Source organism: Pelistega sp. MC2 (genome assembly GCF_900099475.1).
GTDB classification, from domain to species: domain Bacteria; phylum Pseudomonadota; class Gammaproteobacteria; order Burkholderiales; family Burkholderiaceae_B; genus Taylorella; species Taylorella indica.
The window spans coordinates 212,020-269,690 of record NZ_LT628275.1 but is presented as its reverse complement, the minus strand read 5'-3'; the positions used below and the strand labels follow the sequence as shown (position 1 = coordinate 269,690).

The window sequence follows — 57,671 nt, the reverse complement described above, 5'->3', positions numbered from 1 at the left end:
AAGTCATTACTAGCTCTGCTATTGCCACTTTATTGCTAGCCCCCTTTGGTGCATTCAAAATTAATTTAGCTGCTATTAGCTCAGCTATCACTATGGGGGCAGATGTTGACCCTGATCCAAAGCAACGGTATAAAGCCAATCTATGTCTAGCCTTTCTCTATCTACTTGCTGGCATGATGGGGGGTGTCATAGTATCACTATTTAATGCCTTACCGAATGAATTATTAATGGCATTAGCAGGAATTGCTATATTTGGTACATTACTCAGTAATCTCATAGAGTCTTGGAAAGATGAACCGACTCGTGAAGCGTCGCTTATTACCTTATTAACAAGTGCCTCTGGTATGACATTATTAGGTATTGGCAGTGCTTTCTGGGGACTTATTTTTGGTCTCTTTACTTATCATCTCTGTTATTACATCGAGCGCCAAAAAGTGGCCTAGTCTTAGAGATAAAAAAGGATGGTATATAACCATCCTTTTTGCTTATGAACAATGTTCTATTTTGTTAATCGTTATTCTTAGCCTAAGAACACTTTAAAGCGTGCATCATCATCCATATATGTTTTGGCTTGTGCTGGCGCTTCAATGCTACCAAAAGGCATTTGGCTTCTAAGTTTCCAAGAGGCAGGAATTCCCCACGTACTAGCGACCGCTTGGTCAATCAAAGGATTATAGTGTTGAACTGTTGCACCAATCTCTTTTTCAGCTAAGGCTAACCATACGGCATATTGAGCCATACCACTAGCTTGCTCAGACCAAACAGGGAAATTATCTGCATATGTAGGGAACTTCTCTTGTAAGCCCTTGACTACGTCCTGATCTTCAAAGAACAACACAGTACCAAAACCCGCTTTAAATGACCCATTCACTTTCTGCTCTGTAGCAGCAAAAGCATCGGCAGGTACAATCTTACGAAGTTCATCTAAAGCAATATTCCATAATTTTTCATGGTCATCACCAAATAAGACAACTACTCGTGAAGATTGTGAGTTAAATGAGGAAGGTGATTCACGCACAACATTTTTAACTAATTCCACAATTTCTTGCTTATTTACGGCGACATTTTTACCAATCACGTAGATTGAACGGCGTTTTTTTTGTAGCTCATTAAAATTTTGACTCATTTTTAAATCCTTTATTCTGACAAAAGTCTATCTATTCATTAATCAACATTATATCTATTCTCTTTGAACAATCAACAAGGAAATATTCAACAAACCATTAACCAATAAGAAACATTCCCTATTAAGAATTCTATTTCATATAGAATTAATCAGTGAAAAATTGTATGTTTTTAGGGATTAAAAATAGTTTTTGTCCCAACACATAATGCCCCTCTTCATCTGGAGACACGATGACTTCATGAAAGTGCGGAGTCAGTAAATCCAATACCGTTAATCGAATTAACGCACCTACATGATGGATATGCTTAATCTCCACTTCTAGCATGGAACCGCCTGAGTTTTCTTTGTTTACCCTCCATTCATGTGGCCGCACATACCCTATTACACTCGTATTCTGAGTTATAGATAGTGGATACTCAAACTTCCCATAACGCCATATCCCTTGTTCAACAATACCAGTAAACTTACTCACTTCACCAATAAACTCTGTCACAAAAGGCGTTTTGGGTTGATGGTAAAGCTCAGCGGCATCGCCTAACTGCTCAATCTGCCCATGATTCATCACCACTATTTGATCCGATATTTCTAAGGCTTCTTCTTGATCATGCGTCACCAATAAACTGGTAATATTTAGTTCATGATGAATATCCCTTAGCCATAGTCTAAGCTCTTTCCTCACCTTAGCATCAAGTGCACCAAAAGGCTCATCTAACAATAAAATACTAGGCTTTACAGCTAAGGAACGTGCCAAGGCAACACGTTGGCGTTGTCCTCCAGATAACTGATGAGGAAAAGCTTTAGCCAAATGGGGCAACTGGATAAGGCGTAATAAATCCATCACACGTTGATGAATTTCGTCTTTGGAAGGTCGAATAGCTTTGGGTAATACGGTTAATCCAAACGCCACATTATCAAAGACTGACATATGCCTAAACAAGGCATAGCTTTGGAACATAAAACCGATTTTTCTATCTTGTACTTTTTTATCGGTGACATCTTTACCGTTAAGAACTACTTGTCCTGAATCAGCAAACTCTAAGCCAGCAATGATGCGTAGAAGAGTGGTTTTACCGCATCCTGACGGTCCTAATAAAGACACTAACGAGCCTGTCTGCACCGTAAGGCTAATATTCTTTAAGGCATGAAAATTGCCAAAGTATTTTTCTATATGATTAACGTGTATGCTCATTCGATTTCTTCTACTCGATGTAAACTTAACCTATTTTTTCGCTCTTGGAGATAGTTCAATAGATGCTGCAAAATTAATGTCAATAAAGCTAAAAAGGCTAATAAACTAGCAGCAGCAAATGCCCCCACAAAGTTATATTCGTTATAAAGTATTTCTACTTGCAATGGGACGGTATTAGTTAAGCCACGAATATGACCAGAAACAATGCTAACCGCACCAAACTCACCCATTGCTCTTGCATTAGTCAAAATTAATCCATATAACAATGCCCATTTAATGTTTGGTAAGGTAATTCGCCAAAATAGTTGCCACGCCGAAGCACCTAGAATGAGTGCGGCTTGTTCTTCCTGATCACCTTGACTTTGCATCAATGGAATAATTTCTCTTGCTACAAATGGAAAGGTCACAAACAAGGTTGCCAACACAATTCCAGGCACCGCAAAAATTACCTGCATACCATGTGCTTCTAACCAACCTCCCATCACACTATTTGCACCAAATAACAATACAAACATCAAACCAGCCACAACTGGTGAAACAGCAAATGGCAAATCTAATAAGGTGGTAAATAATTGCTTGCCTCTAAAGTCATAGCGTGTAATTAACCATGCCATAGCGATACCAATTACCGCATTAAGAGGGACAACTATAGCGGCGGTCAATAAGGTTAATTTAATGGCAGCTAAAGCATCTGGCTCAGTCAACGCAGTAATATATAAAGCCCAACCTGAACGAAAAGCCTCAGCAAAAATGGAAATAAGTGGCACAATCAACATAAGTGTTAAAAATACCAACACTACACTAATCAAGATATATCTGATCCAGATGGGTTCTTGATTACTGATACTGCTCTTATGACTACTCATACTTTTGCTCCTAATCGTCGGCTAAAAAACCATTGCGCCACATTAAAAACAAATAAAATAACAAATGAAATGAGTAACATAAATAAGGCTACGGCGGAAGCCCCTTGAGTATCAAACATTTCTAACTTAGCCGTAATAATAACTGGAAGAATTTCTGAGACGTTTGGTATATTACCAGCAATAAAAATTACCGAACCATACTCTCCCGTCGCACGAGCAAATGCCATACCTGCCCCCATAATTAAGGCAGGTAATAACTCAGGCAAAATGATTCGATAAAAAATTGTCCATGAATTAGCACCTAATGTAGCACCCGCCTCTTCCAACTCCACAGACAAATCCTCTAACACAGGTTGGACAGTACGGACAATAAAAGGCAAGCTCACTACCACTAAAGCAATCCATATGCCTATTGGCGTAAACGCTATTTTAAAATTAAACCATTGTCCTATCCAACCGTTTGGTGAATACAAGGTAGCTAATGCAATACCAGTCACTGCTGTGGGCAATGCAAACGGTAAGTCTACAATCGCATTGATTAAACTCTTGAAAGGAAAATGGTAGCGTACAATTACCCATGCAATCATTGTGCCAAAAATGCAATTGGTCAGAACAGCAAACAGCGACATTTTTAAGGTTAAACTAATGGCTGAAATAACTTGTTCTTGTAAGATGGTCTGCCAAAACTTATCCCACCCAATGCCAACGGTACTATAAACCAACATGGCAAATGGGAGAAATACCAATAGAGATAAGCTTAAAAGGCTAATGCCAAAGCTCAAACCGAACCCTGGCAAAATTGTTTTAGATCTTAAAAACACTGTTTTATCTTTTTATACTTAAGGTTTTTGAATTTGGTCAAATACACCACCATCTGCAAAATAAGTTTTCATGATCTCTGGCCAAGTGCCAAACACATCATTTGCTCTAAACGTGTCTATATGAGGGAAACGATCTTTATACTTCGCAAGGATAGTAGGATTACTTGGACGTAAATATAATGTGGCAGCTAACTCTTGTGCTGGCTCACTCCAAAGATACGCTAAATAGTCTTTGGCAACTTCAGCTGATCCTTTTTTAGCGACAACAGTATCAACAATCGCCACCGGATTTTCAGCTTTAATCGAGTATTTTGGATAAACCAATTCAAACTCATCTTTACCAAATTCACGTGCGGCCATATTTGCTTCGTTTTCAAACGTAATTAAAGCATCACCAATTTGACGTTTCACAAACGTTGTTGTTGCTGCACGCCCACCATTATCTAGGACAGGGACATTCTTAAATAAGCCTTTGACTAAAGCTTTGGCTTTTTCATGGTCATTATTATTGGCTTTGAGTGCTGCACCATACGCAGCCAAAAAGGTATAACGCCCATTTCCTGTTGTTTTAGGATTAGCAATAACAACTTGGATACCCTCTTTTGTTAAGTCTTCCCAATCTTTAATATGCTTTGGATTACCTTTACGTACCAAAAATACTGTTGTGCTTGTAAATGGCACGGCATGATCAGGAAACTCTTTATCCCAACCTGCTTGAATAAGACCTTTACTCTCCAAGAGTTCTACGTCAGAACTCTGATTCATCGTAACCACATCCGCCTGTAAACCATTAGCAACACTAAGTGCTTGTTTGCTAGAGCCACCATGCGATTGTTGGATTTTTAGTGTTGCACCTTGATGTGTTTGTTCATAATGTTTTAAGAATAAAGGATTGTATTCTTTATAAAAATCACGCATCACATCATAGGAGACATTTAAAAACTCTTTATTGTCTTGTGCAGTAGCAAATGATGTTGATACAGCGATACTTAGAATCGCTACAGATAATTTTGTGATAAGTTTCATTTGTGATGATTCCCAAAATGTTCGTGATACGTTACTATACAAAGAATTTTGGTTTTTCCGAACGAATGTTTTTTTCTATCTATATTCCATTTTTTTATAAGTAAAAGGTTTTTATCTAGATTTTTAGTAATAAAGTTTACATTATCTTGTGTCATATCTATTAGCCTTTGCTATCCATACCCCTCAGCCTGCGTGGGTAGAGCAAGATGCCCAATTTGCTGTAGAAGGTAGTGTTTTTATGGCAGGGGCTATTCAATGGTTACGTGATAATCTAGGCTTTATCCAACATAGCCACGAAGTGGAAGCACTAGCACCTACCGTAACAGATAGCCACTAAGTAAACCGTAAAAATTCATCTAAAATTTAATAGAATAGTCACAATATTCCATTAATATTAATTTTCCACCTATATAATTAATTGGAACTTAGCATGTTAAATTGTACGCTTGATTTAAGCCAACGTAATAAGTTTTCAACGTTGAAGTGTCCGGGAATTGGGGAGTTTGAGGTTTTTTCTGGTGATAAGCAATTTAGGAATAGAATAGAATAGAATGCGCCCATATTCCAAGAGCAACTATTCCACCCGGAACTTATTGGATTGTGGATAGACCTAAGGGTGGCATTAAATCAAAAACCTTAACTTTTGTGCAGGACATATATTCAGGAAATAATCATGAAATATGGTTTGCTCTTTATCGAATTGATGAGCAAATAGATGATTACACCATCTACAATAGGGTTAAACGTGGCAATTTCCGTTTACATCCATCAGCATCGGGTGGTACTTCTTGGGGATGCATTACATTTAGGCACTTAACTCAATTTATGCTTTTTAGGAATGCGTTACTCGCCATTGAAAAGAAAATTACTATCCCCAATGCCAATATTCCAGCTTATGGGACAGTTACTGTTTTTAGTCGTACTAGCTTGAGAAAATGCGATGAAGAAAGTCACTAGATATTTATTAAAATTTTTGATATTTTTTGTGGGCTTCCATATCATCTATTTCTCTATTGTTTACAATTGTCCACTCATCTACTTGACAAACGAACAAGGGGCTGAGCTAAATGAGTTTTTAGTCTCTATGGGCAATCCAGATACAGCGGAAGCCTATTATTTTGTTTTTAATACAATCTTTATTTCCGTTCATGCGATTGTCTCTTTAATCATTTTGTTTGCGTTGTATTATTTGTTTAAGCTCATTCGCTTTCTTATCCGTCGATACTGGAAATAGACCGAATGACTTAAATTTATAGACTGATAGCAATGGAGGACGCTGCACTCATACCTATATATGTCAACAATACCCCCATTTTTCGTCTTGAAACGTAGAATGGGGGTTAACCATTATATTGATTGAGTTTTTGGTTTTGATGTAACCCACTTAACACTAACCTTAGGGCTTTCATGATCATATCATCAAAACCACTTTATTGAACCTACACTAACAAATCAATTGGCAAGCGCTATTTTTTCAAAATGGGCTCTAGCAATGTTTTATTTTCTTGAAGATCTTGCTGAATACGAGCCGCTAATTCATCTGGCGTTGAAGTTTCAATACTTAATCCCAAACCTTTAATTTTTGCTTGAATCTCTGGATCAGCCATCACTTCTTTGATAGTCGCATTCCATTTATCGCGAATATCTGTAGGCAAATCCTTAGGACCCACTAATGCTAACCACGTTGAGTAGTTATAGCCTTTCACGCCTGTTTCTTCAATGGTAGGTACATCAGGTAATGCGTCTGAACGCTTATTTGTCGTTGTGGCTAATGCACGCAATGTCCCTGCTTTTACTTGCTCCAAAATGCTTGGAATCGCCATCGTTGCCATATCCAAATGTCCTGCAATTAAGTCAGTCACTATCAGATTGCCCCCTTTATAAGGGGCATGAGTCATTTTAATACCTGTCTTATTTTCCAATAATACAGTGGCAAGATGTAAAGAGTTACCTACACCAGCAGACCCATAAGTGATTTTATCAGGATTCGCTTTAGCGTCTTTAATCAAATCCTGTAATGTTTTATAAGGTGAGTTAGCAGGCACCGTCACAATTAAGGGCGTAATCACAAGATTGGTGATTGGCGTAAAATCCTTAACAGCATCAAATGGAATATTGTCGTGTAGATAAGGATTAATCGCATGAGTAGACGAAATCATACCAACCGTGTAGCCATCTGGCTTGGCACGAGCGACCTCTTTGGTTCCCGTCATATTTGATGCACCCGCTAAATTATGCACAACCACAGACTGACCAAACTTTTTAGTTAATGCAGGTTCTAACACACGTGCTACGTTATCAAATGCCGATCCTGGCGAGCTTGGCACAATCCACTTAATCGCTTGACTAGGGAATGGTTCATTAGCTGAGCTGACGCCACTAATCATACTCATCATACAGGTGACAGAGCCCAGTAAATACTTTTTAAACATCCTATATATCCTTTTACTGATAAAACAATGTTATCAACATAGCATATTACCTATCTTTCGACTATTGGTAGAGCTACCAATCATAGCCACACTAACGTCTTGTGTTGTTTTCGAATGACAAGCCTACTGAATATGAGCAAATTTATGTGTCTGTAGACTTAGTTGCCAATGAGGGATGAAATTATTAGCCAAATTTTTCGTATCTTTTTGTCTACCCTTCGCTCTTTCATTTAATAAGCCTATAGCCGTGATAGTATCCAAGATGTTCATCTGCCCATCTACCTCTAAAGGAGATAGATAATAGTGTTGTGCGCTTATCTTATTGGCAATCTCTTCACACCACTCAATAAAGGTGTGTACCCTTTGCTCTTTTTCAAGTGGTAATACTCCCTTTTCTGGTGAACCCAACTTATCAGGATCCATCACAATACGCACTTCATCTGCGTGAGAAATACATTCCTTAGCGTACTTTTCTGAATAACAGTATTTAGGGCTCACAGCCACGTATTCTATCTGTAACGGTATTGCATGTAAGGCATTACTCTCAATACACAAATGATAACCTTTTAACTTTAAAGCATCTAACAACTGCTCAATATAGGGATGAATAGTAGGCTCACCACCCGTGATAATAATATTTTTTGCTGTATAGCCATCTATCATGGCAAAAATATCATTTAGAGATTTTAATTCAAACTTCAAATAATCAGTATCACACCACGAACAAGCAAGACTACATTTGCCTAGTCGAATAAAAATTGCGGGCATACCCGTATTAAATCCCTCACCCTGTAAACTTTCAAAGATTTCTACAATACGGTACTGAGGGTGTTGTTCATCAATGGAAAAAGGCTCTGCAAGTTGTTGAGCAGGTTGCAATATATGTTCAGCCGACATTTGGTTCATACTCACTATAGGAAGTAGGTGTTTCCCATAAACGGACTCTGGTAACTGGTAATTGATGTGCCTTGAGTACATGGAAAATATGCTTACTCATGACTTCGGCGGTAGTTCTTTGCTCTAAAGGATATGTCTTCATACTCCATCCTTCAAGCATTTGAGCAATAGAACGCTCTCGTTCATTTAAGCGATTGTATAAAAATGCGTGATCCATTTTATCAATGATTTCTCGCTGTACTATCTTTTTTAAATCCCCAAAATCTAATACCATACCTTCTTTTGGACCACTTTCAATCAACTCACCACTGACTTCCACTTCTAATTTATATGTGTGACCATGTAAGTTTTTGCACTTCCCATCATGACCGTCTAAGAGATGTGAGCTATCAAAGGTAAAAATTTTTACGACTTTCATTTACTATTTACTCTCTAAATATTCTGCCAAACCCTTATTGCGCAATAAGCAACTAGGACACTCCCCACATCCACCTTCAACGCCCATATAACAGGTATGCGTATGCTCTCGCACATACTGCAAACCACCTAATTGGTCGGCTAATGCCCATGTCTGTGCTTTAGTTAAATACATTAAAGGTGTATGAATTTGAAATGGATAATCCATCGCCAAATTAAGGCTAACATTCATGGATTTGATAAACACATCTCGACAATCAGGATAGCCACTAAAATCAGTTTCACACACCCCGACGATAATATGTTTTATCTCTTGAGATTTTGCATAAATAGCCGCATACAGTAGAAATAGTGCATTTCTACCATCAACAAACGTATTTGGCATGCCTTGATCAGTTTGCTCAATATCCGCTTGCTCATCCATCAATGCATTATGCGTAATTTGTTTCATTAGAGACAAATCCAATACGGTTTGCCTCACACCTAAATCTTGGGCAATCCATTTGGCTTTTTCTAACTCAATAGCATGTCTTTGCCCATAAGCAAAAGTAATTACTTGTACGTTTTGTTGCCCATACGTGGCAATCGCCTGTAATAAACAGGTCGTAGAGTCCTGACCACCTGAAAAGATGACCAAGGCTTTTTCTTGAATAGTCATTTGTTTTCCTTAGTTTTGTTTTAGTACTTAACGGTACTGCGTGGGAGGATTTCGAACCACGGCACTTTGTATTATAGCATTTGATGGCAAAATCAAAAGAATGCATTCAACTTATTTAATTAAGTATTATGTTCTTCATTGATTGACTTAATTTTTTGATTTTGTGCTTGATCGCGTAATCGTTCATTCTCAATATGTTTATTAAACATTGGTTTTACCCAATATTTCCACAAAGCCCAATGGGCAACTATTAGTACAACAACTGCTATTGCACCAATGAGATAATAAATTTCCATTCGTATCTCCTTTTAAAACATATTCTATGTATATATCCTAAAAAAAGGGAGTACTTCTGCTCCCTTTTTATATTCTCCAACTTTTTTATTTTGACGTGCAGCTTTTCTGCTTTAGTCACTCAGCTATCCAGAGTAGATTTGAAAATCTGCACGCCGAAAGTACAATATTATCAACTGGCAAAAGGGAGCACTGTACCCCCCTTTTGCTCTACTTTATATGTGGCTTAGAATGAACCAAACATTGTCCCTAAAATAATCACTGTAGCAACTGCTAGCACTGGACCTACAATCGTTACTGCAGCGATATTTAAATAAGACTGACGATGATTTAAACCACAAATAGATAATAACGTAATGATTGCTCCACAATGCGGTAAGGTATCAAAACCTCCTGCTGCAATGACGGCAACTCTATGTAAAAGTTCTGGGCTAATATTATTTTCTGTAGCTAAGCGTAAATAGTCTGCCCCTAATGTTTGTAATGCAATACTTAAGCCACCTGATGAAGAACCCGTAATACCTGCCAAGGCTGACATTGCCACGGCTTCAGAAATTAATGGATTACCTGGTGCAACACCTAACACGAAATTTTTAATAATTGCAAAACCTGCTAAGCTTGCAATCACAGCACCATAACCCACTTCAGACGCCGTATTAAATGCCGGTAACATTGATCCCATAGAACCTTTGTTGATGGTATTTTTTAAATCTTCCCAACGATTCCAAGCGATAACAATTAACCATAAGCATGAAATAATTAATGCAATAATAATAGCCCACATCCCTGTATTTTTAGATGGTACTAAATTTGCAAATTTTCCTGTAACCGCTGAAAAATCCATACCAGGAAAAATAATATAGGTAAACAATGCATTTAAAGCAATAACCAAGACAAGTGACGAAAAGGCTAAGGCTACAGACATAGCATTGTGCTCACTAATATTTTCATGCTCAACACCGTCGTTATGATCACCATAGCCTTCCCCTGCTTGTTTGGCTTTTCTAGCACGGCTTTCTAACCACATCCAACCAAATACAAACATCACTAACGAGCCAATAATACCTAAACCAGGTGCTGCAAAAACGTTAGTATGATAAAAAGGGATAGGAATAGCATTTTGAATGGCTGGCGTTCCGGGCAAAGAGGTCATCGTAAAGGTAAATGCTCCTAGCGCAATTGCCCCTGGAATAATACGTTTAGGAATACCTGCTTTGTAGAACATCACTTTTGCAATAGGATAAATGGCAAACGCGACAACAAATAAAGAAACACCACCGTATGTTAGTGCTGCACAAGCAAGTACGACAGTAAGAATGGCATGTTTAGGACCTAGAATTCTAGTGAACCAATGTGCAATACTAGAGGCAGCGCCAGAATCAGCAATTAACTGACCAAAAAGAGCGCCCAATAAAAACACTGGGAAAAATTTTAATAAATAATTACCTAATCCACCCATAAAGGTTTCAGTATAGATCGGCGCCATAAAAGCAAAGTCACCTGATAATAGCACTGCCAATGCTGCCATTACAGGTGCCAAAATTAATACTGAAACTCCTCTATAGGCAAGATACATCAATAAAACTAACGAAATGATAATAGCTACTGTACTAAGTAACATTTTCCTACTCCTAAATTACACCCTTTTTCCTTTTTGATTGTTACCAAGCTCCTAGCAGGACAGATGTAACAAAAAATAATACGTCTAGAGCTAAGCTTGCCATTATAGGGGGCTTTGATGAGATTTATATGTTTTGAACACAAGAGTTAGTAGTAACCCTAGTATTAGCCTTCTCCAAACTGTTTTACTCGCTGCTGAATTTCTAGTCGTGTAGCTCCTGACCATAATAAGGCATTTAATAATAATCTTGTTTTACGAGGACATAAACCACCAGCCATCATGATGCCCATAGCTTGTAAATCTATTTCCCCACCTTTATAGCCATAAACTGCCTTAGTAGTACTACCAGCCCCTGTTCTAGACGCCATAATCACTGGCATTTTCGCCACTATTGGCGTCAATACGTCACGAACTTTTTCAGACACATGACCGCCACCATAACCGGCTATGACCAAGCCCTGATAGCCTAAATCAGGGATAGCTTGATAAAGTGCGACAGACTCATCCAAAGTGGTCTCAATCAATAATGTTTGTGCTGTAAATTGATCAGGTATATCAAATACAAATCGATTAGGACTAGGTAATCGATACACTATTAATTGATTCTCTTGCAGATAAGCTACTGGACCTATAATAGGTGACGCAAAAGCCCCCACTGAAGTGGTATGAAGTTTCTTTACATAACGTGCTTGGTGAACTTCATCACCCATCACCACCAACGCACCATAATTTTGCATAGCCGGACTAGCCGCCGTTTGAATAGCTGCAAGCAAATTTGCAGGACCATCTGCGCCTGCTTCTGACGGTGAACGCATCGCCCCTGTCAGCACTAATGGTTGGGGGTATGGCCAGTATAAATGCATCAAAAAGGCAGACTCTTCTAAAGTATCTGTCCCCTGAACAAGTACCACTCCATCTGCCCCATCTTCTACCTGTTGTTTTGCCCAACGTAGTGCATTAAAAAGCGTTTCAAAGCGAATCGAACCACTAGCCAAATTAGCTAATGTTTTAAGTGTTAGCTTAATATTTAAATCAGCCAAACCCGGAATGGACTGAGCGAGATCTTCTGCCCCTAAAGTTGAACTAACCCCTGCCGCCCCCTGGTTTGATGTCATGGTGATGGTACCACCTAATGTTCCAATCGCTACTACAGACGTTCTCTTAAACATATACTTTTTCCTTACTAGACTCTAGAGCTTAACCCTTTACGCATATCATAACCAGTCGGTGATTGATAAATTCGGAGCCCAAACTCACTCACCACGGCAAAAATATGGTCAAAAATATCAGCTTGAATAGCCTCATAATTTACCCAAGCAACATCATTGCTAAAGCAATAAATTTCGATAGGAATTCCTTTATCTGTTGGTGCTAATTGGCGAACCATCACCGTCATTCCTTGATGAATCTTAGGATGATTTTTTAAATATCTTTCCAGATAAGCTCGAAATGTACCCAAATTAGTTAAACGACGACCATTCAAGGCCAGGCTCATATCAGCTTCTTGATTCACTCTTTCTAACTCATGCGATTTAGCAATAATATACTCTGACAACAAAGGGCTGCGTGTTAATCGCTGAACCATCTCTTCAGAAATAAAATGTACAGTGCTGGTATCAATCATTACTGATCGCTTGATACGACGACCACCTGATTCACTCATTGATCGCCAATTTTTAAACGAATCCGAAATAAGAGCGTAAGTCGGAATAGTTGTAATCGTATTATCCCAGTTTTTTACCTTAACTGTCGTCAACCCAATATCAATCACTGCACCATCCGCATTGTATTTTCCCATTTCAAGCCAGTCCCCAATACTCAACATATTATTTGCGGATAATTGAATACCTGCTACCAAACCCAAAATAGGATCCTTAAACACCAACATCAGGACTGCTGTCATAGCACCCAATCCAGATAAAAGGATTAATGGTGATTGACCAATCATCAGAGACACAATTCCGATACCAATGCCGATTGATAATAATAATTTAAGCGTCTGTACTAATCCTCGCACAGGAAAATTACCAGCAAAATTACGCTCAAAAGTCCAATGCGTTAAGGTGTTTAATAAAGCAAATGCAATCAATAAAAGATTTAACAAAAACCATACTTGAGCAGCGACAACAATGATTTTCTGTAGTGTTGAAGGGCTCAACCACCATACTGCTAGCTGCTGTAGCGCAATAGCTAGAATCAGATAATTAATATATGTAAATAATCTAGTTTCACTAAGGCCACGCATGAATAAAAGTGATGACTTAGCACATATTGTATACATAATGCGACGTAAAACTAAATACGCAAAATAAAAGATAACTACACAACTAATAAGAATCCCTAGCAAAGCTAGTCCCTCGGCTAGGTATTCTGGATAAAAATCAACTTGTTTCGAAAGTAACCACTCTTGTATCTGTTTCTGCATTAACCCTCCACTGGCGTTCTCATTGTCACAAACTCTTCAGCAGCTGTTGGATGAATGCCAATTGTATTATCAAAAATAGCCTTTGTAGCTCCTGCTTTTAATGCCACAGCAAAACCTTGAATGATTTCACCAGCATCATCACCTACCATATGAATACCAACTACTTTATCACTAGCCTTATCCACAATCATTTTCATCAGAGTACGCTCCGTTTTACCTGTTAAAGTATGTTTAAGTGCTTTAAACTCTGATTTAAAAATTAAAACTTCACCGTACTGCTCACGAGCTTGCTCTTCCGTTAAACCAACTGTTGCCGCATTAGGTGTGGTAAAAATCGCGGTAGGAATATTGTCATAACTCATCTGACGCTTTTTATCGCCAAACAAATAATCCACTACTGTCATTGCTTCTCCTAAAGCAACAGGAGTCAACTCTAAATGGCCGACTACATCACCTAAGGCATAAATCGATTCAACTGAGGTAGTGTAATTTTTATCCACCTCAATTTGACCTTTTTTATTCGTTTTTACGCCAACAGCATCCAAATTTAACCCTTTCGTATTTGGTACACGCCCTGTTGCATAAAGCACCTGATCAACCTCTTCTGTCTGACCATCTTTTAGTGTCACTAAGAGACCATTCGCTGTTTTTTCAATTTTTGCTACATCACTATTTACACGAATATCCACACCATGTTTAATCATTTCCTGACTTAAGAAATCACGCAAGTCCTCATCAAAACCACGTAAGATTTTTTCGGAACGATAGAGCTGAATAACCTTTGCGCCTAAACCATTAAAAATAGAGGCAAATTCACTTGCAATATAACCACCGCCAACGACAAGCAGGCGTTTAGGGAATACTGGCAAATCAAAAATCTCATTGGATGTTATGACTAACTCTTTACCAGAAACATCTGGCACTGATGGCCAGCCACCAGTAGCGATAAGAATGTTTTTAGCTGTATATGTTTTATCACCTACTTTAACGGTATTTTTATCAACTAAAGAACCTCTTCCCTCAATTAGCACAACACCAGAATTTTTCAGTAAATTGGCATATACACCATTTAAGCGTTTAATTTCAATCGCTCGATTTTTTTTCAATAATTCCCAATCAAGGCTTGACTCCACATGAGACCAACCATAACCTTCTGAAGAACTAAAATGAGCAGGAAAGCTAGAGGCATAACTATATAATTTTTTAGGAATACACCCTAAATTTACGCAAGTTCCTCCTAATGGCGCATCTTCGACTACTGCCACTTTGACACCTTTGGCAGCAGCCATACGTGCAGCACGAACACCACCACTACCAGCACCAATCACAAATAAATCAAAATCCATGGCTAACCTCACAAAAAATATTACTTATTGGATAACAATAGCATATAGTACTTAGCACTGTTGGCGTATAAATATCAATACAGCCCTAGCAACTATTTCTCAAACACATATGTAATCTATTGCCTTTTCTTAATATGTCCATTTTATGCTATTTTTACGGCTTATAAAAAAGCCAAATCAGATTTGTTCTGATTTGGCTTTGATTAGTGGCAAATCTCTTTTTTGATCTTAGCTTGCTAGCTTTTAAATCAATAATTTACACGCCACCAATAAGTTATTTCGCAAGATCTAGAGCTGCGCTTTCACCTGATTCGTAAATCACATTAGAGCGACCAACGATAAGTGGGTCAATCTTACCGATACTATTAATGTTTTTGTTTTTGTAATTAAACTTATGTAATACATAGCGTAGTGCATTTAAGCGCGCACGCTTCTTACAATTTGACTTCACTACAGTCCATGGTGCATCACTAGTATCTGTGTGGAAGAACATCGCTTCTTTTGCTTTTGTATAGTCTTCCCATTTATCAAGAGAGGCCATATCAATAGGAGAAAGTTTCCATTGTTTCAATGGATGATTTTTACGTTCACGGAAACGACGTCTTTGTTCATCACGACTTACTGAGAACCAGAATTTAATTAATACGATACCACTACGTACAAGATTACGCTCAAACTCAGGTGCTTGACGCATAAATTCTTGGTATTGAGCATCAGTACAGAAACCCATCACACGCTCTACACCAGCACGGTTGTACCAAGAACGGTCAAATAAAACGATTTCACCTTTTGTAGGTAAGTGTTGTACATAGCGTTGGAAATACCATTGACCAGCCTCCATCTCTGTAGGTTTTTGTAAAGCTACTACACGAGCAAAACGTGGATTTAAGTGCTCCATAAAACGCTTAATCGTACCACCCTTACCTGCCGCATCACGTCCTTCGAATAGGATAACAATACGAGAACCTGTCTCTTGAACCCATTGCTGTAATTTTAATAATTCAACTTGTAGATTGTATTTTTGAAATTCATAATTGCGGCGAGACATTAAATAACGGTAAGGATAAACACCTTCTTCTTGCCAGTTTTCGACTAACTCTGCATCAGGATTAGATACTTTTTCACGGCTTAATTTATCTTTTTCTTCTTTTAATAATTTAAATAATTCTTTACGATCGTCTTCAGAAATACCCTCTAACAAACTGCGTACTGCTGAAAGCTTATCTTCACCCTTTTCAAGTGCATCTGCTATTGCTGCACCTTCAGCGTCAATACGAGAACGGACTCTATCTTTTACAACATTAGAACGAGTTTGTCTTCTTGTAGTTCCCGACATAGTATCTCCCTCAGATACTTTACGAGTCGTTTTTTTTGCTGTTACCATCTTATTTCCTTCTACCATTCTGAAAAAATAAAAAACACTACGCTAGCTCAAAACCCCGTCTAGCGCTAAAACATAAAATCCTTTATACAGTACATATTTTACTCCTCTTTAGAGGGTAAAATTAGGTTTTCTTTTGATATGACCATAAAATAAAGAAGGTTTTTACCATTCTTAAACATTAAGAGATTTTGCATGATTAAAAATACACTAACTATTGCTGGCGTTGATCCTTCTGGTGGAGCAGGCATTCTTGCTGATATCAAAACAATGAGTGCATTAGGGACTTATGCCACTGCCATTATTGCTGCCCTAACCGCCCAAAACACACAAACAGTAAGCGCTGTTGAACCTGTATCCCCAGCCTTTATTGCTCAACAAATTGATACTTTATTTGATGATGTTCGTATTGATGGGGTCAAAATTGGCATGCTTGGTCAAGCATCCGTCATTCGTGTGGTTGCCGATAAACTTGAAAAATACAAACCACCTTTTATTGTTCTTGACCCTGTCATGGTAGCCAAAAGTCAGGCAAGACTATTAGAAAAAGAAGCCGTCTCTGCACTAATCAATGAACTGATTATTCAGTCCCATATGATTACACCAAACCTACCCGAAGCCGCTGATATTCTTCAGCTAGGCTCATCACCAGAAACTATCAAAGAAATGTATCGTGTCGCAGAGAAATTACATGCATTATTACCCACCAAAGATGAGCGCTGGGTGCTTCTTAAAGGAGGGCATTTACCTGGTAATGACACCATTGATTTACTATTTAATGGTGACAAGATGCTAGAAATTGAACATCAAAAAATTCACACCAAAAATACGCATGGAACGGGTTGTTCATTGTCTTCCGCTATCTGTGCATTACAGGCAAGATTCAATAATGTGCCAGAAGCAACTCGTCAGGCAATTGAATATGTTCACCAGTCTATTTTGCATGCAGATAGCCTATCCGTAGGAAGCGGTCATGGACCAATCCATCATTTCCATGCATTGTGGTCACGCTAAGGTTTGAAATTTGCTAAAATAGCTAATTAATTTATCAGCTTATTTTGTGAGTGTTTTATGAGCATTTCGCCATCTCAATTAGAAAAAGCTCGTTTTAATATGATCGAGCAACAAATCCGTCCCGCAGGCATTCTTGATGAAAAAGTTCTTAATGCATTGATGGGATTATCTCGCGATGCTTTTGTGACTGATAAGTACAAAAGTGTGGCCTATACCGATACGGAAATCCCTATCGATGTTGAAGGCACACAAGCTCATGAAACGATGCTAGTCCCTCGTTTAGAAGCTCGCTTTGCTGAAGCCTTACAATTAAAACCGACTGATACCGTCCTAGAAATCGGCACAGGTAGTGGCTTTCAGGCCGCACTACTCAGTCGCTTATGTACTCAGGTCACTTCCATAGAAATTGACCCCGCTATTGCTGCATTCGCCAAATCAAATCTTGAGCGTAATCATATTGCAAACGTTAACGTAAAAGTAGGTGATGGGAGAAATGGCTGGGGATCCGTAGAATATAATGCTATCGTCTTTACAGGATCACTACCTACTCTTCCAGACGCCTTAAAATATAAGCTTACTGAAGGTGGTCGCCTATTAATCGTTGTTGGAACAGGCACCGTTATGTCATTAATCCGAATTACGCGACAAAGTGCCTCTCACTTTGTCGAAGAGTTCTTAGAAGAAACTGTGATTAAACCTCTTAACGGTGCTGTCGCTTCACGTTTTAAATTCTAAATCATCATATTTAGTTTTAAAAACGGATTAGTAGCATCAATAAATAACCCTAACAATGGATATTCATATATCGCCTGTTAGGGTTTTATAATGCTCAAAAGACTTCGCTTATTTTTGTTCACCTGTTTTAATCTTGTTCACTAATGCCGTTGTAGATCGTTCATGTTGAAAATCAATAGCAACCGCCTTACCTCCCCAAGATTTCACCAAGGCTGTTTCCGCTAATTTTTCCATATCATAATCTCCACCTTTAACAATAATATCTGGACGGAGCTTCTCAATCAGCTGATAAGGCGCATCTTCATCAAAAAAAGTGACTGCTTGCGTACTCTGCAAGGCCGCCAATAAGGCTTGCCTATCCTGCATGGTATTAAAAGGACGATCTGCTGCCTTACCTAAGCGTTTGACAGAGGCATCTGTATTCACTGCTACAACTAGGCTTGCACCTAAATTGGCAGCTTGTTCAAGGTAGGTAACGTGTCCACGATGTAAAATATCAAAAACACCATTGGTAAACACTAAGGGGCGTGGTAAATCGCCTGATTGTATTTTTGCCACTACTTCATCTGGGCTTAATATTTTGTCTTCAAAACGCATCTTTTTATACTTCAAAAATAAGATATAACGCCAAACCAAACGCTGATAAAGAAATCACAGCCATCAAGCAACTAATTAACTTACGTGAAGCCTGTTCTTTTTTTATTTCTTGTAAAACCTTTAATATTTCAGCGGATTGATCCTCTCTAGATAAATTTTGTTCTACCAAGCGTGGAATAGCGGGTAAAATCATTGACCATTGTGAAGCTTCTTTTTTCACTTGTCTAACTAAACCTTTAGGACCAACTCTTTCCCACATCCATTTTTCTAAAAATGGCTTTGCTGTCTGCCATAAATCAAGATTAGGATCTAACTCACGTCCCATTCCTTCTATATTTAACAAGGTTTTTTGTAATAATACTAACTGGGGTTGAATTTCAACATTAAACCTTCTTGACGTTTGAAATAAGCGCATTAATACTTGACCAAGGCTAATTTCTGATAGAGGACGATCGAAATGAGGTTCACATACAGTACGAACCGCCGCCTCAAGTTGCTCCTCTCGTGTATCAGCTGGTACCCAACCAGACTCAATATGTAATTGAGCCACACGCCGATAATCTCGTTGGAAAAAGGCTAAAAAGTTCTGTGCCAAATAGTTTTTATCAAACTCAGATAAAGAGCCAACAATACCAAAATCCACAGCAATATATTGCCCAAAAGTATTTTCATTAAGTGATACTAGGATATTACCCGGATGCATATCAGCATGAAAAAAGCCATCTTCAAACACTTGTGTGAAAAAGATCTCCACCCCCATCCGTGCTAGTTTCTCTATATCCACGCCCTTTTCTCTCAATAACTCTACACGATTGATAGGGATACCTTCCATCCACTCCATGGTAAAAACATCTTGAGTCGAATACTCCCAAAATACCTCTGGTACTAACAATAACCCCTTTCTCTCTGGGCGATTAAAGTTACGTCGTAATTGACTACAATTAGCCGCTTCGACTTGTAAATCCAGTTCGTCATGTAAATATTGATCGAATTCAGCAACCACCTCTTTAGGCTTTAATCGTTTACCATCGGGAATATAACGCTGAACAATAGCGGCAAACGCCCTCATTAAGGCTAAGTCCTTTTCAATCACCTTGAGCATACCGGGTCTAAGTACTTTAACCGCTACTTTTTGACCATTAAATAAATAAGCGACATGTACTTGTGCCACTGATGCAGAAGCATGGGGCTCTAGTGCAAATTGAGCAAAAATCTCATTAATTGGTTTACCCAATGACTTCTCTATCATCGCAACCGCTTGTTCAGAAGAGAATGGAGGCACCTTATCCTGTAATAATGCTAATTCATCTGCAATATCATGTGGTACAACATCACGTCTTGTTGATAGTACCTGTCCAAACTTCACAAAAATAGGACCCAATTCTTCCAACGCTTCTCGCAAGCGTTGGCCTCGGGGCTGTTTATACGTTCGTCCTAAACGGGTAACCTTAATTAAAAAAGTGGCAATGGGATGACGAATATTCTCAAGAATAAGCTCGTCTAAGCCATAACGCCAACAAATAAAGGTAATGCGTATTAACCGTAAAAATCTCATTTACACCTTCTGTAATCTGTGGATGCGTTGCTCAAGCTTTGTAAGGGATTGTTGTAAGGCAACGATATCTTGCTGTAATACTTGTACAACAGGTTTTTGTACAATCACATGATAATCTTGGCTAAGAAAGTCTTTCGTTTTTTCTAAACCTTTTTCGCTAACAAACTCACTTGTTTGTTTGATTTTTTTAAATCCATTAAGCAAAATACTTGCCATAAAAGGACCAACTGTTTGAATTAATTCTGCTTCTATATCCCAACGTAAATTTAAGGCTAGTTCTGAGACTAATTTCGCTAAACCGGCATCCCCCTCAATATGCAACAAAGAAGCCAAACGATCCATATCCGCTTTTTCTTGTAAAGCCTTAGGCAGCTCTTTCAAAGCATCATCTGTAATGGTTAAAGTAACATTAGCCGAATCTGCTGTCTGCCACCATTGCACAGTGCCATCATCGGCTATCTTTAACAACAAACTCCAGCTTGAAATATTCAATTTCACTATCTTGCCAGCGTGATTTTTTATTTTCTGTTTTGCCCAATCTTCTCGTTTAAGTAAGGCATTGAAGGCATTCACGAAGACTTGCTGTGGTTTCATAAAAATGGGGGGGAACATGATATCTATCAAAAAATGTAATAGGCTTTAGTTTAACAAAAATCCCCGACTAACAAAGAGTAATCGGGGATGTGGGTGCGTATTTAAATACAATCGTTAGTTATTAAAACTATTAGCTAAATTGTTGGATACCTGCTAATAACCAACCACTATTTGCAGTTTTATATAAATTCCAAACCTCTTCAAAACGTGTTGTTGCTTCACCCACATTTTCTCGCACCATACCAGAGAAACGAACACTAGCTAAATGACCATCTCCTTGAGTATCATGAATTTTTTCAATCCCCAAGAGTTCAGCATTTAATAACACTATTTCTGTTTTTCCTCCTGCATTTGCTTGGATACTAGGTGTTAATTCACGCAATAAATCATCTGTTAAATATTGCTGTAATTGTGCAATATTTCCTTGATCAGATAATGCCTGAATCGCCACATATTGCTTTTTAGCTTCTTGTAAAAATGACACCTTATCAAAATCAGCAGGGATAAACCAATTATTATCTTGACCTTGTTTGTCAGTAGCTGGGGCAGGAGCAACTGGCGATCCAAATGTGGCAGAGGATGAATTAACGCCTGAATTTGGATTGACTGGATGACTACGTTCAAACGAGTTTTTGTAAGTATTGTTTGCACTAGTATTGGCACTGGCACCAGCAGTCTGGGGCGCACCACGTAAACGACGCAATACAAACATTACCCCAAATACAACCAAGCCAATCAATACTAGGCTAGACATAAATTCAAGGAAAGCACCACTTAGCCCTAGGCTAGACAATAACGCGGCGATACCAAGACCTGCCGCAATACCCGCAATAGGCCCTAAGAATCGAGAAAAACCTGTTTTAGGTCGAGCCGCCGCGGTCGCTGCACCACTAGTAGCGCTAGGACTCATTTGATTTGGACGCGCTGCAGGAGCAACTGGAGCACTTGTTGATGGTGTTCTCATAATATTACTCGACTGACGACCAAAACTAGAACCACCACCCATACGACGTGCTTCGGCATCATCAGCCACGCCTAGCATGGCAACAGACGCAATCACAACTAATGCGGCTGATAAAAAACGGGGAAGTTTACCTTTCATAAGCATCCTTAAAATACGTTAATTTCAATTAAGTGTAGCATAAATTGCTTTCAACTCAACACAAATTGATGCATTTTAAAATATGGGTATTTCAATTAATATCAAGACCACTCCATACCCCTTTCTTATACCTTCTTACAAAAGAGCAACCTCCTAGCGTAATTTAATCCCTTCGTGTAAAGCCGTAATACCCGCTGTTAAATTATGATAATTTACTCGCTCAAAACCTACATCACGCATCATTTGAGCAAGTGTCTCTTGATCTGGATGCATACGTATAGATTCAGCTAAATAGCGGTAGCTATCCTCATCATTAGCAACTTTTTTACCTAACCATGGCAAGATATTAAACGAATACCAGTCATAAGCCGGCTCAAGTGGTTTATAAATACGCGAAAACTCTAATACGAGCAATTTACCACCTGGTTTTAACACTCTTAACATCTCGGCCAATGCTTTGTCTTTATGGGTCATGTTACGCAAACCAAAAGCCACAGTGACAATATCGAAATAATTATCAGGAAAAGGCAATGCTTCTGCATCACAGACAACGCTAGGCACACTAAAGCCTTTATCAATCAGGCGATCCCGACCAACACTCAGCATCGACTCATTAATATCTGTATGCCAAACTTCACCCGTTTTACCCACCTTCTTGGCAAAAGCCATTGTCAAATCGCCTGTCCCTGCAGCAATATCCAATACCTTCATGCCTGGACGTACATTTGACTTCCCTATCGTGAACAATTTCCAAATTCGATGTAAACCAACCGACATAAAATCATTCATTACATCGTAGCGAGAAGCAACCGAGTGGAATACTCCGGCCACTTTATTTGCTTTTTCGACTTCTTTTACCGTCTGAAAACCAAAATGGGTTGTTTCTTGGTCTGTCGTTTTATTTTCATTACTCATAATTTATTCACATGTTAAACTGTCACAAACATGACACAAAATGGATTTAAGATGACGTAATTGCTGTTTTAGCCAGCAAGAAGTGGTATATCTTAAGTTGTACCATTCCATTAATCTATTTTTTCTATTTTACCTTATTATGGCAAGTACTATTCTCGTTGTTGAAGATGAACCAGCAATTCAGGAACTAATCGCTGTTAACTTAACCTTCTCTGGGCACAAAGTATTGCGTGCACTTGATGCAGAACAAGCCAAAATATTAATTAATGCAGAATTACCAGACTTAATTTTATTGGATTGGATGCTACCAAGCACTTCAGGATTAACATTGGCGAAAACTTTACGCCAAGATGAGAGAACACGCGACATTCCCATTATTATGCTCACAGCAAAAAATACAGAAGAAGACAAAGTAGAAGGACTAGAAAACGGTGCGGATGATTACATTACAAAACCATTTTCACCAAAAGAACTTCTAGCTCGTATTAAAGCTGTACTGCGTCGCCGTTCTCCTCAATTAACAGATGATGAAATTTCCGTTGCTGGCTTACATTTGGACCCAGTTGCCCATCGTGTCACAGGCAATGGAACTTCTCTTTCTTTAGGACCTACTGAATTTCGTATGTTGCATTTCTTTATGACACATGCTGAACGTGTTTTCACACGAGGTCAATTACTTGATCATGTTTGGGGTGATCATGTGTTCTTAGAGGAAAGAACAGTAGATGTACACATCCGTCGCCTACGTAAAGCGTTGGAGCCTAGTGGGCACCATCACTTAATTGAAACGGTTAGAGGAAGCGGTTATCGTTTCACAACAAAACTTCCCGCTTGATGTATGCATTGGTTTAGGTCCATTTCAATTTTGCTCTTTGGCTTTTTATTTGCCTTATTGATTCAGCACCTACTAGAAGGGTTCTCGGGTCTTATTACCATGGCAATCTTTCTTGCCATATATATATATATTGATTATCGTTATTTTGATAAAACACTGAAATGGGCTGATGACATTAATCAACCACCCCCTGTATATGTAGGAAAATATGATGAAATTGTAACTCCTACCTATAAAGCTTTACGTCACAAAACACTAACCATTCAACAAATTACACAACTAAATCAAAATATTTTGTGGGCAGCAAATGCATTTCCAGCTGCGGTTTTAATTTTAGATAAAAACTTCATCATTCAATGGTGCAATAGAAATGCAAAAACACTCCTTGGCATAGACTCTAAAAAAGATATCGGCTATAAAATTTTTAACCTTATCCGTTGGCCTGAGTTTTATCAATATGCTTATAAAGGTGATTGGCAAAAACCCTATACAACTTATGATGAACGAGATGGACGTCTCTATCATTTAAAATTTGAATTTACCCGTTATAGTACAGATAATATATTATTACTCTGCTTTGATAATACACAACTAGAATCATTACGAACCACTCAACAAGACTTTGTTGCTAATGTTTCTCATGAGCTACGAACACCATTAACAGTATTAACAGGGTTTCTTGAAACACTACGTGATTTACCTCCGGAGGCTATCAGCCCCGAACAACGTGTTCATTATGAAGACCTAATGCACGAACAAGCTGAACGTATGTTGGCTATCGTGACCGATTTACTCACATTATCAACTCTCGAGTCAACTAAACTTGCTAACCAACAATCTGTACCGATTGCAAGCCTTATTGAACAAGCGAAGCGCCAAACTGAAGTCTTATCAAAAGGTCAACATCAGTTAAGTTGGTCAATTAACCCAACACTCTCTGTGAGCGGAAATGCACACGAACTCAGCTCAGCCATTACTAATTTGTTAACAAATGCTGTAAGATATACACCAGCTAATGGTCAAATTGAGGTTTTTTGGGGACTGGCTGAAGATGGGCAAGCTATCTTTAGTGTCAAAGACTCTGGGCTTGGTATCGCACCTAGTGATATTTCTAGAATCACAGAACGTTTTTATCGTGTAGACAAGAGTCGTTCTCGTGCCTCTGGGGGAACAGGGCTTGGCCTGGCAATTACCAAACATATTGCAATTCGCCATAATGCCAAACTGATGATTAAAAGTAAACTAAATAAAGGTAGTACTTTTAGCTTAATATTCCCTAAAGAAAATATTACCTCACTATGATTCCTACTGACTTGTCTTATACCTTTGATAATGAAGGTGATAACGCCCTTATTATCCGTTTAAGTCGTAATCAGCCATTTGAAATGCCTGATATCCTTCTTAACAAGGCTGCCATTCTCTTAGCCCAAAAATTTAATTTACTGAGAGAACAACAAAAACTACCCGGTATTTTAGAAGCCATCCCTACTTTTAGCACCGTGGGTATTTATTATGATCTAGACCGCATTAATTCACAATTTTTGCCACGCCTAAAAGACAAAACCTCTGAATTATGGGCAAATGTTTTAACTGAATTATCTAAAAATGATAGTGATACCGGCAAACTAGTAGAAATTCCCATTTGTTACGACTTAGAATATGGGATTGATTTAATAGAACTATCCGCACAACTCAACCTTAGTATCGAAGAAATCATTCAATTGCATTCACAGTCACCCGTACGAGTTTTTATGCTGGGTTTTTCTCCTGGGCTACCGTATTTAGGGCTATTTGATAAAAAGCTAAATATTCCTCGTCGTCCTACACCAAGAACAAAATTACCAGCAGGGTCAATTGCAATCGCTAATCGACAATGTGTTATTTATCCTTATGAAACGCCTGGAGGATGGCATATTGTCGGCGCCACACCACTAACACTTTTTAATCCTAATCGACAACCCAAAACACTGTATCAAGCAGGTGACTTGGTTCAATTTAAATCTATCTCAAAAGAAGAATTTCTACATCTTAAACATATATGAGCATTCTCGTACAAAAACCCGGGTTATTAAGTACATTCCAAGACGGTGGCCGATGGGGATATCAGTCTTTAGGTGTCAATGTCTCTGGCATAATGGATCCAAGCGCCTTCCGATTAGCTAATATATTGGTGGGCAATGATGCACAACAAACTTGCTTAGAAATGACGGTTTTAGGCGCAAGTTTATTATTTGAACACCATGCTTGCATTGCCTTGACCGGTGCTTTCTTGAACCCTCATATTGATGACTCTCCTATTCAAAACAACCACGCCTATTTCATTAAAGCAGGACAAACTCTTCACTTCAAAACGGGTGCTACAACCACAGGAGCAAGAACGTACTTAGCCATTTTTGGCGGTTTTAACTTACCCAACGTCATGCATAGTCATAGCACAGACTTAAAATCTAAACTAGGTGGGCTAAACGGGCAAGCACTAAAAAAACAAGATCGGATTACCCTTAATGGTACTTTTGCTGATACTCATATTCCTCTTTTAAAAGAACGGATTAATTCTCAGCGTATTTATTTAAGTTCAGGGCTTGGTTTGCAAAAAAGAGCATCGATCCGTGTTCTCACTGGAGTTCATTTTGATCTATTCTCACCAGAAAGCCAGCAACAATTTCTTCATCAATCATTTAAAATCAGCCCTCAGTCAGATCGCATGGGCTATCGTTTACAAGGTCAGACACTGAATTTGACTAAACCTTTACAAATTTTCTCAGAGCCAAGTAATTTTGGTACGATTCAAGTCCCTCCTGACGGTAACCCCATTATTCTAATGGCTGATAGGCAAAGCACTGGAGGCTATCCAAAAATTGCCAATGTCATTACGGCTGACCTAGGCTATTTAGCACAGTCTCTACCCGGAGAGCAGATTCACTTTACCCTTACAACATTGGAAGAGGCTCAGCAAAGTTGGTTTGAACGCTTAAAACGATTTGAACAACTAAAACAACAACTTCATGATACAGTAAAGACTTTACATCAGTATTTTAGTCATTTTTAAGGATTATTTTATGGGCATTGATTTGAACTGTGATATGGGGGAAAGCTTTGGTGCGTGGAAAATGGGCAATGATGCCGAAATCATGCCGTACATTCACTCAGCCAATATTGCCTGTGGTTTTCATGCTGGTGATGCACATACGATGCGCAAGACTGTTGCATTAGCTATTCAACACAATGTTAAGATTGGTGCCCACCCTGGTTTTAATGACTTAGCCGGATTTGGTCGTAGAAATATTCCTATCACTCCCGATCAAGCTTATGACTTAGTCGTCGTACAAGTTGGTGCCTTGGCAGCTGTCGCTAAATCACAAGGAACTCACTTACATCACGTGAAGGCTCATGGTGCACTATACAATATGTCTGCTAATGATGAGGGACTTTCTAAAGCAATTGCTCAAGCGGTGTATGATGTAGATAACTCATTAGTTTTCTTTGCACTCGCCAATAGTAAACTCTCTGCTATTGCTCAACAACTTGGACTTTCTGTCAAGCAAGAGGTCTTTGCTGATAGAAGTTACCAAGATAATGGCTTATTAACCCCAAGAACACAAGCTGGTGCAATGATTACCGATGAGGAACAATCCATAGAGCAAGTATTGAATATGGTTAAGCATGGTTTTGTGATAAGTCAATCTGGCAAAAAAATACCTATTCAAGCAGATACCTTATGTATTCACGGTGATCAACCAAATGCATTACCTTTCGCCAAACGTATACATCAAACATTAAGTGAGCAAGGATTACTTTAATACGTTTTTGAATAAAACTTGAGCCTTCCAACTAGCTGATCTCGCAGCGATATCTAAGGGTAAATCGCTATTGTTGAAAATCGAATAGAAGATTACTTTTCTTTTATTCGATTCTTTTATTTGGAGGGGACAAAATGCTTTTTAAAAACACTCTTAAAGTTGCTTTAACAGCGAGTATTTTTTGTGCAAGTGCTGCTATAGCTCAAGTCAATGTGATGTTACCAGCAAACCCTGGTGGTGGTTGGGATGGTACTGGTCGTCAAGCATTTGCAGCACTCAATAAAGCAGGTATTTATACGGGTAGCGTTAACTTTAGTAATAAAGGTGGAGCTGGAGGCACGATAGGGTTAGCTGAATTTGCTCGCACGGGCAAAGGTAAAGAAGATAATCTTGCTGTATTTGGCGCTATTACTGTTGGTGCTATCACCTTAAATAAATCACCTATTGATTTAAGCAAATTTAAACCTGTTGCTCGTTTAACAGCAGAATACTTAGTGTTAGCCGTTAGCAAAGATTCACCTTTTAATACCTTAAAAGATTTTGTAGAAGCTCTTAAAACAAATCCTGGTGGAACACCCGTCGGTGGCGGTTCAGCTGGTGGTGTTGACCATATAGCATTAGCTTTATTAGCCCAATCAAGTGGAACAGAGGTAGGAAAACTAAACTATATCCCACAAGCGAGTGGTACTGAAACAGTAACTGGTATTGTTAATGGCACACTAAAAGCAGGGTTCTCTGGTATTTCTGAATTCCAACAATTTGCACAATCTGGTCGTATCAAAATTTTAGGCATTACTTCTGATAAACGCATGAAAGGTTTAGATGTTCCTACTTTTAAAGAAGCTGGCTATGATGTTGAAATTGCAAACTGGCGTGGTATCTTAGGCTCTATTGGTATGCCAGAAGAAAACTACAAGAAATGGGTCGAAAATTTCCAAAAACTTAATGATAGCGATGCATGGAAACAGGTGCTTAAAACGCAAGGTTGGGAACAATATTTTCTAGCTGGACAACCATTTGGAGAATTTATCCAATCAGAAAGCACTCGTATTAATAAAGTATTAAAGGATGCTGGTCTTGCAAAATAAATCCGCTGAGAATAGTCAAGCAAAACCTTGGTGGCTAGCTGTTGCTGTCCTAATCATCGGTGCAGTATGTATTTACAACGCAACTGATTTGTCGGCAACAGCTCAGTATGCGGCTGTTGGTCCAGGCTTATTTTTACTCCTCACAGGATTAGGACTGCTGTTATGCGGCTTAATCCTGTTGATTCAAATTGCAAAAGGTGAAAAATTTGAACCTCAGGACGAAGAAGATGCAAGTGGTAATGCACCAATGGATAAAAAAGCCTTCTTTCTCAGCACTGCCGCTACTATTGTGCCTGTGCTAATCATTGAAACGATAGGTTTACCTATTACAGCAATGATAGCCTTTACCATGGTGGCTTATGCTTTTGGATCCAAAAAGACGCTTATTGATATGATACTAGGCTTCTTGGTCGGTACAGTATCATGGTTTATTTTCTCCTACTTAGGCTTACAACTAGGTAGTTTTCTTCCTCTACTCAATAGTTAAATGAATACCTTCTCTTTACTTATGGATGGTTTTAATGTTGCCATTCAACCCATGAATTTATTATGGGCATTTGTAGGTTCTATTCTCGGGACAGCTATTGGTATCTTACCAGGTATTGGTCCTGCCTTAACCATTGCTCTACTACTACCCGTCACCGTTTCTGTTGGCCCTGTATCTGCATTTATTATGTTTGCTGGCGTTCTATATGGTGCCATGTATGGTGGTTCGACAACATCTATTCTTATCAATACCCCTGGTGAAGCTGGATCTATGATGACAGCATTGGAGGGGAATAAAATGGCTCGCAGTGGCAAGGCAGCGGCAGCACTTGCTACCGCAGCTATTGGTTCATTTGTCGCTGGAACAATAGCTACCATGCTCCTAACCTTTGCCGCTCCAGCTATTGCTGAAATTGCATTTTATTTCAAACCAGCAGATTACTTTGCTTTAACTGTCCTAGCTTTTACTTCTGTCTCTGTGGTAATGGGAGCTTCTCGCACTCGGGGATTCATTACATTATTAATTGGACTAGCGCTCGGTACTATTGGTATCGATAATATGACAGGTCAAGCACGTATGACTTTTGGCAGCATGGATTTACTTGAAGGTGTTGAGCTTACCGTCGTACTTGTCTCTCTCTTTGCCATTGGAGAGATTATTTATGTAGCTAGTCGTTTCAACCATACACCTAATAAACCGATTGAACTACGAGGTGGTGCTTATATGACTAAGCAAGAATGGAAACGATCTTTCATGCCATGGATTAGAGGAACTTTTTTAGGCTTCCCTATGGGAGCCCTACCAGGTGGAGGATCAGAAATTCCTACCATGCTGTCTTATACCCTTGAGAAAAAACTATCTAAACATAAAGAAGAATTCGGTACAGTAGGTGCTATAGAAGGAGTTGCGGGTCCAGAAGCCGCAAATAATGCTGCCGCAGCAGGCATCTTAATCCCTCTATTAACATTAGGATTACCTACTTCAGCTACCGCTGCTATTTTATTAGCTGCCTTCCAAAATTATGGCTTACAACCTGGGCCTTTTTTATTTACTTCTAATCCGGAACTGATCTGGGGATTAATTGCCTCTTTATATATAGGCAATATCATGCTTCTTGTATTAAATCTCCCTCTCATCGGAATCTGGGTCAAATTGCTAAAAATTCCAAAACCACAACTGTATGCAGGCATTCTTATTTTTGCGATTATTGGTATCTGGGGTGTATCTGGTTCAGCGTTTGGATTAGGACTCATGGTGGCATTAGGATTAATGGGCTATGTAATGCGTGTATATGACTTCCCTATTCCCCCCCTACTGATTGGTTTAATATTGGGACCAATGGCAGAAACACAATTAAGAACAGCACTTGCCTCATCTCAAGGCAATCCCACAATCTTGATTGAGACTCCTTTATCAATTATCTTTTTAGTTTTAGCCATATTATTCTTATTTGTACCCGTCTTATTAAGACGCCTGAAAAAGAGTGCTTGATTATGCTCAAAAAACATATGCTACATAATATCAATTTTATAGAATTTATCTTTTAAGACTTTTCTATTTCTGAGCTTTTAGTGTTTATAATAAGAAGCTTGATGAAAATTCTTTCATCAAGCTTTTTTATGCACAATTTATGCCATAGGTTTTGACCATGCGAGAACATTATCTAAAAAAAATTCTTACCTCTAAAGTTTACGAAATTGCCAAAGAAACTCCTTTAGATCATGCCAAACTGCTGTCAGCCAGAATTAATAATAATATCTACCTGAAACGAGAAGACACTCAACAAGTATTTAGCTTTAAAATTCGTGGTGCCTATAATAAAATGGCAAACCTATCGCGCAAAGAATTGGATAGAGGGGTAATTGCCGCTTCTGCAGGCAACCATGCTCAAGGAGTGGCTATTTCTGCCAAGAAATTAGGTTGCCGCGCCATTATCGTGATGCCTATCTCTACGCCTCAAGTTAAAGTCGATGCTGTAAAACGTCTAGGTGGTGAAGTCGTATTGGCAGGCACTAGCTATTCAGACGCTTATGCTCATGCCATAGAATTAGAGAAAAAAGAAAAACTAACCTTTGTACACCCTTTTGACGATCCTGATGTGATTGCTGGTCAAGGAACTATTGCCTTGGAAATCCTACGTCAGTCACCTCAAAAACCCGATGCTATTTTTTGTGCAATCGGTGGCGGTGGCTTAATTGCTGGCGTAGCTGCTTATATCAAAGCATTAGACCCTTCCATTAAAGTCATTGGAGTACAAACAGAAGACTCTTGCGCAATGATTAAAAGTATTAAAGCTAACCGTCGTGTACACTTATCAGACGTTGGTCTATTTTCAGATGGTACTGCGGTAAAACAAGTGGGTGTTGAGACATTTAAGCTATGTAAAGAATTTGTGGATGACTATATTACAGTGAATACAGACGAGATTTGCGCTGCCATTAAAGATGTATTCCAAGACACTCGTAATATTCTAGAGCCAGCTGGCGCCCTTTCACTAGCTGGCGCAAAAAAATATGCTAACAAACATCAATGGAAATCAAAGAACATTATCGCCGTGATGTCTGGTGCTAATATGAACTTTGATCGTTTACGTTTTGTGGCAGAACGTTCTGAGGTAGGTGAGCATAAAGAGGCTATATTCTCCGTAACCATGCCTGAAGTAAAAGGTAGTTTCAAACTGCTATGTTCATCAATAGGCAATCGCAGTGTGACTGAATTTAACTATCGCATTTCTGACAAAGAACTTGCTCACGTTTTTGTAGGTGTACAAACATCATCTACAGAGGATACGGCAAAAATACAGCAACTATTAGAAAAGAAAAAATTCATCGTATTAAATCTCACTAATAATGATTTAGCAAAAACACATCTGCGCTATATGGTTGGAGGGCGATCTGACTTAGCAGATAATGAAGTCCTGTACCGCTTTGAATTTCCGGAAAGACCCGGTGCATTAATGCGTTTTTTAGAATCAATGAACCCAGAATGGAATATTAGCCTTTTCCATTATCGTAATATGGGTGGTGACTTTGGACATGTATTAGTCGGCATACAAGTACCTACCTCAGATAAAAAAGCCTTTAAAGCATTTTTGGATCAACTAGGATACCCTTTTGTCAACGAAACAGATAACCCTGCTTATAAACTATTCCTTTAGAATCAGCATTATTAAGACACTAAGCAATCTAATGTTTACGACTAGACATTTAAATACTATTTAAGTCCCAATGAAAAAGGCTGTCGCTACTATGTACAGCCTTTTTCTCTGATTAAAATCAAACTAGCAAATGCAAAACACTAGACTAGAATTGATATAAGCTAAATACGGGCATACCAGATTCTTTTACTAATTTCGAACCACCTAATTCTGGTAAATCAATAATTGAGGCTGCCTCTACCACATTAGCACCCAAGCGCTGTAATAAGCGACTGGCAGCCAACAAAGTCCCTCCAGTAGCAATCAAATCATCAATCAGCAAGACACGCTGACCTGGTTTAATAGCATCTGTATGGATTTCGACAGAAGAACTGCCATACTCAAGCTGATAATCCTCACCAACTGTTTCAAAAGGCAATTTACCTTTTTTACGAATAGGTACAAAACCTAAATTGAGCTCATAAGCTAGAACACTACCTATAATAAAGCCTCGAGCATCCACACCAGCAACTAAATCCAAGCGTTGACGCATATAACGAGAAATAAAAATGTCAATCAACATTCTAAATGAACGTGGATCCTGCAATACAGGAGTAATATCTCTAAACGTGACTCCTGGTTTTGGCCAATCGCTAATAGATCGAATGGATTGTCGTACTGTTTCAACGGGATTATATTGCATATATAGAACCTAAAAGATTTTAATCAAACCTCTTCATTATAGCCCTAATAGAAACAGAAAAATATGAGTAATAGAAAGAATAAGTTTTTTCTCTTGATGACTAAAGCAAGAATTTTTGCACTGCGTTCAATTAAAATAGGCATATGAAAATTGCACATGCTCATATTCTTTCTGCACAACGTACGATTGCCACTGAAACAGAGGCAATGTCAGCGCTTGCTCAGCGTTTGGATAACTCTTTTATCCAAGCCGTTGATACCATTCTGGCTTGTCAAGGTCGTATAGTTGTCACTGGTTTGGGGAAATCAGGTCATATTGGACGTAAAATTGCAGCGACATTAGCATCAACAGGCACCCCCGCTTTTTTTGTGCACTCAGCAGAAGCTGTTCACGGTGATCTAGGTATGATTACAGGCAATGATATTGTGCTCGCTATCTCATATTCAGGACAATCTATTGAGTTATCAACCATCCTGCCTGTACTTAAACGTTTAGGTACCAAAATTATTGCTATTTGTGGCAATCCCCACTCTGATCTTGCTAAGCTAAGTGATGTTTTTTTAGATGTACATGTATCCAAAGAAGCTTGTCCGTTAGGTCTTGCGCCTACAGCTAGTACGACAGTAACATTGGCAGTGGGAGATGCTCTTGCTATAGCCTGCCTTGAGGCTCGCAACTTTGGTGCAGCTGACTTTGCCCGATCCCACCCTGGTGGTGCGCTTGGTCGTCGATTGTTAACCCATGTCTACGATGTAATGCGCAAAGGCGATGATTTACCTATTGTACGTAGTGAAGACAGTCTCACGGACGCCTTAAAAGTTATGTCTAGCAAACGTATGGGGATGGCAATTATAGTTAATGATCAGTTTGTGCCTATTGGTATTTTTACAGACGGGGACTTACGTCGTTTAATCCAAAAAGAAGGTGATATTCGTCATTTCACCATGGGTGATGTAATGTCGATACATCCCAAATGTATTCAAGACCAAGACCTAGCTGTTGAAGCGGCATCTATGATGGAAACATCCCGTTTAACACATATGCTCGTTGTAGATACCAATCAGAAACTAGTTGGCGCACTACATATGCATGATTTAATGGCCGCAAAAGTTATTTAATTTCAAAGGTAAAGAATGAATAAAATATTACACCCTGCCGAATCACTTATTCTGTCAAAAGTCCCTGAGTCTGTTCGTCAACGTGCTGAAAAGATTAGACTCATTGCTTTTGATGTTGATGGCGTATTGACTGATGGCTCTTTACTTTATAGCGAGAATGGCGAACAATTAAAACGCTTTAATGCACTAGACGGACATGGTTTAAAAATGCTACTCCAAGGTGGTATCATGGTTGCGTTGATTACAGGTCGTAGTGGTCCTATTGTCACTCGTAGAGCGGCTGATTTAGGCATCAACTTACTTTATCAAGACGCAAGAGACAAAGGCAAACTTATCACCGATATAGCCAATGAGCACCACTTAAATCTTGAGCAAATTGCCTATATTGGTGATGATATTATTGATCTACAAGCCATGCAAAAAGTGGGCTTAGCCGTTAGCGTACCTCATGCACCTGCCTATCTACAGCAAGCGGCTCATTATGTCACCACTGTTCAAGGTGGTTATGGCGCAGCTAGAGAATTAGCCGATATTGTCTTAGCCTCCCAAGGCTTATTAGGGCCTTTTTTACAAGGTAATTTACTCGTTCGAGGAATCGCTATTCAATAACTATTATGAAAGAACGTGCTCCTGCTCTAATCGCTTTCTTTTTACTCGCCGTGTTAGTAATCACTGCATGGTGGGCAGCAGACTACGCCCAACGTGCGATACCTATAGATCCCGAAATAAAAATCACTCATGAACCGGATGCATGGACTGGGAAGTTCGTTATGGTCAGCTCTGATCGCACTGGTCATGCTATCAATCGTTTATCGGGCGACAGTATGGTGCATTTTCCTGATGATGACTCGTATGATGCAGTTAACCCTATCCTTATTGGCGTACATCCAGAACGACCTCGAGTAGTTTCCACTAGTGATACGGCGACCATGAAAGAACATGGTAACCTAGTCATTCTCCGTGGTAACGCCCATATCCATCGTTTTCCTACAGCAGAAAACTCTGCCTTAGATGTCCGTAGTGAAGAATTAACCGTTCTACCAGAAGAAGATATTATCAAAACGGATAAACTTGCTGATGTCAAACAAGGCAATTCTAAAATGAAAGGCCAAGGAATGATTTACAATAACAAAACCCAGCAACTCAACGTTTTTGCAAATACTGACGTGACTATTTCTCCTCAAGATATGGATAAGGCCACAAAAAATAAAGAAGGTTCTCAACAATGAAGAAAAGCATACTATTTTTACTCTTAGGTTCCCTAGTCGCTCCTTCTTTGCTTTTTGCTCAAGCGAAAAAAACAACAGGGACTACCCAGCCTGCTGATGCACCAGAAACCCTAGTGCTATCAGACTCGTTAACCTATAATGACGCCACCAAAACAAGCGAATTCAAAGGTAATGTTATTTTAACTCGAGGTCTTTTACGTCTAACTTCGGATGAGTTACATTTGCAAGAAGATAAAAAGGGCTTTCAACATGGTCAGGCCATTATGAAAAAGAATCCTAAAGTGACTGTCTACGAAGAGAGACCAGACAATTACGAAACAATTTATGCTGAAGGAAACACAGCCACCTATAATGGTGAAACTGAAGTCATAAAATTAATCGGTCAAGCGATTGTTATTCGTCATGTCTGTGGTCAAGCCATTGATAACTTACGTGGAGATACTATTACGTACAACAGCAAAGAAGCTACATATTTTGCTGAAGGAGGACCATCATCCCCAGAAAAAGGGAGAGTTCGCTCTGTCGTTCAATCTCGAGCAAAAGTAGACGCCTTAGTCGCTGAATGTCGTAAAAAGTATAATGGCAAACCTATGCCTTCTACTATAAACAAGAAATAAATATGAGTGAACAAGTAATCCAGTCAGGCCAATTAAACGCTATCGGTTTACAAAAAACCTATGGTAAACGCACCGTTGTTAAAGATGTCACCCTACAAGTCTCTAGTGGTGAGGTAGTCGGTCTTCTAGGTCCTAATGGTGCTGGTAAAACGACTAGTTTCTATATGATTGTTGGTCTTATTCCTGCTGATTTTGGTCGTATTGAAATTGATGGTGTCAATATTACTGCCCTACCTATCCATCGCCGTGCTCGCATTGGCTTATCCTATCTACCACAAGACGCATCGATTTTTAGACGATTAACTGTTGAACAAAATATTCGTGCGGTCTTAGAACTTCAAGAAAACCCTCATAATGGCAAAAGACTCACAAAAGCACAAATCAATGCTGAATTAGATAATTTGCTAAATGAACTACAAATTCAACATATTAGAACGAGTCAAGCACTTTCCCTATCAGGCGGGGAGCGACGTCGCGTAGAAATTGCTCGTGCACTAGCTACTCATCCACGCTTTATTTTATTAGACGAACCCTTTGCTGGAGTTGACCCTATTGCTGTTATTGAAATTCAGCGAATTATTCGTTTTCTTAAGGAAAGAAATATTGGGGTACTTATTACAGACCATAATGTACGAGAAACACTTGGTATTTGCGATAAGGCTTATATTATTTCTGATGGGACAGTTCTCACTAGTGGCTCTCCCGAAGATATCATCCAAAATACTGAAGTGCGTAAAGTCTATCTTGGTGAACACTTCCGCATGTAAAGCTATCCTTGAGAATAGAGAAATAAGCGAAAAATCTCATTTCTTCTCTATTCTTACAGATTTCACAAGATAAATCCATAGTGGTACATGCCAGTTTGACATATTTATTTTTCAGGCTACACTTAAAGCAATGCAATGATTAAAAGCATTAAACGCATTGTTTTTTAAGTGGCAATTTTTGTCATTAATAGTAAAAGGAGTAATCATATGAATTTAACTATTTCTGGTCATCATCTTGAAATTACTACACCCATCAAGGAATATATAGAAACAAAACTAACCAGAGTCTCCCGACATATTGACAATATCATTGATACACAAGTAATTATTTCAAAAGACGTAAACCAACAAATAGCTGAAATTACTTTGCGAGTACCAGGCAAAGACTTACACGCAGAGTCTAGCCATGAAAATCTTTATGCCGCTATTGATTTACTTATTGATAAAATTGACCGCTTAGTCCTTAAGCACAAAGAAAAGCAACAAAGTTTTACCAAAGAAGCTAATAAACATTTAAGTGCTTAAAATCATAAACTCGCCTGATTATACTTTTTTTGAGTATAATCAGGTTTTGCATTATTGTGCGTAGCACAAATTTTTATTAGTAGAATAGTGTAAACATACGACATAGATGCTAACATTTATATGAATATTTAAGATTTCATCATATAATCAAAAACATGACTCAATTATCTAAAATTTTATCGCTCGAGAACATTCTTTTGGATGTTAATGCCACAAGCAAAAAACGAGCCTTTGAACAAGTTGCCCTTTTGTTTGAAAACAATGTGGGCATTTCTCGTGCCACTGTTTTTGATGGACTATTTTCACGCGAACGTCTTGGTTCTACCGCCTTAGGACATGGTGTGGCCATTCCACATGGTCGTATTCCTAAGTTAGACAATGCACATGCTGCCTTTGTTAGACTTTCTACACCAATTCCTTTCGATGCTCCAGACGGGCAAAATGTACAAGTACTCGTCTGTCTTTTAGTCCCTGAGAGTGCAACACAACAGCACTTGGATTTGCTTGCCGCTATTGCACAAAAACTGTCAGATGATGAAATTCGTCAGAAATTACTAACAGAAACTGACCCTCAACTTATTTATAATTTGCTGACCCAATAATAATGTTAAAGTAAAGCCAATGAAAAAACATTGGCTTTTTTCTTATAAAGCAGTTTAAATTATAGAGACTCTCAAATAATTCAACCGGTATTAATATGCTATCTATTCAACAACTTATTGATGATAATGCTGATACGCTTAGATTGACATGGAAAGCTGGGCAAGTTTCAGCTAATCGTGCATTACCAGAAACTATTGATGCTGTTGCCGAGCTAGTTGGGCACTTAAATCTCATTCACCCTTCTCGCATACAAATTTTTGGCATAGAAGAAATTAACTTTTTTAATCGCCTATCACCTGCACAGCAAGAACGTTCTCTTGTCGGATTAGCTGAAGGCGGGGTTCCTGCCATCATTATTGCCGAAAGTCTAGATGCGCCACAAAACGTCATGAATTTTTGTCAACGCAGCAAGATTCCTTTATTATCATCTGACGCTAATTCCGCACATATCATTGATGTTTTACGAGTTTACTTAGCAAGACGATACGCACCCAAAACAACCGTTCATGGTGTCTTCATGGATGTATTAGGTTTAGGTGTTTTAATTACGGGCGAATCAGGGCTAGGTAAAAGTGAATTAGCACTAGAATTAATTTCTCGTGGCCATGGTTTAGTCGCAGATGATGCCGTTGAATTTGCTCGTACAGCCCCTACTCTTATTGAAGGACAATGCCCAGAACTATTACGTAATTTATTAGAGGTTCGTGGTCTAGGTCTATTAGATATTCGGACTATTTTCGGTGAAACATCTGTTCGTCGAAAAATGAGTTTAAAACTGATTGTTCATCTAGTTCGTGCAAATAACGAAAAATTTGAGCGACTACCAATACAAGACCAAACTCAAGATATGTTAGGTTTACCTATTCGACGAGTTATGTTACAGGTTGCAGCAGGTCGTAACTTGGCAGTATTGGTGGAAGCTGCCGTTCGTAATACAATTCTTAAATTAAGAGGTATTGACACCTTACGTGAGTTTATGGAACGTCAATCCCAAGCCATTTTGGAGAATAGTCGTTTATAACACTTTCCCCATTGCTAATAACCTTTTTAGTGAGAGTAAGGATGCAATCCGTTGTTTTAATTACAGGTATTTCTGGCTCAGGAAAAACAGTTGCTCTACGCCAACTCGAAGACCTAGCTTATAACTGCGTAGATAATTTACCTGTCTCCCTACTGCATGAATATATTGCGGAAGCATTAAATAATGATTTATCTTTAATTGCAGTTGCTATTGATGCACGATCCCATGGTGATATTACTAACCTACCAGAAATTATTGCAGGGTTGCGTGCACGCAACATCCCTATTAAAGTGATTTTCTTAGAAGCTGCTACGGAAGAATTACTTCACCGCTATTCTGAATCACGCCGAGCCCATCCTCTTACTCAAAAACTGAAACAGTTAACTCAATCTACTCCTTCTCTAGAGGAGTGCATTGAATATGAAAAAGAGCTACTTGCTCCTTTACGTCAAACAGAGCATGTGATTGATACATCCAATTTAGTTCCAAGCCAATTACGAGCCTGGGTACGAGAAATTAGTGAGGTTCCGCCGGGAGAAATTTTACTAACTTTTGAATCTTTTGCTTTCAAAAAGGGGTTACCTAGTAGCGCAGATTTAGTTTTTGATGTAAGATGTCTACCAAATCCTTATTATGACCCCCAGTTAAGACCTTTAACGGGACGAGACAAACCAGTTGCTGATTGGCTATCAGAATATGATAGTGTTCAGGAACTTATTAATGATATCGCCTCTTATATCAAAAAGTGGCTACCTTTATACATGCAGGACACGCGTAGTTACTTAACAGTAGCTATTGGTTGTACAGGCGGTAAGCATCGTTCAGTATATGTTGCTGAACAACTCGCCAAATATTTCAGTTATCATCAACCTTTACGCGTCAGACACCGTGCACAAGCACAGTTTTATAGCGATTTAGTATGATTAGAAATTTTTTAACTATCCTTGGCTGTCTATTATTGACTCCAGTTTTTGCCCAACAGGATGCCTCCCAGCATTCGCAGGACTCCTCTCAACACTACCGTATTACTGTAAACGGTATTTTCCCCGATGCACCTTCTGAACATACGTTAGGTGAAAACATTCAAAAAAAGTTTTTACAAGAAAACAACCTTGATAATGATGTACTTGAAGAATCTTCTGAATCAAAAATAGCAGATGTAACCGTCTCATTAGATAATTCTGTACTCAAAAAAGATACCGAGCCTAAATTACGTGTTGACTCTACTCACACGAAAAAAGCCAAAGCTTATACAGTGAACGGTAAAAAGTATGTTCCTTTTGCTAGCTTAAAGGAATTTTCTCAAGTTGGTATAGCCTCGTGGTATGGTCCTGGTTTTCATGGACGCAAGACAGCCAATGGAGAGCGTTTTAATCAACATGGTTTAACAGCAGCTCATAAAGAATTACCAATCAATAGTGTCGTAAAAGTCACTCGTGTTTCTACTGGCAAGAGTATTTTGGTTCGCATTAATGATCGAGGACCTTTCCATAGTAATAGAGTAATTGATTTATCTTATGGTGCCGCCAAAGTGCTAGGTATCGACAAACGAGGTTCAGATAAAGTTAAAATTGAACTAATGGATGGTCAAAAAAATATCCATTAACGTATATTTATTCCCTACCATTTTCATTCTCATTCATGCTCTTTATATCCTGTTGTTAACATAGGATATGTTAAGAGCATATAATTTTTCATTATAAGTTTCCTTGCTTTGTCGTGGTAATATGCATTTAGTTGCCTATTACTATCTTACTAACTTACACAATAGCTTTTTAACACTAAGCGAGGAACATATATGACTTATAGAGATGAGACAATTGCACTTCATACTGGCTACGAACCCGAAAGCACCACAAAAGCAGTAGCTGTACCTATTTATCAAACAACCTCCTATGCGTTTGATAATACTCAACATGGTGCCGATTTATTTGACCTTAAAGTGGCGGGCAATATTTATTCTCGCATCACCAACCCAACCAATGCCGTTATTGAGGCTCGTTTAGCCGCCTTAGAAGGTGGTATAGGTGCACTAGCCGTTTCCTCTGGCATGGCTGCCATTACTTATGCAGTCCAAACTATTGCAAAAGCTGGTGACAATATTATTTCCGCCTCAACTCTTTACGGTGGCACCTACAACCTGTTCGCTCATACCCTACCAAACCAAGGAATCGAGGTACGTTTTTTTGATCATAAAAATCCAGAAGCCATTCGAGACTTAGTAAATGAACGAACCAAACTAGTATTTGTTGAATCGATTGGTAATCCTCTTGGCAATATTGTTGATATTGAAACCATCGCCAATATTGCGCACGACATAGGCATTCCTGTCATTGTAGACAATACGGTTGCTTCACCAGCTTTGCTAAAGCCATTTCAATTTGGTGCTGATATTGTCGTTCATTCATTGACAAAATATATCGGCGGTCATGGTAACAGCTTGGGAGGCATAATAGTTGATAGTGGTAAATTCCCTTGGGGAGATTATCCAAATCGTTTTCCCCAACTAAATAATCCTGACCCAAGTTACCACGGAGTCAATTATGTCAAGGATATTGGTGCAGCAGCCTATATTACTCGTGCTCGTGTCGTTCCTTTGCGTAATATGGGCGCCGCCTTAAGCCCAATCAATACCTTCCTTATCCTACAAGGTCTAGAAACGCTGAGCTTACGTATGGAACGCCATACTGAAAATGCACTGAAAGTAGCTGAGTTTCTCCGTCAGCACGAAAAAGTCTCATGGGTAAATTATGCCGGTTTAGCAGATCATCCTGAGCATGCACTTGCACAAAAATACGTTAACGGTAAACCATCAGCAATTTTATCGTTTGGTGTAAAAAGTGGGCGTGAAGGTGGTGCTCGGTTCATTGATGCCCTTAAGTTATTTATCCGTCTTGTTAATATCGGGGACACTCGTAGCTTAGCATGCCATCCAGCCACCACGACACATCGTCAATTAAGTGCGAAAGAATTGGCAAGTGCAGGAGTTAGTGAGGATATGATTCGTCTCTCTATTGGCATTGAGCATATTGATGACCTACTAGCAGACTTAGAACAAGCCTTAGCTGCCTCCTAAATGTCTACACGCTAAGTGCCTCTCCTAACGGAGGCACTTTATTGATTACGACTTAATCTCTAACGCTCGGCGATAAATGATATCTTTTGGTAATTTGGTTAACTGCATGGCAATTTTGACTGAGTCTTTAACAGATAAAGAGTCCAATAATACTAACAATAATTCATCTAGTTGTTGTTCTTGTTCTGTTTGGTCTGCTTGCTTCTCTTCTGGGGAGACGAGCAATACAAACTCACCTTTTTGATGATTCACGTCTTCATTTAGCCATACGAGTAACTCTTTGCTAGGTAAGGTGATAATTTGCTCAAATCGCTTAGTCAACTCCCGTGCAATCGCAATATTTCTATTCTCCCCAACTACGTCTACTAAGTCCTTAAGACTTTCCTTTATGCGATGTGGGGATTCGAAAAAAATACAAACCTCTTTACTATGCCGCCATTGCTCAAAAAATTGACAACGTGCTTGTTTTTTGGGAGGAATAAATCCCACAAATGTAAAGCCTGGGCGTTCATCACTCGTCAATCCACTTGCCATTAGGGCCGTCACCACTGCAGATGCCCCCGGCACAGGAACAACGTTAAAACCTGCTTGCCTTACCAACAACACCAACTTTCCACCTGGATCGCTAATCGCTGGAGCCCCTGCATCTGAGATAAGTGCTACACGTTTACCACTTGCTAATAACGTAATAATTTCCTCTGCCGCACTCTTTTCGTTATGCTGATGTGCCGCGATCAACGGTTTATTTACACCAAAAAAATTCAGCAATTGCTTAGATGTCCGTGTATCCTCACAAGCAATTACATCACATAATTGCAAGCCATACATGGCTCTAAATGTCATATCAGCCAAATTACCTATTGGTGTTGCTATCACATAAAGAGTATTTTCGGGCCAATACTGACGGCTTAACTCTTCACTCATTTGCTCCCAGATATGATAATTAGTTCCCAGTGCTGTAGACATATCACCTCAAAAAATCAAAAATAATAATGCTCTCTATTATGACCTATTCTCTACAAAAAATGGATATTCGCTTTCAATTAGCAACACCCTCAAAGAAATCAAAATATACTCAAAAAGCTCGTCCAACGACAAAAGATAACACCTTATCCCCTACTCAACAAAAAGGACTTGCCTATGAGGATGATGCCATTGAGTTTTTAACCAATAAAGGGCTTATCCTTCTTTATAAAAATCTTTCCTGCCCATTGGGTGAACTTGATCTGGTGATGCGTGATCAACAAACCCTAGTATTTGTAGAAGTACGATTTCGCCAGACAACTGCTTTTGGAGGAGCTATTTACAGTTTAAGCAAATCAAAATTGAATCGTTTTAAGCGCACAGCTGAGTATTTTTTACCCTTTATTTCTAAGCAACATTTTGCCCATCAACCGGTATATTGTCGTTTCGATGCAATCTGTTTTAATGGAGAAACTAATGAGAAGATTTGGTTAAAAAATATTATCAATAGCTAAAACTTAGCAAATTACACTATTAACTAAACAATTTGAAAGATTTGATGCAATATTTTGATTAATTTTTAATAACTTATTTTGTCTGAAGGTTATACTATCACTTTACACATTTTAAAGATTGTTTTCTTATGGATTTTAGTCATCGTATTTCGCAGCATTTTGAAGAGAACAACAACGCATTAACACTTAGTGCAGAGCAATTAAATGCGCCTTTAGTAACGGCTACACAATGCCTCATTCAAGCACTTGATAAAGGTAATAAAGTGCTCGCTTGTGGTAACGGTGGATCTGCCGCTGATGCACAACATTTTATTGCTGAATTAGTGGGTCGTTTTGAGCGTGAGCGTAAACCATTACCTGGAATTGCACTTAATACAGATACCTCTATCTTGACTGCTGTTGGTAATGACTATGGTTACAATACTGTGTTTTCACGCCAAGTAGAGGCTCTAGGTGTCTCTGGTGATGTACTCGTTGCGATTACGACCAGTGGTAATTCTACAAATGTAATTGAAGCTATTAAAGTTGCTCATGAAAAAGGAATTCGTGTCATCGCTTTGAGCGGAAAAAAAGGTGGTGCACTTAACCAATTGCTCAACCCATCAGATATTCATCTATGTGTTCCTCATGATAGAACCATGAGGATTCAGGAAATCCATATTCTCTTGTTGCATATCCTTTGTGATGGAATTGATTTGCATTTGTTAGGAGACTAAGTTATGTCGATGTTCTTAAAGCCAACTATCATTTCTGCGCTGTTAGCGACTAGTTTATTATCCGGTTGCGTAACTTCCCTTGTTCTTGGTGGTGCTGCTGCTACTGGTGTTGTAGTATCCGATAGACGTTCTGGTGGTCAGCAGCTCACGGATACAACTATTTCTGCTACAGTTGAAAACCGCGCCGGCGGTCAACTTACCGCTGATAGTAGTCGTGTGAATGCCACAACCTTTAATCAACGCGTTCTGATTACAGGTGAAGTAGCTACTGTAGCTGACAAAGATAAAGTGACCCAAATCGCACGAGGGGTGAAGGATGTCAAAGATGTCGTGAATGAATTGATGATTAGCAAGCCTGCTGATTTTAGTACACGCACAAGAGACTCATGGATTACTTCAAAAGTTCGTAGTGAGCTTGTTATTACCAAAGGTATTCCTTCTCGTACTATTTCCATCACGACATCACAAGGTGTTGTTTATCTGATGGGGCAAGTGACTAATACCGAAGGAAATCTTGCAGCCAATGCAGCAGCCGGTATTGACGGTGTCGTAAGAGTCGTCAAGGTATTTGACTATATTACGGATACTGCTCCTAAAGCGGTTAACCATAGCAACACATCAGCAACAACTTCTACACCAAGTAATACGAGTAGTTCAGGAGTTGTCACTACTCCATTGCAATAATTTTTTGAGGATAACAACATGAATAAAATACTTTTAATCATTACAGGCATTGTCATTGCTGTCGCGGCTGCATTTTTTAGTCTAAAACAAGACAGTCAAGCTTCTGTGACTTACACTACTCTTGAAAACCAAACCATTTCTTCTGACTCATTAAAAGGGAAAGTGGTTTTAGTTAAGTTTTGGGCAACCACTTGCGTCACCTGCGTAAAACAAATGCCCGATACTATTGAATACTACAATACTTACAAAGATAAAGGGTATGACACCATTGCTGTAGCTATGAGCTATGACAACCCTAGTGCCATTAACAAATTTAAAGACTCTTACCACTTACCCTTCACTATTGCCTATGACAAATCTGGTGAGCTCGCAAAAGCCTTTGGTGGTATTCGCTTCACACCTGTCGCTTTTTTATTAGATAGACAAGGCAATATTGTTAAGCGCTATATTGGTGAATACGATAAGAAAGAATTTATTCAAACACTAGAACAAACTTTAGCAAAAAGCTAAGGGAGGAAAAATGTCAGAGACCACCGTTACCCCTGCTATCAAAGCTAGCATTATTGCTGAATCACTGCCTTATATTAAGCGATTTCATGGCAAGACCGTTGTCGTCAAATATGGTGGCAATGCGATGACTGAGGAGCGCTTACAAAAAAGTTTTGCACATGACATTGTACTGTTGAAACTGATTGGTCTAAATCCCATTGTTGTTCACGGTGGTGGCCCACAAATTGACACTGCACTTAAGCGTCTTGGTAAAGAAGGTACATTTATCCAAGGAATGCGTGTTACTGATGCCGATACAATGGAAGTGGTAGAGTGGGTACTTGGTGGCCAAGTACAGCAAGACATCGTAATGATGATTAATCAAGCAGGTGGTAAAGCGATTGGCCTAACAGGTAAAGACGGTGGACTCATACAGGCACAAAAAAAATTGATGCCTAATAAAGAAAATCCTGAGCAACCACTTGATATTGGCTATGTTGGCGAAATAACAAGTATTGACCCTGCGGTAATCAAAGCCATTATTGAAGATCAATTTATTCCTGTGATTTCACCTATCGGTTTTAATTATGAAGAAAATGCCGTTTATAACATCAATGCGGACTTAGTCGCAGGTAAAATTGCAGAAGTCCTAATGGCAGAAAAATTATTACTGATGACAAATATTCCCGGTGTATTAGATAAAGAAGGTAACTTATTGCGTCGGCTATCTACTAGCACTATTGATGCTCTTTTTGCTGATGGGACTATTACTGGTGGGATGATGCCTAAAATCGCTTCTGCGCTAGAGGCTGCTCACACAGGCGTAAACTCTGTCCATATTGTTGATGGTCGAGTACCTCATTGCCTATTATTAGAAATCCTCACCAATGAAGGTGTAGGGACAATGATTACGGCATAACTGTGTCTACGCTGATTAAACGTATCTCTTCAAAAAACCATGCTCCCATATCAGACAGGGTATGGCTTTTTGATTTGGATAATACAATACATGATGCATCTCACGCTATTTTTGATCAAATCAACAATAGCATGACAAGAGCTGTCATGAATGCACTTAAGCTTTCTTTTGAACAAGCGACTCAGCTACGCCAACGATATTGGGAAAAATATGGTGCAACCATGATTGGCATGCATAAACACCATGGAGTAAATGCATTAAAGTTCCTACATGCTAGTCATCACTTTGATGTTGCCAAATACGTAAAACATCAACCTCGCTTACGTTACTTATTAAATAATACACCTGGCAAAAAATACGTTGTCACTAATGCTCCTTACGACTATGCACTTACCGTACTAGAAACGCTTGGAGTAAAAGAATGCTTTGAAGGCATTTGTGCCATTGACCACATGTGTATACATGGACACTATCGTCCAAAACCTTCGATGAAACTTATGCGGGGTTTATTAAAAGAGCTCAATTGTCCTGCCAAAAATATTGTTCTAGTTGAAGATACATTAAAAAACCTTAAGGTGGCTAAACAATTAGGGATGCAATGTGCCCATATTTTCAATATAGGCACCCCCTTTAGCGCAATTTATGATGGCAGACCGAGTTATGTAGATATCAAAAAGCATTCCATCCAAGCCTTATTATTAAGTGATTTTGCTCGTTATCCCTCATCTTGCTAAGTCTTATTTCTTAGATAACAACTCTTCAATGGCTGAGGCAGAGCCATAACCATTCATACGCTCACCATTTGCCATTAGTACCATTGGTGTGCCACGAATCTGCAACTTACGCGCCAAGGCTAGAATCTCGTTAGTTGGCTCTTCACAGTTCTCTGCGTCTGTTGGCGTTTTATGCTCTTTCATCCAAGCTGACCATGCCGCATTTCGATCTTTAGCACACCAAATATTTGTCGTTTTTTTCACCGAATCCTTACCGAGAATAGGAATTAGAAATGTATAAACAGTCACATTATCAAGCTTATCTATTTCTGAATAAAGACGCTTACAATAACCACAATTGGGGTCTTCAAATGTCGCCAGAACTCGTTCACCATTACCATGCACTCTCTTCAATGCCTTATCCAAGGGTAAACTATTGAAGTCAATAGCTGTCAATTTTTTCATACGAGCTTCAGTGACATCCTCAAGCGTTTTCGTATCAATCAAACTACCCGCAATGACAAAAGAACCTTTTTCATCGGTATATAAGATCGTATCTTGGGTAACAACCTCATAAAGACCACCATAGTTAGTTTTTTCAATGCTTTCTACTTTTAAATCAAAAGCCTTTTCTAAATTAGCCTTAATCTCATTGGTATCTGCAAATGCATTCACAGCATACAAAGCACTTACTAAGGTCATTAATTTTAAAATTTTCATCTCTTTTCCTTCTTTATAGATGTCCGTTATATTGAATACTTACAGCCCCGAAGCTTTCCGTACCAAAAATTCTTTGATAAAAGGCAAATTATCTATCGCATCTAACCCTACATTACGAATAAATTGCAGAGGGAGCTCCTGACGTGTAAACAATTGCTGTAAACCATCTGTTATCCAACGCATATGCGCTAATGGCTCACTACGTTCACGTTGATAGCGTTGCAACACTCTACTATCGCCAAACTCTCTATAAGGTTCTTTTTCTTTTAAAATACGACTCAGTGACTCAACATCACCTAAACCTAGATTTAAGCCTTGACCAGCCAACGGATGGACTCGATGTGCCGCATCCCCGATTAAGGCAACGCCATGACTAACCAAACCACTTTTTTCTAAACTTAAATCAAATCCATACATGGGACTACGCAATGTCAATTGCCCTAATGTATCTTGACTAAGATGACCTACTCGTTTTCTAAGCACATCAGCAAGATTGTCAACTGTCAAATTCAATAGTTCATTTGCTGTTGTACTATCCGTTGACCATACCATGGAAATCTGATGCCCATCTTTCGTATCAGGTAAAGGTAAAAAAGCCAATACCCCTTCATTAGTAAACCATTGATAAGCGGTATTCTGATGAGGTTTTTCAACGGTAAATTGTGCTACCAACCCTTTGGCATGATAAGACTTAACTTTATGCCATATACCAGCTTGTTGGCGGATCACTGAATTCATACCTTCAGCAGAAATCACTAAATTAGCACTCAACACCTGCCCTTTTTCTGTTGTCACATCAATAGCAAGTTTATTATCCGGACTCCTTTTATACTGCAATTGTTTGGCTTTATCATCAATCCATTCTAGTCCATGAAAATTCACTGCCTGCTGTAAAGCATACTCAAGTTCTCCTGACTCAACTATCCACGCTAATTGATCCGATGTACTTGTATTAGCTGATAACGTCATTAACCCTGAAGCATCTCCTTGAATCTGCATATGCTCCACAGCGACTAGCCTTTCTGTCGGCAACACCCTCCAGACACCTAGCTTTTGCAAGAACTGCTGACTAGCTAAAGAAATAGCGTAGATACGTGGATGATACTGTTCGCCCAAATTGGCTTTCGCTTTTATATTTGGTGCAAGCATTTTGACAGGAAGTCCTTGCTTTAATAATGACAAGGCCATGCTTAATCCAACTATCCCAGCTCCACTCACCAGAATTTGACTATTGTTACTCATCGTGCGCTAGGCTCCCCTGCTTCTCTAGGCCATAAAACCCACATGTAACCTGCCTGCTTCATACGCCCTGCTGACTCTCCTGCCGCATCACCACTGCCCCAGTAAAAGTCTGCACGAGCAGCACCTTTGATTGCCGCACCCGTATCTTGTGCATAAACTAAACGACGTAAAGGGACATTACTACCTGGTTGTGTTGTCGCTAAAAAAACTGGTGTTCCCAAAGGCACATAACTCGGATCAACTGCAATAGATCTTTCCCCTATTAATGGTATACCGTATGCCCCTTTAGGACCAACAATATCATCATTGAGTTTTTCTTCTTTAAAAAATACCATCGCTTTATTCGCATTAAGCATTTCATTGACACGATCAGGGTGACTTTGTGCCCATGCTTTAATGTTTGGCATAGAGGCTTGCTCTAATGTTAGTTGCCCTTGGTCTACTAACCACCGTCCAATAGACGTATAGGGCTGTCCATTATGATCGGCATACGCTAGCCTTAGCATAGAACCGTTTTCTAATTGTACCTTTCCTGACCCTTGTACTTGCAAAAAGAAAGCTTCTACAGGATCAGCCAACCATACAATCACTGGAGGCTGCTTACTTGACGACATAATCTCGGCTCGTGTTTCATAAGGAACTACTTTATTCCCTACTAACTTCCCTCTCACTCGTTTACCAGCTAATTCTGGATAAAGCTTACCCAAATCAATCGTTAATAAATCTGACGGCGGAGCATACATAGGCCATTGATACACCCCTTCTTGACGCCTAGAACCTTTAACAATAGGTTCATAATAGCCAGTAACCAAGCCTTGTGTCCCCTTTTCACCAGAAACAGCCCAAGGTTGAAGATTTTGTTCGATAAAGTTTTTGGCTGTCGCTGGATCTACATTATTGCCCATTTGAGCCACTTGCGCACAAATAGGATACCATGCTTGGGGGGTCGCTCTGGCAGGAATAGTTAATGACCCTGAGATTGGACGCATCAAACCACGGCAGTTATTGACCAAGCCTAACCATATATTTTCACCATTATCCTCATTCCAACCAGGCAAATTGCTCCAGTTAGACAGTTGATAACTTGCTTTTAACTCTCTAGGCTTGGTATTTTTAAATACCGAAGCATCAGGCACTACTAATGGCGCATGGATATCAAACGCTTCTTCAGAAGCTTGTGTTGAATAAGGAGCATCCGTGGAAGAACAACCTGCTAGCAAAAGTCCTAACAGAGAAAGTTTAATTATTTTTTTCATACAACTACCTCTTTGGCATCAGGTATATCCAATGCACAATTTGTTTTTAAGCATAACCCTTATGGATTAAAGTTATATAATACTTCATTATTCCTATTATGTTCTCAATCTCCGTTTTCATTACAAATCATGACAAACTCCATGACTGCTCGTATTGCTCCAAGTATCTTATCGGCTGATTTTGCTAAATTAGGGCAAGAAGTTGCCGATGTTATTCATGCTGGCGCCGACTGGATTCACTTCGATGTGATGGATAATCACTACGTCCCTAACCTAACCATAGGACCTATGGTATGTCAAGCGATTAGACCTTATACTACAGCACCTATTGATGTGCACTTAATGGTTGAGCCTGTCGATAGCCTGATTCCAATGTTTGCCAAGGCTGGAGCAAATTATATTACGTTCCATCCTGAAGCCTCTAAACATATTGATCGTAGCCTATCACTTATTCGTGATAATGGCTGTAAAGCAGGTTTAGTACTAAATCCTGGTACACCACTACAGTGTTTAGATTTTGTCATGGATAAATTAGATATGATTTTATTGATGTCGGTCAATCCGGGGTTTGGTGGTCAATCTTTTATTCCTAGCACGTTAGAAAAAATCAAACAAGTACGAGCACGCATTGATGCCTATCGTAATAATGGTGGACAAGAAATTCTTTTGGAAGTAGATGGTGGTATTAAAGTTGATAATATCGCTAAAGTATATGCTGCTGGTGCGGATACTTTCGTTGCCGGCTCTGCCATTTTTGGTCAGAAAAATTATGCTGAAGTTATTCAACAAATGCGCTCAGAAATCGCTAAGGTGGAAAAATAATGACCTACAAAGCTGTTTTCTTCGATTTAGATGGCACACTCGTAGACAGCGTACCTGATTTAGCACGAGCTACCAATGCTATGCTAGCTGAATTGGACTTGCCTCAGCGATCTATGGAAGCACTTACTAGTTATGTTGGCAAAGGTTCCGATATGCTCATTAAGCGTGCGCTAGCAGGTGATATTCAACCCAATGAACCTGACCCTATACTGTTTGAGCAAGCTAAACATTTATTCAAAAAATACTACCATCTCTATAATGGGCAGCAGTCAATAGTCTACTCAGGTGTTTTTGAAGGGCTCACCAGACTTAAAGAGATGGGGTTATCACTTGCTGTTGTGACCAATAAACCACAAGAGTTTACCCTAATACTTTTGGAACAAACAAAGCTACAACCATTTTTTAAGGTAATAACAAGTGGCGATACCTGTTCGCGCAAAAAACCCTATCCAGACCAACTACTCTATACCTGCAAACAATTAGCACTGTCTCCTCACGAAGTAGTCTTTGTGGGCGACTCGATTAATGATGCACAAGCCGCTGATGCCGCCAATATGGATTTTTTAGTACTTCCTTATGGGTATAATGAAGGTAACTCTGTACAAACACTAAAAGTTAATGCTATAGTACAGGATATTAATCAGGTCGCTGATTGGATTAATCAGCGAGTATCGACTTAATTTAACAAGATTTTTTTCATGCAATACTCGGTAAACATTATCACTACAGTTTCTGGCTCTTATTGGCGTTGGTGGTACTCCTTTGCCGGGATGATTGCACGCTAAAAAAACGTAAGATCCAGATTAAAGTACACAGCACGTTTTAACAGCAAATTTTTCAAAAACCCGGCCAAATTTGAGTCGGGTTTTTTCATACCTATCGATTATTTGGCCAACTGAACAAGAGATTGAGTAAATGATGACTGAAATAGAATTTAAAGCACTTGCCGCACAAGGATATAACCGTATCCCTCTTATTAAAGAAACCTATGCAGACCTTGATACTACATTAGGTATTTACCTAAAACTCGCTCACTCTGGTAAAGAATCAGGCAAAATGAGCTGCTTATTGGAGTCCGTTGTTGGTGGAGAACGTTTTGGCCGCTACTCTTTTATTGGTTTACCTGCTAAAACCGTTATTAAATGTGAAGGTGAACATACCGAAGTCATCACTAACAATAAAGTTGTCGAAACATACGAAGGCGATCCTCTTACATTCATCCAAGCCTTCCAGAAACGTTTTAAAGTCGCCTTACGTCCTGGCATTCCTCGCTTTGCAGGTGGATTAGCAGGTTATTTTGGCTATGATACCGTCCGCCATATTGAGAAAAAATTAGGCCCTGCGGTTAAACCTTTTCCACAAGGTCAAGAGGGATTACCAGATATTCTACTTATGCAAGTAGATGAAATGGTCATTGTCGATAACGTTATTGGACGGACTTATCTTGTTATTTACGCTGACCCTACTGAAGATGAAGCTTACACAAAAGCGCAAAAACGTCTATTAAAACTTCGTGCCTTATTACGTAAACCTGTTGATATTCCCTATAGCCTCCCTAGTCTAGTAACTGAAGAAATCCGTACCTTCAAAAAAGCTGATTTTATAGAGGCTGTCAAAAAGGCCAAAGAACACATTGCCGCTGGCGATTTAATGCAAGTTCAAGTTGGACAAGTCATTGCCAAACCATTCCGTGATTCCCCCCTGTCACTCTACCGTTCTCTACGATCTCTCAACCCTTCCCCTTATATGTACTACTGGAATTTTGGCGACTTTCATGTCGTTGGTGCATCGCCAGAAATCCTAGTCCGTCAAGAGCTATTTGCGGATGATCATGGGGCAGAAGAATCCCGTATTACTATTCGCCCATTGGCAGGTACTCGTAAACGAGGTGATAATCCTATAGAGGATGCAGCTCTTGCTCAAGAATTAAAAAATGACCCCAAAGAAATTGCCGAACACCTCATGCTAATTGATTTAGCTCGTAATGACATCGGTCGTGTCGCACAGATTGGCTCTGTAAAAGTTACCGATCAAATGACTATCGAGCGCTACTCTCATGTCATGCACTTAGTATCAAATGTACAAGGCACATTAAATAAAAATATGGATGCGATTGACGTCTTAAGAGCAACATTCCCTGCTGGTACGCTGACTGGTGCCCCAAAAGTCAAAGCAATGGAAATTATCGACCAATTAGAGCCTGTTCGACGCGGGATTTATGGTGGTGCAGCAGGCTATTTAAGCTATAACGGCTCTATGGATGTGGCAATTGCTATTCGTACTGGTGTCATTAAAAATGGTATGTTGTTTGTACAAGCCGCTGCCGGTGTGGTTGCAGACTCAGATCCAGAAAAAGAATGGTTAGAAACAGAACATAAAGCACGTGCCGTACTACGTGCCGCTGAACAAGTGCAATACGGTCTTGACCAACCTATTTAAAGGACTACTACCATGTTATTAATGCTAGATAATTACGATTCTTTTACTTATAACATCGTGCAATATTTTGGTGAACTTGGTCAAGAAGTGAAAGTACTTCGTAACGATCAAACATCGATTGAAGAAATTGAAGCCTTAAATCCGGATTATATTTGTATTTCACCCGGTCCTTGTGATCCAGCACAAGCTGGAATCTCTCTCGATGTGATTAAGCACTTTGCAGGCAAAAAACCTATTTTAGGCATTTGCTTAGGACATCAAGCAATTGGTGAAGCCTTTGGTGGAAAAATTGTGCGTGCGAAAACAATTATGCACGGTAAAGCCAGTAAAATCACCCATACTAATACAGATATTTTTAAAGATATCCCTTCTCCTTACACTGTCATTCGCTATCATTCACTTGCCATTGATAGAAACTCAATTCCTGCTTGTTTAAAAATTACGGCTGAAACAGACGACGGTGAAATCATGGGAATTGCCCATACTACTCTTCCTATCTATGGCGTACAATTTCACCCAGAATCTATTCTTAGTGAATATGGCCATAAACTTCTACAAAATTTTTTGAATTTAAAGGATTAATATGACGATTTCATACCAAGAAGCTCTTACACGTTGTATTGAACATCGTGAAATTTTCCAAGAAGAAATGGTTGATTTAATGCGTGGTCTCATGCGTGGTGAAATGCCAGAACCTATCGCAGCCGCCTTACTCATGGGATTACGAGTCAAAAAAGAGACCGTTGATGAAATTACTGCGGCTGCCTCTGTAATGCGAGAATTCGCAACTCCTGTCAAATTAGATAATGCCGACGAAGCTTTAGATATGTGCGGTACAGGTGGTGACGGTAGTCATACGTTCAATATCTCTACATGTGCTATGTTCGTTGCTGCGGCAGCTGGTGTTCCTGTAGCCAAACACGGTAATCGTAGTGCATCCTCTTCAAGCGGCAGCGCTGATGTCTTAGAGGCATTAGGTGCAAATATCGATATAAAAGACCCTGCCCAGATTAAAGAATGTCTTGAAGCAACAAATATCGGTTTTATGTTTGCACCTTACCATCACAGCAGTATGAAAAATATCGCTGGTATCCGCAAAATGTTAGGTGTACGAACAATCTTCAATATTCTAGGTCCATTAACAAATCCCGCTGGTGCAAAAAACCAATTAATGGGGGTTTTTCACCCTGATTTAGTTGGGATTCAAGTCCGTGTATTGCAGCAATTAGGCTCTAAGCACGTATTAATTATTCACGGTATGGACGGTTTAGACGAGGCATCCTTAGGCGCCAAAACACGCATTGGAGAGTTAAAAGATGGTAAAGTAAAAGAGTACGATATTCATCCAGAAGATTTTGGTTTATCTATGTTCTCCACTAATCATTTTAAAGTACGAGATAAGGAAGAATCCCGTGATGTAATTCGTGGGGTGTTAAATAATAACCCTGGCCCTGCACGTGATATTGTCACTTTTAATGCTGGTATTGCTATTTATACAGGCAACAAAGCAGATAGCATTGCACAAGGGATAAAAATCGCTGATGAACTCATTAGCAATGGAGCCGCACTCAACAAACTACATCAATTTTGTGACTACACAAGGAAATTTTCAACATGAGTGATATTCTAGAAAAAATTCTGACCACAAAAAAAGAAGAGATTGCCGTCTTGAAACAGATGCGTAGCGAAATTGATTTACTTGCTGAAGCAAATGCTCGTAACGATGTTAGAGGATTTGCTAATGCATTAATCAGTACTATTCATCGTAAAGAAAATGCAGTTATTGCTGAAATCAAAAAAGCCTCACCATCAAAAGGGGTCATTCGCGAAGATTTCAATCCTATTGAGATTGCTACCACCTACGCCAACAACGGTGCTACTTGCCTATCTGTGTTAACGGATCGTACCTATTTTCAAGGTTCACCAGATTATTTACGTCAAGCAAGAGCCTCTTGTTCTCTACCAGTCTTGCGTAAAGACTTTATTATTGATCCTTACCAAATCATTAACTCTCGTGCCTTGGGTGCAGATTGTATTTTATTAATTGTGAGCGCCTTATCAGATGCCCAACTAAACGAATTGGAAGCAGCTACGCTAGAATTGGGCATGGATGCCTTAATTGAGGTACATGACCATACCGAGTTAGAGCGTGCATTGAATTTAAAAAGCCCTCTCATTGGCATTAACAATCGTAATCTACGTAACTTTGAAGTTAGCCTAGACAATACGATAAAGTTATTAAATGATATCCCTACCGATAGAGTCGTCATCACTGAAAGTGGTATCCATACCCATGATGATATAACACTAATGAACGAACATAATGTGTATGGTTTTTTAGTAGGCGAATCACTAATGCGTCAAGAGGATCCTGGCAAAGGTCTAGCCTTACTTCTAGGTAAATCATAGACACACATAGTTAACTTTTTCTGATTCTAAACAGGTTAGAAGTTTAGACTGTCGATAAAGTTAATAAAAAGAAGGGTGGTTAATAATTTGAGTCTAAACAAATTAGGCTCAAATTATTTAAACAATTAACAGTACAAATATTAATTTATATTTAAAGTTTTAACTATTACGCACCACCCCATTTTACTGCCTCTGTTTTTTTATTCCATTATGACAATCTCTTGTATTCTATGCCAAGAAACTGGTGGCACAATCATTTACCAAAACGAGTTTATTCGCATTATCAATGCGAATGAACAACATTACCCAGGCTTTACACGAGTAATTCTTAATCAGCATATTGCTGAAGTGACTGATTTAAATGATGAAAATAGAGAAAAGCTGATGAATTATGTTTACTTAGTTGAAACAGTGCAACGAGAGGTATTAAAACCCCATAAAATCAATCTTGCTCAATTTGGCACCATGGTACCTCACTTACACTGGCATATCATCCCTCGCTTTGAATGGGATTTACATTTTCCTAATTCGTTTTGGGGAACCGTTACTAAGGATGGAAACAATCCAACTTACCAACAATTTTTGCAACAGCAAGTTCAACTTCTTGACACTTATCACAACACCCTAAAAAAATACGCACAACAATTGCTATTTGTCTAGTATGACAGAATAGTTTTGTCCAATAGGACATTACGTCCGCTCCCTTTAGCATGAAATCTTTCTCACTAAACCTAGTAGGATTTCATCATGACCTCTCGAAAAAAACCGNACATACTCTAGTCCGGGAGTTAAAAATGCCGTTCCAAGGTTGAGCCCTGGGATTTCACATCTTTCTTTCCGAACCGCCTGCGCACGCTTTACGCCCAGTAATTCCGATTAACGCTTGCACCCTACGTATTACCGCGGCTGCTGGCACGTAGTTAGCCGGTGCTTATTCTTCAGGTACCGTCAGCGTCCAAGGGTATTAACCTCGAACTTTTCTTCCCTGACAAAAGTGCTTTACAACCCGAAGGCCTTCATCGCACACGCGGGATGGCTGGATCAGGGTTGCCCCCATTGTCCAAAATTCCCCACTGCTGCCTCCCGTAGGAGTCTGGGCCGTGTCTCAGTCCCAGTGTGGCTGGTCGTCCTCTCAAACCAGCTACGGATCGTCGCCTTGGTGAGCCGTTACCTCACCAACTAGCTAATCCGATATCGGCCGCTCCAATAGTGAGAGGTCTTGCGATCCCCCCCTTTCCCCCCGTAGGGCGTATGCGGTATTAGCTACGCTTTCGCGTAGTTATCCCCCGCTACTGGGCACGTTCCGATACATTACTCACCCGTTCGCCACTCGCCATCCAGAGAGCAAGCTCTCTGATGCTGCCGTTCGACTTGCATGTGTAAGGCATCCCGCTAGCGTTCAATCTGAGCCAGGATCAAACTCTTCAGTTCAATTCCTGTTTAATTGTAGTATCCGTAGATACTATCGCTGCTTATACTCAAAGAAATAACGTTTGTAAAAAAACCTTATTTCTGTATGTAGTGTAAGCACTTAAAATAATGTATTAGCTCATCCCGTGATAGGATGGCTCTCTCATTCCAAGCGCCCACACTTATCGGCTGTTAGTTGTTAAAGAACATCGCAAACTTACCACTGTAAATTTGCCTGACTGTCTCGACAATCTTGTTTTACTTAATCGTCGTTGCCGTCAGCAGCAAAGAATGTAATTATGAACTACTTCACTACATCCTGTCAAGCACTTTTTAAAAATAATTTCTAATTTATTTT

Annotated in this window: 63 protein-coding genes, 1 riboswitch and 1 other annotated feature (1 of these 65 running past the window's edge); of the genes, 38 read left to right on the top strand and 25 right to left on the bottom strand. The window is 39.2% G+C overall.

The window, feature by feature from the left end; all coding sequences use genetic code 11:
- Positions 1 to 443, top strand: partial view of a benzoate/H(+) symporter BenE family transporter gene (locus tag BQ4443_RS06845; RefSeq protein ID WP_023953313.1) — the end only. 736 nt of this gene lie to the left of the window's left edge; only the last 443 of its 1,179 coding nucleotides appear in the window; the start codon falls outside the window, past its left edge; the stop codon is at positions 441 to 443.
- A gap of 77 nt (positions 444 to 520) precedes the next feature.
- Here BQ4443_RS06845 and BQ4443_RS06840 read toward each other — a convergent pair whose 3' ends face one another.
- From BQ4443_RS06840 to BQ4443_RS06820, 5 genes are all read right to left on the bottom strand, one after another.
- Positions 521 to 1,126, bottom strand: a complete 606-nt coding sequence (locus BQ4443_RS06840; protein ID WP_023953311.1) for a nitroreductase family protein — start codon at positions 1,124 to 1,126, stop codon at positions 521 to 523.
- 145 nt (positions 1,127 to 1,271) lie between these two features.
- On the bottom strand, positions 1,272 to 2,315 hold the full coding sequence (locus BQ4443_RS06835) for a sulfate/molybdate ABC transporter ATP-binding protein (protein ID WP_023953309.1): 1,044 nt from the start codon (positions 2,313 to 2,315) through the stop codon (positions 1,272 to 1,274).
- Positions 2,312 to 3,181 (bottom strand): sulfate ABC transporter permease subunit CysW, encoded by an 870-nt coding sequence (gene cysW / locus BQ4443_RS06830; RefSeq protein WP_071058453.1) that lies wholly within the window; start codon positions 3,179 to 3,181, stop codon positions 2,312 to 2,314. Before cysW ends, BQ4443_RS06835 begins: the two co-directional genes overlap by 4 nt.
- The gene (cysT, locus tag BQ4443_RS06825) at positions 3,178 to 4,002 is read right to left on the bottom strand and encodes a sulfate ABC transporter permease subunit CysT (RefSeq protein WP_031274903.1); all 825 of its coding nucleotides are present in this window, start codon (positions 4,000 to 4,002) and stop codon (positions 3,178 to 3,180) included. Before cysT ends, cysW begins: the two co-directional genes overlap by 4 nt.
- Before the next feature lie 18 nt (positions 4,003 to 4,020).
- A complete protein-coding gene (locus BQ4443_RS06820) occupies positions 4,021 to 5,028 on the bottom strand; it encodes a sulfate ABC transporter substrate-binding protein (protein ID WP_023953305.1) in 1,008 nt (335 codons plus the stop codon).
- Between the two features lie 148 nt (positions 5,029 to 5,176).
- Between BQ4443_RS06820 and BQ4443_RS12650 the strand changes: the two genes are divergently transcribed.
- Both BQ4443_RS12650 and BQ4443_RS06810 read left to right on the top strand, forming a co-directional pair.
- Complete coding sequence (locus BQ4443_RS12650) at positions 5,177 to 5,365, top strand: hypothetical protein (protein WP_023953301.1); 189 nt, start codon at positions 5,177 to 5,179, stop codon at positions 5,363 to 5,365.
- A gap of 263 nt (positions 5,366 to 5,628) precedes the next feature.
- Positions 5,629 to 5,985, top strand: coding sequence for a tlde1 domain-containing protein (locus BQ4443_RS06810; protein ID WP_052019456.1), 357 nt, complete (start codon positions 5,629 to 5,631; stop codon positions 5,983 to 5,985).
- A 509-nt stretch (positions 5,986 to 6,494) separates the two neighbouring features.
- Here the strand turns inward: BQ4443_RS06810 and BQ4443_RS06800 are convergent.
- The 10 genes from BQ4443_RS06800 to ppk2 all read right to left on the bottom strand — a co-directional run bounded on the left by BQ4443_RS06800 (position 6,495) and on the right by ppk2 (position 16,502).
- Positions 6,495 to 7,460, bottom strand: coding sequence for a Bug family tripartite tricarboxylate transporter substrate binding protein (locus tag BQ4443_RS06800; protein ID WP_023952351.1), 966 nt, complete (start codon positions 7,458 to 7,460; stop codon positions 6,495 to 6,497).
- A gap of 123 nt (positions 7,461 to 7,583) precedes the next feature.
- On the bottom strand, positions 7,584 to 8,366 hold the full coding sequence (locus tag BQ4443_RS06795; protein ID WP_256330933.1) for a 7-carboxy-7-deazaguanine synthase QueE: 783 nt from the start codon (positions 8,364 to 8,366) through the stop codon (positions 7,584 to 7,586).
- Positions 8,347 to 8,775 carry a 6-carboxytetrahydropterin synthase QueD gene (gene queD, locus BQ4443_RS06790; protein ID WP_023952355.1) on the bottom strand — a complete coding sequence of 143 codons (429 nt, stop codon included), beginning with the start codon at positions 8,773 to 8,775 and terminating at the stop codon, positions 8,347 to 8,349. Before queD ends, BQ4443_RS06795 begins: the two co-directional genes overlap by 20 nt.
- 3 nt (positions 8,776 to 8,778) lie before the next feature.
- Positions 8,779 to 9,432, bottom strand: a complete 654-nt coding sequence (gene queC, locus BQ4443_RS06785) for a 7-cyano-7-deazaguanine synthase QueC (protein ID WP_023952357.1) — start codon at positions 9,430 to 9,432, stop codon at positions 8,779 to 8,781.
- A gap of 3 nt (positions 9,433 to 9,435) precedes the next feature.
- A riboswitch (PreQ1 riboswitch) is annotated at positions 9,436 to 9,498 on the bottom strand.
- Between the two features lie 53 nt (positions 9,499 to 9,551).
- Positions 9,552 to 9,728: a hypothetical protein gene (locus tag BQ4443_RS12435; protein WP_176752459.1), complete on the bottom strand. Its 177-nt coding sequence runs from the start codon at positions 9,726 to 9,728 to the stop codon at positions 9,552 to 9,554.
- A gap of 224 nt (positions 9,729 to 9,952) precedes the next feature.
- Positions 9,953 to 11,347, bottom strand: coding sequence for a GntP family permease (locus tag BQ4443_RS06780; protein WP_071058452.1), 1,395 nt, complete (start codon positions 11,345 to 11,347; stop codon positions 9,953 to 9,955).
- Between the two features lie 164 nt (positions 11,348 to 11,511).
- Positions 11,512 to 12,516 (bottom strand): asparaginase, encoded by a 1,005-nt coding sequence (locus BQ4443_RS06775; protein WP_071058451.1) that lies wholly within the window; start codon positions 12,514 to 12,516, stop codon positions 11,512 to 11,514.
- Between the two features lie 14 nt (positions 12,517 to 12,530).
- Positions 12,531 to 13,772 (bottom strand): mechanosensitive ion channel family protein, encoded by a 1,242-nt coding sequence (locus tag BQ4443_RS06770; protein ID WP_071058450.1) that lies wholly within the window; start codon positions 13,770 to 13,772, stop codon positions 12,531 to 12,533.
- Positions 13,772 to 15,118 carry a glutathione-disulfide reductase gene (gene gorA, locus BQ4443_RS06765; protein WP_071058449.1) on the bottom strand — a complete coding sequence of 449 codons (1,347 nt, stop codon included), beginning with the start codon at positions 15,116 to 15,118 and terminating at the stop codon, positions 13,772 to 13,774. Before gorA ends, BQ4443_RS06770 begins: the two co-directional genes overlap by 1 nt.
- 274 nt (positions 15,119 to 15,392) lie before the next feature.
- Positions 15,393 to 16,502 carry a polyphosphate kinase 2 gene (ppk2, locus tag BQ4443_RS06760; protein ID WP_176752458.1) on the bottom strand — a complete coding sequence of 370 codons (1,110 nt, stop codon included), beginning with the start codon at positions 16,500 to 16,502 and terminating at the stop codon, positions 15,393 to 15,395.
- A 192-nt stretch (positions 16,503 to 16,694) separates the two neighbouring features.
- Between ppk2 and thiD the strand changes: the two genes are divergently transcribed.
- Both thiD and BQ4443_RS06750 read left to right on the top strand, forming a co-directional pair.
- Entirely contained in the window at positions 16,695 to 17,513 is an 819-nt protein-coding gene (thiD, locus tag BQ4443_RS06755) for a bifunctional hydroxymethylpyrimidine kinase/phosphomethylpyrimidine kinase (RefSeq protein ID WP_023952371.1), read from the top strand.
- A gap of 57 nt (positions 17,514 to 17,570) precedes the next feature.
- Positions 17,571 to 18,248: a protein-L-isoaspartate O-methyltransferase family protein gene (locus BQ4443_RS06750; protein WP_071058447.1), complete on the top strand. Its 678-nt coding sequence runs from the start codon at positions 17,571 to 17,573 to the stop codon at positions 18,246 to 18,248.
- A gap of 108 nt (positions 18,249 to 18,356) precedes the next feature.
- Here the strand turns inward: BQ4443_RS06750 and rfaE2 are convergent, their stop codons facing one another.
- The 5 genes from rfaE2 to ubiE all read right to left on the bottom strand — a co-directional run bounded on the left by rfaE2 (position 18,357) and on the right by ubiE (position 23,011).
- A complete protein-coding gene (rfaE2, locus tag BQ4443_RS06745) occupies positions 18,357 to 18,845 on the bottom strand; it encodes a D-glycero-beta-D-manno-heptose 1-phosphate adenylyltransferase (RefSeq protein ID WP_071058446.1) in 489 nt (162 codons plus the stop codon).
- Positions 18,846 to 18,849: 4 nt separating this feature from the next.
- A complete protein-coding gene (ubiB, locus tag BQ4443_RS06740) occupies positions 18,850 to 20,400 on the bottom strand; it encodes a ubiquinone biosynthesis regulatory protein kinase UbiB (RefSeq protein ID WP_071058445.1) in 1,551 nt (516 codons plus the stop codon).
- Entirely contained in the window at positions 20,401 to 21,012 is a 612-nt protein-coding gene (locus tag BQ4443_RS06735; protein ID WP_083331891.1) for a ubiquinone biosynthesis accessory factor UbiJ, read from the bottom strand.
- 112 nt (positions 21,013 to 21,124) lie between these two features.
- On the bottom strand, positions 21,125 to 22,096 hold the full coding sequence (locus BQ4443_RS06730; protein ID WP_071058443.1) for a Tim44 domain-containing protein: 972 nt from the start codon (positions 22,094 to 22,096) through the stop codon (positions 21,125 to 21,127).
- Positions 22,097 to 22,249: 153 nt separating this feature from the next.
- Entirely contained in the window at positions 22,250 to 23,011 is a 762-nt protein-coding gene (gene ubiE / locus BQ4443_RS06725) for a bifunctional demethylmenaquinone methyltransferase/2-methoxy-6-polyprenyl-1,4-benzoquinol methylase UbiE (RefSeq protein ID WP_023952379.1), read from the bottom strand.
- Positions 23,012 to 23,150: 139 nt separating this feature from the next.
- Here ubiE and phoB point away from each other — a divergent pair, with 139 nt between their 5' ends.
- The 9 genes from phoB to ilvA all read left to right on the top strand — a co-directional run bounded on the left by phoB (position 23,151) and on the right by ilvA (position 32,378).
- Entirely contained in the window at positions 23,151 to 23,846 is a 696-nt protein-coding gene (gene phoB, locus BQ4443_RS06720) for a phosphate regulon transcriptional regulator PhoB (RefSeq protein ID WP_071058442.1), read from the top strand.
- Positions 23,847 to 23,945: 99 nt separating this feature from the next.
- Positions 23,946 to 25,148, top strand: coding sequence for a phosphate regulon sensor histidine kinase PhoR (phoR, locus tag BQ4443_RS06715; RefSeq protein WP_256330931.1), 1,203 nt, complete (start codon positions 23,946 to 23,948; stop codon positions 25,146 to 25,148).
- On the top strand, positions 25,145 to 25,888 hold the full coding sequence (gene pxpB, locus BQ4443_RS06710; RefSeq protein WP_071058440.1) for a 5-oxoprolinase subunit PxpB: 744 nt from the start codon (positions 25,145 to 25,147) through the stop codon (positions 25,886 to 25,888). Before phoR ends, pxpB begins: the two co-directional genes overlap by 4 nt.
- Complete coding sequence (locus BQ4443_RS06705; protein ID WP_071058439.1) at positions 25,885 to 26,895, top strand: 5-oxoprolinase subunit C family protein; 1,011 nt, start codon at positions 25,885 to 25,887, stop codon at positions 26,893 to 26,895. Before pxpB ends, BQ4443_RS06705 begins: the two co-directional genes overlap by 4 nt.
- A gap of 10 nt (positions 26,896 to 26,905) precedes the next feature.
- Complete coding sequence (locus BQ4443_RS06700) at positions 26,906 to 27,646, top strand: 5-oxoprolinase subunit PxpA (protein WP_071058438.1); 741 nt, start codon at positions 26,906 to 26,908, stop codon at positions 27,644 to 27,646.
- A gap of 134 nt (positions 27,647 to 27,780) precedes the next feature.
- Positions 27,781 to 28,734, top strand: coding sequence for a Bug family tripartite tricarboxylate transporter substrate binding protein (locus BQ4443_RS06695; RefSeq protein WP_071058437.1), 954 nt, complete (start codon positions 27,781 to 27,783; stop codon positions 28,732 to 28,734).
- Entirely contained in the window at positions 28,724 to 29,221 is a 498-nt protein-coding gene (locus BQ4443_RS06690; RefSeq protein WP_256330930.1) for a tripartite tricarboxylate transporter TctB family protein, read from the top strand. Before BQ4443_RS06695 ends, BQ4443_RS06690 begins: the two co-directional genes overlap by 11 nt.
- Positions 29,222 to 30,712: a tripartite tricarboxylate transporter permease gene (locus BQ4443_RS06685; protein WP_071058435.1), complete on the top strand. Its 1,491-nt coding sequence runs from the start codon at positions 29,222 to 29,224 to the stop codon at positions 30,710 to 30,712.
- A 157-nt stretch (positions 30,713 to 30,869) separates the two neighbouring features.
- Entirely contained in the window at positions 30,870 to 32,378 is a 1,509-nt protein-coding gene (gene ilvA / locus BQ4443_RS06680) for a threonine ammonia-lyase, biosynthetic (RefSeq protein WP_071058434.1), read from the top strand.
- A 145-nt stretch (positions 32,379 to 32,523) separates the two neighbouring features.
- Here ilvA and BQ4443_RS06675 read toward each other — a convergent pair whose 3' ends face one another.
- Positions 32,524 to 33,060: an adenine phosphoribosyltransferase gene (locus tag BQ4443_RS06675; RefSeq protein ID WP_071058433.1), complete on the bottom strand. Its 537-nt coding sequence runs from the start codon at positions 33,058 to 33,060 to the stop codon at positions 32,524 to 32,526.
- A 143-nt stretch (positions 33,061 to 33,203) separates the two neighbouring features.
- Between BQ4443_RS06675 and BQ4443_RS06670 the strand changes: the two genes are divergently transcribed.
- The 11 genes from BQ4443_RS06670 to BQ4443_RS06620 all read left to right on the top strand — a co-directional run bounded on the left by BQ4443_RS06670 (position 33,204) and on the right by BQ4443_RS06620 (position 42,016).
- Positions 33,204 to 34,178 (top strand): KpsF/GutQ family sugar-phosphate isomerase, encoded by a 975-nt coding sequence (locus tag BQ4443_RS06670; protein ID WP_071058432.1) that lies wholly within the window; start codon positions 33,204 to 33,206, stop codon positions 34,176 to 34,178.
- Between the two features lie 15 nt (positions 34,179 to 34,193).
- Positions 34,194 to 34,787, top strand: coding sequence for a KdsC family phosphatase (locus BQ4443_RS06665; protein ID WP_023951724.1), 594 nt, complete (start codon positions 34,194 to 34,196; stop codon positions 34,785 to 34,787).
- Positions 34,788 to 34,792: 5 nt separating this feature from the next.
- A complete protein-coding gene (gene lptC / locus BQ4443_RS06660; RefSeq protein WP_023951722.1) occupies positions 34,793 to 35,407 on the top strand; it encodes an LPS export ABC transporter periplasmic protein LptC in 615 nt (204 codons plus the stop codon).
- A complete protein-coding gene (gene lptA, locus BQ4443_RS06655) occupies positions 35,404 to 36,024 on the top strand; it encodes a lipopolysaccharide transport periplasmic protein LptA (RefSeq protein WP_071058431.1) in 621 nt (206 codons plus the stop codon). Before lptC ends, lptA begins: the two co-directional genes overlap by 4 nt.
- Before the next feature lie 2 nt (positions 36,025 to 36,026).
- Positions 36,027 to 36,791 (top strand): LPS export ABC transporter ATP-binding protein, encoded by a 765-nt coding sequence (gene lptB, locus BQ4443_RS06650; RefSeq protein ID WP_023951720.1) that lies wholly within the window; start codon positions 36,027 to 36,029, stop codon positions 36,789 to 36,791.
- Between the two features lie 207 nt (positions 36,792 to 36,998).
- The gene (gene hpf, locus BQ4443_RS06645; protein ID WP_023951718.1) at positions 36,999 to 37,316 is read left to right on the top strand and encodes a ribosome hibernation-promoting factor, HPF/YfiA family; all 318 of its coding nucleotides are present in this window, start codon (positions 36,999 to 37,001) and stop codon (positions 37,314 to 37,316) included.
- 155 nt (positions 37,317 to 37,471) lie between these two features.
- Positions 37,472 to 37,918, top strand: a complete 447-nt coding sequence (gene ptsN, locus BQ4443_RS06640; protein ID WP_023951716.1) for a PTS IIA-like nitrogen regulatory protein PtsN — start codon at positions 37,472 to 37,474, stop codon at positions 37,916 to 37,918.
- A 95-nt stretch (positions 37,919 to 38,013) separates the two neighbouring features.
- Positions 38,014 to 38,940, top strand: coding sequence for an HPr(Ser) kinase/phosphatase (gene hprK / locus BQ4443_RS06635; protein WP_071058430.1), 927 nt, complete (start codon positions 38,014 to 38,016; stop codon positions 38,938 to 38,940).
- 41 nt (positions 38,941 to 38,981) lie between these two features.
- Positions 38,982 to 39,863 (top strand): RNase adapter RapZ, encoded by an 882-nt coding sequence (rapZ, locus tag BQ4443_RS06630; protein WP_023951712.1) that lies wholly within the window; start codon positions 38,982 to 38,984, stop codon positions 39,861 to 39,863.
- A complete protein-coding gene (locus BQ4443_RS06625) occupies positions 39,860 to 40,546 on the top strand; it encodes a septal ring lytic transglycosylase RlpA family protein (RefSeq protein ID WP_083331890.1) in 687 nt (228 codons plus the stop codon). Before rapZ ends, BQ4443_RS06625 begins: the two co-directional genes overlap by 4 nt.
- A 192-nt stretch (positions 40,547 to 40,738) precedes the next feature.
- Positions 40,739 to 42,016, top strand: coding sequence for an O-acetylhomoserine aminocarboxypropyltransferase/cysteine synthase family protein (locus tag BQ4443_RS06620; RefSeq protein ID WP_071058429.1), 1,278 nt, complete (start codon positions 40,739 to 40,741; stop codon positions 42,014 to 42,016).
- A 45-nt stretch (positions 42,017 to 42,061) separates the two neighbouring features.
- On the opposite strand, the gene rsmI is transcribed toward BQ4443_RS06620, so the two are convergent.
- Positions 42,062 to 42,982 carry a 16S rRNA (cytidine(1402)-2'-O)-methyltransferase gene (rsmI, locus tag BQ4443_RS06615; RefSeq protein WP_071058428.1) on the bottom strand — a complete coding sequence of 307 codons (921 nt, stop codon included), beginning with the start codon at positions 42,980 to 42,982 and terminating at the stop codon, positions 42,062 to 42,064.
- A gap of 38 nt (positions 42,983 to 43,020) precedes the next feature.
- Between rsmI and BQ4443_RS06610 the strand changes: the two genes are divergently transcribed.
- The 6 genes from BQ4443_RS06610 (at position 43,021) to BQ4443_RS06585 (ending at position 47,036) form a co-directional block, all read left to right on the top strand.
- Entirely contained in the window at positions 43,021 to 43,494 is a 474-nt protein-coding gene (locus BQ4443_RS06610; protein WP_052019365.1) for a YraN family protein, read from the top strand.
- A 128-nt stretch (positions 43,495 to 43,622) separates the two neighbouring features.
- Positions 43,623 to 44,210, top strand: a complete 588-nt coding sequence (locus tag BQ4443_RS06605; protein ID WP_023951706.1) for a phosphoheptose isomerase — start codon at positions 43,623 to 43,625, stop codon at positions 44,208 to 44,210.
- 3 nt (positions 44,211 to 44,213) lie between these two features.
- On the top strand, positions 44,214 to 44,894 hold the full coding sequence (locus BQ4443_RS06600) for a BON domain-containing protein (protein WP_143000572.1): 681 nt from the start codon (positions 44,214 to 44,216) through the stop codon (positions 44,892 to 44,894).
- An 18-nt stretch (positions 44,895 to 44,912) separates the two neighbouring features.
- Positions 44,913 to 45,404 (top strand): TlpA disulfide reductase family protein, encoded by a 492-nt coding sequence (locus tag BQ4443_RS06595; RefSeq protein WP_071058427.1) that lies wholly within the window; start codon positions 44,913 to 44,915, stop codon positions 45,402 to 45,404.
- A 10-nt stretch (positions 45,405 to 45,414) separates the two neighbouring features.
- Positions 45,415 to 46,302, top strand: a complete 888-nt coding sequence (gene argB, locus BQ4443_RS06590; RefSeq protein WP_023951700.1) for an acetylglutamate kinase — start codon at positions 45,415 to 45,417, stop codon at positions 46,300 to 46,302.
- Positions 46,303 to 46,304: 2 nt separating this feature from the next.
- Positions 46,305 to 47,036, top strand: a complete 732-nt coding sequence (locus BQ4443_RS06585; protein ID WP_256330927.1) for a pyrimidine 5'-nucleotidase — start codon at positions 46,305 to 46,307, stop codon at positions 47,034 to 47,036.
- Between the two features lie 3 nt (positions 47,037 to 47,039).
- Here the strand turns inward: BQ4443_RS06585 and BQ4443_RS06580 are convergent, their stop codons facing one another.
- From BQ4443_RS06580 to BQ4443_RS06570, 3 genes are read right to left on the bottom strand one after another with little or no spacing between them, the layout of a single operon-like run.
- Positions 47,040 to 47,735, bottom strand: a complete 696-nt coding sequence (locus BQ4443_RS06580; RefSeq protein WP_071058425.1) for a DsbC family protein — start codon at positions 47,733 to 47,735, stop codon at positions 47,040 to 47,042.
- A 39-nt stretch (positions 47,736 to 47,774) separates the two neighbouring features.
- Positions 47,775 to 48,977: an FAD-dependent monooxygenase gene (locus tag BQ4443_RS06575; protein WP_071058424.1), complete on the bottom strand. Its 1,203-nt coding sequence runs from the start codon at positions 48,975 to 48,977 to the stop codon at positions 47,775 to 47,777.
- Entirely contained in the window at positions 48,974 to 50,233 is a 1,260-nt protein-coding gene (locus BQ4443_RS06570; protein WP_071058423.1) for a murein transglycosylase A, read from the bottom strand. Before BQ4443_RS06570 ends, BQ4443_RS06575 begins: the two co-directional genes overlap by 4 nt.
- Before the next feature lie 129 nt (positions 50,234 to 50,362).
- Here BQ4443_RS06570 and rpe point away from each other — a divergent pair, with 129 nt between their 5' ends.
- From rpe to BQ4443_RS06535, 7 genes are all read left to right on the top strand, one after another.
- Positions 50,363 to 51,055, top strand: coding sequence for a ribulose-phosphate 3-epimerase (rpe, locus tag BQ4443_RS06565; RefSeq protein ID WP_036694552.1), 693 nt, complete (start codon positions 50,363 to 50,365; stop codon positions 51,053 to 51,055).
- Positions 51,055 to 51,735, top strand: coding sequence for a phosphoglycolate phosphatase (locus BQ4443_RS06560; protein WP_023951693.1), 681 nt, complete (start codon positions 51,055 to 51,057; stop codon positions 51,733 to 51,735). The genes rpe and BQ4443_RS06560 overlap by 1 nt, the downstream gene beginning before the upstream one ends.
- Before the next feature lie 238 nt (positions 51,736 to 51,973).
- On the top strand, positions 51,974 to 53,494 hold the full coding sequence (gene trpE, locus BQ4443_RS06555; protein ID WP_031274696.1) for an anthranilate synthase component I: 1,521 nt from the start codon (positions 51,974 to 51,976) through the stop codon (positions 53,492 to 53,494).
- A gap of 12 nt (positions 53,495 to 53,506) precedes the next feature.
- Positions 53,507 to 54,076 (top strand): anthranilate synthase component II, encoded by a 570-nt coding sequence (locus tag BQ4443_RS06550; protein ID WP_023951688.1) that lies wholly within the window; start codon positions 53,507 to 53,509, stop codon positions 54,074 to 54,076.
- A 1-nt stretch (position 54,077) separates the two neighbouring features.
- Positions 54,078 to 55,112: an anthranilate phosphoribosyltransferase gene (trpD, locus tag BQ4443_RS06545; protein WP_023951686.1), complete on the top strand. Its 1,035-nt coding sequence runs from the start codon at positions 54,078 to 54,080 to the stop codon at positions 55,110 to 55,112.
- Complete coding sequence (gene trpC / locus BQ4443_RS06540; RefSeq protein ID WP_023951684.1) at positions 55,109 to 55,903, top strand: indole-3-glycerol phosphate synthase TrpC; 795 nt, start codon at positions 55,109 to 55,111, stop codon at positions 55,901 to 55,903. Before trpD ends, trpC begins: the two co-directional genes overlap by 4 nt.
- Positions 55,904 to 56,113: 210 nt before the next feature.
- Positions 56,114 to 56,563 carry an HIT family protein gene (locus BQ4443_RS06535; protein WP_023951682.1) on the top strand — a complete coding sequence of 150 codons (450 nt, stop codon included), beginning with the start codon at positions 56,114 to 56,116 and terminating at the stop codon, positions 56,561 to 56,563.
- A gap of 3 nt (positions 56,564 to 56,566) precedes the next feature.
- Positions 56,567 to 57,326: a sequence feature (16S ribosomal RNA rRNA prediction is too short), on the bottom strand.
- Positions 57,327 to 57,671 lie beyond the last annotated feature (345 nt).

Coding starts and splice junctions, on each gene's coding strand:
- BQ4443_RS06840 (WP_023953311.1), bottom strand. CDS start 1,126: ATGAGTCAAAATTTTAATGAGCTACAAAAAAAACGCCGTTCAATCTAC.
- BQ4443_RS06835 (WP_023953309.1), bottom strand. CDS start 2,315: ATGAGCATACACGTTAATCATATAGAAAAATACTTTGGCAATTTTCAT.
- cysW (WP_071058453.1), bottom strand. CDS start 3,181: ATGAGTAGTCATAAGAGCAGTATCAGTAATCAAGAACCCATCTGGATC.
- BQ4443_RS06820 (WP_023953305.1), bottom strand. CDS start 5,028: ATGAAACTTATCACAAAATTATCTGTAGCGATTCTAAGTATCGCTGTA.
- BQ4443_RS06800 (WP_023952351.1), bottom strand. CDS start 7,460: ATGTTTAAAAAGTATTTACTGGGCTCTGTCACCTGTATGATGAGTATG.
- BQ4443_RS06795 (WP_256330933.1), bottom strand. CDS start 8,366: ATGAACCAAATGTCGGCTGAACATATATTGCAACCTGCTCAACAACTT.
- queD (WP_023952355.1), bottom strand. CDS start 8,775: ATGAAAGTCGTAAAAATTTTTACCTTTGATAGCTCACATCTCTTAGAC.
- queC (WP_023952357.1), bottom strand. CDS start 9,432: ATGACTATTCAAGAAAAAGCCTTGGTCATCTTTTCAGGTGGTCAGGAC.
- BQ4443_RS12435 (WP_176752459.1), bottom strand. CDS start 9,728: ATGGAAATTTATTATCTCATTGGTGCAATAGCAGTTGTTGTACTAATA.
- BQ4443_RS06780 (WP_071058452.1), bottom strand. CDS start 11,347: ATGTTACTTAGTACAGTAGCTATTATCATTTCGTTAGTTTTATTGATG.
- BQ4443_RS06775 (WP_071058451.1), bottom strand. CDS start 12,516: ATGTTTAAGAGAACGTCTGTAGTAGCGATTGGAACATTAGGTGGTACC.
- BQ4443_RS06770 (WP_071058450.1), bottom strand. CDS start 13,772: ATGCAGAAACAGATACAAGAGTGGTTACTTTCGAAACAAGTTGATTTT.
- gorA (WP_071058449.1), bottom strand. CDS start 15,118: ATGGATTTTGATTTATTTGTGATTGGTGCTGGTAGTGGTGGTGTTCGT.
- ppk2 (WP_176752458.1), bottom strand. CDS start 16,502: ATGGTAACAGCAAAAAAAACGACTCGTAAAGTATCTGAGGGAGATACT.
- thiD (WP_023952371.1), top strand. CDS start 16,695: ATGATTAAAAATACACTAACTATTGCTGGCGTTGATCCTTCTGGTGGA.
- BQ4443_RS06750 (WP_071058447.1), top strand. CDS start 17,571: ATGAGCATTTCGCCATCTCAATTAGAAAAAGCTCGTTTTAATATGATC.
- rfaE2 (WP_071058446.1), bottom strand. CDS start 18,845: ATGCGTTTTGAAGACAAAATATTAAGCCCAGATGAAGTAGTGGCAAAA.
- ubiB (WP_071058445.1), bottom strand. CDS start 20,400: ATGAGATTTTTACGGTTAATACGCATTACCTTTATTTGTTGGCGTTAT.
- BQ4443_RS06735 (WP_083331891.1), bottom strand. CDS start 21,012: ATGTTCCCCCCCATTTTTATGAAACCACAGCAAGTCTTCGTGAATGCC.
- BQ4443_RS06730 (WP_071058443.1), bottom strand. CDS start 22,096: ATGAAAGGTAAACTTCCCCGTTTTTTATCAGCCGCATTAGTTGTGATT.
- ubiE (WP_023952379.1), bottom strand. CDS start 23,011: ATGAGTAATGAAAATAAAACGACAGACCAAGAAACAACCCATTTTGGT.
- phoB (WP_071058442.1), top strand. CDS start 23,151: ATGGCAAGTACTATTCTCGTTGTTGAAGATGAACCAGCAATTCAGGAA.
- phoR (WP_256330931.1), top strand. CDS start 23,946: ATGGCAATCTTTCTTGCCATATATATATATATTGATTATCGTTATTTT.
- pxpB (WP_071058440.1), top strand. CDS start 25,145: ATGATTCCTACTGACTTGTCTTATACCTTTGATAATGAAGGTGATAAC.
- BQ4443_RS06705 (WP_071058439.1), top strand. CDS start 25,885: ATGAGCATTCTCGTACAAAAACCCGGGTTATTAAGTACATTCCAAGAC.
- BQ4443_RS06700 (WP_071058438.1), top strand. CDS start 26,906: ATGGGCATTGATTTGAACTGTGATATGGGGGAAAGCTTTGGTGCGTGG.
- BQ4443_RS06695 (WP_071058437.1), top strand. CDS start 27,781: ATGCTTTTTAAAAACACTCTTAAAGTTGCTTTAACAGCGAGTATTTTT.
- BQ4443_RS06685 (WP_071058435.1), top strand. CDS start 29,222: ATGAATACCTTCTCTTTACTTATGGATGGTTTTAATGTTGCCATTCAA.
- ilvA (WP_071058434.1), top strand. CDS start 30,870: ATGCGAGAACATTATCTAAAAAAAATTCTTACCTCTAAAGTTTACGAA.
- BQ4443_RS06675 (WP_071058433.1), bottom strand. CDS start 33,060: ATGCAATATAATCCCGTTGAAACAGTACGACAATCCATTCGATCTATT.
- BQ4443_RS06670 (WP_071058432.1), top strand. CDS start 33,204: ATGAAAATTGCACATGCTCATATTCTTTCTGCACAACGTACGATTGCC.
- BQ4443_RS06665 (WP_023951724.1), top strand. CDS start 34,194: ATGAATAAAATATTACACCCTGCCGAATCACTTATTCTGTCAAAAGTC.
- lptC (WP_023951722.1), top strand. CDS start 34,793: ATGAAAGAACGTGCTCCTGCTCTAATCGCTTTCTTTTTACTCGCCGTG.
- lptA (WP_071058431.1), top strand. CDS start 35,404: ATGAAGAAAAGCATACTATTTTTACTCTTAGGTTCCCTAGTCGCTCCT.
- lptB (WP_023951720.1), top strand. CDS start 36,027: ATGAGTGAACAAGTAATCCAGTCAGGCCAATTAAACGCTATCGGTTTA.
- hpf (WP_023951718.1), top strand. CDS start 36,999: ATGAATTTAACTATTTCTGGTCATCATCTTGAAATTACTACACCCATC.
- ptsN (WP_023951716.1), top strand. CDS start 37,472: ATGACTCAATTATCTAAAATTTTATCGCTCGAGAACATTCTTTTGGAT.
- hprK (WP_071058430.1), top strand. CDS start 38,014: ATGCTATCTATTCAACAACTTATTGATGATAATGCTGATACGCTTAGA.
- rapZ (WP_023951712.1), top strand. CDS start 38,982: ATGCAATCCGTTGTTTTAATTACAGGTATTTCTGGCTCAGGAAAAACA.
- BQ4443_RS06625 (WP_083331890.1), top strand. CDS start 39,860: ATGATTAGAAATTTTTTAACTATCCTTGGCTGTCTATTATTGACTCCA.
- BQ4443_RS06620 (WP_071058429.1), top strand. CDS start 40,739: ATGACTTATAGAGATGAGACAATTGCACTTCATACTGGCTACGAACCC.
- rsmI (WP_071058428.1), bottom strand. CDS start 42,982: ATGTCTACAGCACTGGGAACTAATTATCATATCTGGGAGCAAATGAGT.
- BQ4443_RS06610 (WP_052019365.1), top strand. CDS start 43,021: ATGACCTATTCTCTACAAAAAATGGATATTCGCTTTCAATTAGCAACA.
- BQ4443_RS06605 (WP_023951706.1), top strand. CDS start 43,623: ATGGATTTTAGTCATCGTATTTCGCAGCATTTTGAAGAGAACAACAAC.
- BQ4443_RS06600 (WP_143000572.1), top strand. CDS start 44,214: ATGTCGATGTTCTTAAAGCCAACTATCATTTCTGCGCTGTTAGCGACT.
- BQ4443_RS06595 (WP_071058427.1), top strand. CDS start 44,913: ATGAATAAAATACTTTTAATCATTACAGGCATTGTCATTGCTGTCGCG.
- argB (WP_023951700.1), top strand. CDS start 45,415: ATGTCAGAGACCACCGTTACCCCTGCTATCAAAGCTAGCATTATTGCT.
- BQ4443_RS06580 (WP_071058425.1), bottom strand. CDS start 47,735: ATGAAAATTTTAAAATTAATGACCTTAGTAAGTGCTTTGTATGCTGTG.
- BQ4443_RS06575 (WP_071058424.1), bottom strand. CDS start 48,977: ATGAGTAACAATAGTCAAATTCTGGTGAGTGGAGCTGGGATAGTTGGA.
- BQ4443_RS06570 (WP_071058423.1), bottom strand. CDS start 50,233: ATGAAAAAAATAATTAAACTTTCTCTGTTAGGACTTTTGCTAGCAGGT.
- rpe (WP_036694552.1), top strand. CDS start 50,363: ATGACAAACTCCATGACTGCTCGTATTGCTCCAAGTATCTTATCGGCT.
- BQ4443_RS06560 (WP_023951693.1), top strand. CDS start 51,055: ATGACCTACAAAGCTGTTTTCTTCGATTTAGATGGCACACTCGTAGAC.
- trpE (WP_031274696.1), top strand. CDS start 51,974: ATGACTGAAATAGAATTTAAAGCACTTGCCGCACAAGGATATAACCGT.
- BQ4443_RS06550 (WP_023951688.1), top strand. CDS start 53,507: ATGTTATTAATGCTAGATAATTACGATTCTTTTACTTATAACATCGTG.
- trpD (WP_023951686.1), top strand. CDS start 54,078: ATGACGATTTCATACCAAGAAGCTCTTACACGTTGTATTGAACATCGT.
- trpC (WP_023951684.1), top strand. CDS start 55,109: ATGAGTGATATTCTAGAAAAAATTCTGACCACAAAAAAAGAAGAGATT.
- BQ4443_RS06535 (WP_023951682.1), top strand. CDS start 56,114: ATGACAATCTCTTGTATTCTATGCCAAGAAACTGGTGGCACAATCATT.